Origin of the sequence: Clostridium hydrogenum (assembly GCF_021432385.1) — a bacterium.
Lineage (GTDB): Bacteria > Bacillota > Clostridia > Clostridiales > Clostridiaceae > Clostridium_S > Clostridium_S hydrogenum.
Genome location: NZ_JAEACT010000002.1, coordinates 115,343 through 173,013, shown reverse-complemented (window position 1 = coordinate 173,013; position 57,671 = coordinate 115,343). Strand labels below are relative to the sequence as shown.

Genomic DNA, 57,671 nt, shown 5'->3' with positions numbered 1-57,671 from the left:
TTACAATTTGAAAAGCAGAGTACAGATGACAGAGTACAGAGTACAGTGAATGATGATTTACCTTTCGCTTTGCTTAGGTAAATCTTAAACTTAATGTTGTCAGCTTCGCTGAGCACCATATATGGCGCGATTGCGTAAGCAATAAAAAAATAAGTTTTGAGATTTTTTGTAGCGATAGCGGAGAAAAATCAACCATCACTCTACTCTCTACTCTGAGTTAAAGGGGGCGTTAAAATGAGTAATGAAGAAATATTAAAGTTAATAGGCGATATATCACCTCATGCAGAAATCTATGTAAATGATGGATTTAAAAACAATGAAGTTGAGATAATGTATGCTACATCAACAAATGAAAATATAGGAGTATTCTTAAAGGTTGATGATGAGGATTGCTGCATTTTCTATGCAAATTTCAGTAATGAAAATAATATAGAAAAAATTTTAGAACTAATAGATAGTAAAGTTAAAGAATATCTTTCCACGGAAAATTCAAAAGAGATATGTTTTAATGTACACGGAAGAAACTCAAAAATAATAAGTTTGGTAAGAAAATTAGGTTTTAAAACCGATATGCAAGGGTACCATCTTGAATTTCAAGGCAAACAATTGCTAGACGTGAACAATTGTAATTTAATTGATAAGGGTTTTCAAGAAAGCCTGTTAAAAGAATTTTGTGATTTATTTGATAAGGCATATTATCAATTATATATGGACAACGGTTGGGAAGTAAATAGTTATTCTCGTTATCAAGAGCCATTTAAGGATAGACTCATTAAATTGAACAAGCTTAATCAGGTACATTCATTTTGGTTAGGTAATGAACTTGCAGGTGCATATATTTTTCAAGATAATTATATAACAGATATAGTTGTTAATCCTGTGTATCAAAATAAAGGATATGGAAGTTATATGTTAGCCCATTGTATTAGGAATATGAAAATAGATAAAGATATTAAGAATATAAGGCTTCGTGTTGCAAAATCAAATGTTGGGGCTAAAAAGTTATATGAAAGAAATGGTTTTGTAGAGATAGCTTGCTTTGCAGAACACACTTATTGCTAGAAAACAGAGTACAAAGTACAGAGTACAGAGTACAATGAAGGATGATTTTCTTCCGCTTTGCTACAGAAAATCTTATAACTTAGTTTTTATTAAATTTAAGATTTGCGTGACAAAAGGAAGGCAAATCAACCTTCATTTGTGCATTGTGAACTGTGAATTGTGAATTGATTAAGTTCGCAATAATTTTGTGCTTTTAGTAGCGATAGCGCCCATCTTAACCGTACTTTAATCTTTTAAGGAGTAAAGTTTAAGTCTATGCAGTGCTCTTGTGCATGCGATATAAAGAAGTCTTTTGTCAAACGCAGAATTATAATTTGCTTCTGAAGCATTAAATATTATAACAGCATCAAATTCTAATCCTTTAGCCATGTAAGAAGGAATTATCAAAGTTCCGTTTTCAATTTCAAGCTCATCATCAGCTAAATTTACATCTAGTAAATCTTTCAAGTTATTATATACTTCTTTAGCTTCTTTATCAGTTTTGCATATTATTGCAGTAGAGTATAAATTATCGGAATGAAAACTTTTTATATCGGAAACTATTTTAGAATATGCAGAAACTTTATCATGTAGTGATATTATTTCTGGAGCGTCTTCATGTCTTTCAAAAAAATCTGAAATTGGTTTATTTATTCCTAAAATATTTTGGGCAAATAAGCTTATTTCTGTAGAAGATCTATAACTCTTGTTTAAGAAAAGTTTTATAGATTTATTTTTATGAAGGATTTTTTCTATATCATCATATATTGTCTTATCTCTTTTCTTCTCCATAGATTGGTTAAAGTCGCCCAAAATTGTGTAGTTGGCTCTGCTAAACAAAAGTTTAAAAACTTCATATTGAAGGGGATAGTAGTCTTGAGCTTCGTCTATTACTACATGCATAATGTCAGAATAGTCCTCTGAGCCGTTTAATTTTAACTGTAAGTAAATAAGAGGGGCGCTATCCTCATATGAAATAAAATTTTTATTGAGCTTTTCTTTAGTTTCATTTAATATTTCTTTGATATCTTTAGGTAAATCAAGTCCTTCAGATAATTTATAAAATAAATTTATATCATTAAAAAGAAGCTTATATAAATCCCAATAATTTATTGAGGTAAATTTAGAAAGAGCTTGCATAAAGCGTTTTGTTCCCTTTATAGATAGTAGTCTGCTAAAGGATTTTACTTCGAGTTCATGACCGTAACTGTTTTTTACTATATTTTCTATTTTATTGAGCTTAAGCTTTCTGATGGGATTAATTTTATTAAGTATCATGTTTTCACTTCTCTTTAATCTTTTGTTTGGAGCTGTTCCAAGTTTATTATTTAGAAACATATTTTTAAGCTCATCCTTTGAAAAAATAACTGTGTTACTGTAATATACATCCGTTATAGGTATTAATTTATGAGTATAATAATGTATAAGTCTATCTAAAAGTTTAACAAAAGCTGATGAACCTTTAAAGTTTATGGTATTTAACCTCGTAATGTCTTTTGAAAGTATTAATGATTCCATTTGCTCATGTCTAGTTTCTTTTTTTAGTTGTTTTTTTAAAGAATTGTTTATAATTTCATCAAAGGTTATTTGATTTGTATTTTCCTCTCCTAGTTCCGGCAGTACACCTGAAATATATTTGCTGAAGATAGAATTTGGTGAAATTATTGTAATATTTCTTGAAGTTAAGTTTGAACCCATGCTAGCATAAAGTAAGAAAGCTATTCTATGGAGAGCTATGGAGGTTTTACCACTTCCAGCTGAACCTTGAACTATAAGTAATTCATTTGTAGTATCTCTTATTATTAAATCTTGATCCTTTTGTATAGTTTGAACTATATTTTTCATTTTTTCAGATGAGTTTTTACTCAAAACTTCTTGAAGTATAGAATCACTTATTTGTAAACTGCTATCAAAGAAATATATAAGTTTTGAATTTTGAATTTTGTATTGTCTTTTTAAAGATATATTCCCATTTACAATTTCTGAAGGAGATTTATAAGAAGCTTTACCAAGCTCACCTTCGTAAAACATGCTTGCAACAGGACTTCGCCAATCGTAAACTAATATATCAGAATTTTTTTCATCAAGTAGATTGTGCATACCTATATAGATTTTTTCAATCTCATCAAAGTTGTTTTCCATAAAATCAATTCTACCGAAATAAGGCGAATCCATCATTTTAACATAATTTTTTATTTTTTTTGAAGAAGCTTCGTAGATGCTAGATTTTATGGATATTTCAGAAAGATATAAATTCATTTCAGGAACCTTGTCGAAGTCGTTTGAGGAATGAGAGGCTTCTTGCCACATATTCTTTCTAGATGAAATAAGCTTTCTCTGGAATTCTGATAAAGTTGGAAGCTCTTTATCAAGTTCGCTTTTAATAAAATCTAAAGTTTTTTTGAGATATTCCGTTTCTTCATTAGCAATTTGCTTAGAATTACACATAAATAGGCCCTCCAATACATTTTTTATTAAATTTAGTCGCTTTTAGTTAAAAAATAGATGTTGACATTGAAATCAATAATATGATATAATATTGTTGAGTAATTATATTTTAATATGAAAAAGTGGGTTCTTTTATTATATAATAAAAGCGTGCTTGAGTAAAGCTTATTTTAGAAATGTAAATTAATTGTTTATTTGAAGGGGCTGGCGTACTAAGATTATTTAATACGTAACTTATAATTATTGCAAATTAACTTAATCAATGCACAATTCACAGTTCACAATGCACAATGAAGGAGGATTTGGCTTCCTTTCGTCAGGAAAATCTTAAATTTAAATATTATAAGCTTCGCGTAGCTCCATAAATAGTGCTACTGCGAAAGTAATAAAAAAATTAAATTTAAGATTTTCTGTAGCAGGGCGGAAGAAAATCATCCTTCATTGTGAATTGTGCATCGTGAACTGTGAATTGAATTAATTCGTAATATTTAAGAATCGTGTATTAAATAATTATTAGTAAGGCAGTTCCTTTCGTTTACATACAATATGATAAAATATGTAATTTTTAAGAATATTTATAAAAAATGAGGGGTGTAAAATTATTTATGAGGAGAGAATACATAAGCTATCCACAGGATGTTCCTGTTTCGATTACTTGTGCAAATGTAGTTGAATATCCGGTGCATTGGCATAATTCTATAGAGGTACTATATGTACTTAAAGGCAAATTTTATGTAACTATAGATTCGGATAAATATGAACTTGTGGAAAAGGATATAGAAATAATAAATATAGATGAAGCTCATAGTATTTATAGTCGTGATAAGGATAACAGAATATTGATATTTCATATAGACCCTAACTTTTTTGAAAAGTATTATAGTGATATTCAAAATATGTTTTTTTATACGAATATTACCGATGATAATGGACAGAAAGGTGAGGAGTATGATGAACTTAGAGTATTTCTTTCTAGAATAACGTGTGAAGCTGTCCAAAGACAGGATAATTACGATGAAGCAATTGAAGATATATTGGTAAAAATACTATACCATCTTATAAATAATTTCCATTACCTCACAAGTGAAAGAGAAGATTTAAAGGAAAATGAAGAACAGCTTGAAAGGTATCATAGAATTACTAAGTATATATTTAACAATTATGATGATAACATAACACTTCAAGACATAGCAAAAAAAGAATTTTTAAGCACGCATTATTTATCACATGAAATCAAAGATACAACTGGATACAGTTTTACAGACTTACTTAACTTAACTAGAGTTGATGAGGCTTTGAAGCTTCTTTTGGATACTGACAAAACAATATCTGAAATATCTGAAGAGGTAGGATTTTCTCACACAAGATATTTTAATAAGCACTTTAAAATTAGGTTTAAATGTTCACCAACTCAGTATAGAAAAAAGTTTAAAGTTGATGATGAAGCCTTAGAAAAGCAAAAGAAAATGACAGAATTTAAGCTTTCCGATAGTATTGAATTTATAAATTATTATCTTGAAGATTATGATAGATTTAATTATGAAGAGAAGATAACAAAGATGTATTTAAATATGGCAGAGGATATTGGAAGTTTTGACAAGAGCTTTAAGGAAATAATTAATGTTGGCGATGCATTTGAACTTCTTATTGAAGATAATAAAGATATTTTAGAGATGCTTCAAGATGAAATTGGATTTGAATATGCAAGACTTCTTAATGTGTTTAGTCAAGATATGGGCATATTTCCAGGGGCGAAATTTCATAACTGGAATCGTGCTAGCGACGTTTTTGAGTTTTTAGATACCCTTGGTATAGGCGCTCTTATAGTACTAGATGATGGAAGTTTTGAAAAGGAAGAATTTAAAGAAGCATTAAAGTCCTTTTTGAATTATTTCAGTGAAGTAGATTTAGACTATATAGATTTTAGAACTTTTAAATTTCAATTTGCAGCTGGAATGGATGAGGAGTATATCAAAGAGATAAGTGAATTTATTGTAGAAAACTACAGTCTTGAAGTATTAGAAGATAGATTTTCTTACGATGATAGTATAAATTTTATTTACGATACTGCATATATGCTGCCGTTTACTATTAATAGTATGATAAACGAGAAGAAAAGTATGGAGATTTTGAGGGCTTTTGATGTTTTGGATAAGCAGGTCAATCTAACTAATGAAGTGTTTTTTGGATATCCTGGTTTAATTAATGATAAAGGAATAAAGAAACCTTCATATTATGCATATTTCTTGATGAATAAGCTTGGAGATACTTTAGTTGCAAAAGATAATGGTTATATAGTTACCAAAAGTGATAATGAGTACCAAATATTGCTTTATAGTTATCATGAAGGTATAGATAAGATTGACTTTTTCAAGAATTCCTCTAAATTCAGAGGCAGTAAGGAAGTTACTGAAAAGAAATTTTCACTTAATATAGTAAGTATACCATCAGCCGTAAGAATAACAACCTATGCAATCAATGAAAAAGAGGGATCTTCCTTTAACTATTGGAATGATATGGGTAAGCCTAAGAGACTTAGTAAAGAAGAAAAAGAAATACTGCATAAGGCATCTTTTCCAAGAATTTATTTTAAAAGTATGAAGAAAAGTGCTGTATTCAATATACGAACTAAAATAGAAGGATATGGTGCAGTTTTGATAATCTTAAAACCGGTTTAGAGGTATAAATAAATTAAAAAATTGGTTTTAGTTGCTTTTGTTATAAAAATCACAGTTTATCAACAAAGCATATTGGTACTTTTTTGTGAGCATTTTAGTTGATGAAATGTACCACCTCAAAATATTATAATATACTTGTAGCTTGAAGAAATATCATGTTACAAGAATAGAGGTGGGTTTATGGGAGTAAACGATAGAAGTTTTTCGGTAGAAAAAATAAGTAAGCTGCTTTTTAGATTTGCAGTTCCAGCAATATTTTCTTCATTGGTAGCTGAATTATATAATATGGTTAGTACAGTATTTGTTGGTAGATATATAGGAGCAGATGCTATAGGTGCTATAACAATAGCGTTTCCTATTCAAAGACTTCTGACGGCTATGGGACTTTTAATAGCGGCTGGAGCATCAACTTATGCAGCTAGGGTAATAGGCGAAAGAAATTATGGTGAATTAAAGAAAATAATACTAAATTCATTTATATTGACGTTGATTTCATTAATTTTAGTTTCAACATTAATATTCATATTTAGAAATCCTATCCTTCATCTTTTAGGTGCCAGTAATGCAACATATCCGTTGGCCAATAAATATGTATCAATTATTTTAATAGGTGGAGTTTTTCAAGGCTTAGCAGCAGTAATGTGTTATATAATGTTAGCATTTGGTCAAACGAAAATGACTTTGTACACAAATTTAGTAGGTGTAATTATAAATATAATAATTAACTATATACTTGTTACAGAAATGTCAGTAGGAATAGAAGGCAGTGCTATAGCAACAATAATTTCTCAGATTATAGCTTTTGGATTTGCATATTTTAAGTTTATTAAAAATAATAGAAAACTTAAAGTTAAACTTTTAGATAACTTTGGATTAAGTTCTATAAATGGTGATATTTTAACTGGAATAATAGTTGGTGGATTTTCAACCTTTGTGATTGAAATATCAGATGCAGTTGTTTCGGCAGTATTAAATAATGTTTTGTATGCACACGGTGGCGATAATGCCATAATTATAGTCGGAATAATCACAAAAGTCTCAATGTTCTTATTTATTACAATGATTGGTATAGCTTCAGGAATGCAGCCAATAGTTGGTTATAACTTTGGTGCGGGTAATTATAAAAGAGTTAAACAAACTTTGAAATTCTCACTTAAAGCAGTAGCTATAGTTTCAACTGTGTTTTGGGCAGTTTTCATGTGTTTCTCTGATTCCATAATAGGTTTCTTTTTAAAGGATGCAACTTTATTAAGACAAACTGTAAGCGGATTTAAGATATGTGTTTCAATGCTTCCTATATTGGGAATATATTATGTAACGATATATTATTATCAAGCAATAGGAGAAGCTAAGAAGAGTTTCCTATTATCTATATATAGAGAAATAGTGATATTTATACCACTGGCAATACTTCTCATAAGAATATTTGGTATGAAGGGTGTGTTTATAGCATATCCAATTACAGATGTTGTGGTGATATTAACTTCAATTTACTTTATAAGAAACGCCTTTAAAGAAGAGTTTGAACCTGAAGTTGATGAAAAATTATTAAGACGACTAGAACATATGTCAAGTAAAAATGCTTAATTTTACTTGACATATGTCTTTTTTATTTTGAGTTATAAAATTTTAATGTTTCTTTCAAACCAGAAGTTAAAGAATATTTAGGTTTCCAATTCATAGCTAATAACAATTTATTATAGCTCATATAGCTATTGAGAATGTCGCCTTCTCTTTGTTTGCAATAAATTGCGGATACATCTTTATATGATAAGGCATTTATTTTTTTAAAAACCTCATTAATAGTGGTAGATTTATTTGTACTAACGTTATATATTCCTGTTTTGCCAAAGCCTACAGAAAGCAGGTTGGCATTTGCAACATCTTTTACATATACAAAATCTCTAGTTTGATTGCCATCACCATATATATGAGGACTAATGCCTTTTAAAATGTTTTCGCAAAATATGGAAACAACTCCTCCTTCACCAGAAGAGTCTTGACGTGGACCATAAACATTTGAATACACTAAAACAATATAATTGATATTATAAAGTTTGTTATAAATATCTAAATAATGTTCAACCGTGTGTTTTGAAGCCCCATAAAAAGATAACATTTTAAGTGGATGTTTCTCATCTATAGGCAAATACTCTGGTTCGCCAAATATGGCAGCAGAAGCTGGATAAATTATTTTTTTAACTCCCGTTTTCTTTGCAGCTTCTAATAAATTTATTGTACCCATTATATTAATATCAGCATCAAGGCTTGGATTACTGATTGAATTTGCAACATTTATTTGAGCAGCTTCATGAATTAAAACTTGAGGCTTTTCTTTATCAAAAATTTTAAAAATATCTTTACTTCTTATATCAATATTATAAAAAGTAGCTTTAGGGTTTACATTTGTTTTTTTGCCGTGCATAAGATTATCTATTACACATACCTCATAATTATTTTGCACAAGTAAATCGACTATATGGGAACCTATAAATCCAGCACCGCCTGTAACTAATATTTTCAATATAAGGACCTCCCAATACTAGTGATTAAAAGTTTTTACTTTTGTCAATGGATAGTATATACAAAATAAGCTTAAAATGTTACAATTCGTATTTAGTGTGATATAATTTTTATTATGTGTTGTAGTAGCATTTGGACTGTAAGACTATATGAATTGTGAAACTTTTTATAGATCTTATGTATCTAATATATAAGGAGGGGTAATTTGGATATATTAAAAAAACATAATAGATTTTACTTAATTTCAATATTAGTAGCTACAGTATTATGTATTTTATGGACTGCGCTTGTAAGAACTGTTCCAGCATCTGATTTTAACTATTATGATACAATTGCAAGGCAGGTTGCCACAGGCGGTCAGTGGGGAAATACATATACTTCTGTAGGATATGCAATAGGATTGGGATTTGTATACAGTATTTTTGGAGCGAGCTTATTTGTTGCTAAAACTTTTAATGTGTTACTTACATTAATCGGTTATTTTTTATTCTATAGATTAGTTAAAAAACTAAAAATTAGTGAGCTAAAGAAGAGAATAATATTTGCAATTTTTGTGTTATTTCCAGTAAACATATTTTATAACAGTTTACTTTGCACGGAAATATTGTTTACTACATTATTTCTTTTGATTACGAATATATACTTTTCTGAAAACAAGTATAAGTATATATTCATTGGTATTTTAACAGGAATTGAAACAATGATAAAACCATTTTTTATGGCATTTTTCTTTGCAATATTTTTGGTGGAAGTAATTAAAAATAAAAAATTAGTTAAACCGTTTTTAAATGCACTTGTAGTGATCGTATTAACTTGCATTGTAATAGCGCCATTTGTCTATAGGAATACAAAGATGATGGGAGAATTTACTTTTGTATCAAATAATGGCGGAATCGTATTATATATAAATAATAATTCACAAAATCACAGTGGAAGATGGATGGATGCTGCTAAAGTTAAAAATTCAATAGTGCTTACAGAAAAATATAAGAAGGCAAACATGACAGAAAAAAATCACATGCTTTCAGCAGCGGCTAAAAAGTGGATAAAAAGCCATCCACGTGAATTCTTCATTTTAGGTTGCAAAAGGCTTTTGAATACTTATTATGTTGGAGATGATGTAGTATTTACTTTTAATGGAGCAAATTTAAGTGACGCAGTGCAGCATTATCTTCTTGTTTATACAAATTTAATAAGAAACCTTGTATTTTTACCAGCAACTGTCTTGGTAGTTATATACGCCGTAAATGTTATAAGAGCAATAGTTAAAAAGAAAAGTGATGAGCTTGATGAGTTTGAATTATATGCTTTAATTTCATTATGTATGTTTACAGGAGTTTATTTCATAACTGAAGGACAGGGAAGATATGCTTTTCCGTTTGCGTTTATTTTAATATACTTCTTTAGTAAAATCGTAAAGGGTAATGGGGAAGCTTGGAAGTAATTATTTTGTACGAAAAACTTAAACATTGCGAACAAAGGTGTAGTGCAAAACCAAATAACAAGGGACAGGTACATTAAAAATAATGTGGTCTACGAGTATCTCGAAATCTTAAATAAAATTAATAAACCTAAGTGGCAAATTTTCCGAAAACTTAAGAACTTTCAATAACTCGCTGAGAGGAAGCTCAAACAATTGAAAGTTCTAAAGTTTTCAAAAAATTCCCCACTAAGGTTTATACAATTTTATTTAAAATATTTTTTCGACACTCGTATACCACATCATTTTTTTAATGCACCTATCCCTTGTTATTTTCATATTTGTACCACATCTTTATTTGCAATGTTTAAATAAGTTCGTATTACAAAATTTATAATTATTAATTCAAGATTCCTTTTTTTATTCTTAATGATTTCTGGTATTCAATAATATTTTTTAATGTCTCATCCAAGGAATACCTTGGTTTATATCCAAGTTTCATCAATTTTGCAATATTAGGTACACGCTGCGTTGTTTCTTCGAAATTCTTATCAAAAGCCTTTTCGTAAGGTATAATTTCTATTGGAGAGTTGGAATCTGTTAAAAGCTTGATTTTTTTTGCTAAGTCTAAAATAGTTATTTCATTAGTTCCTCCAATGTTATATACTTCTCCAATTTGTCCATTCTTGGTGACTAAGTCAAAACCAGTTAATATATCATAAACGTGACCAAAAGTTCTTGTCTGGTAACCAGTTCCATAAATCACTAGAGGTTCGTCATTCAAAGCTCTATTTATAAAAGTTGGAACTACCATGCCATAAATACCTGTCTGATATGGTCCTATTACGTTAAAAAAACGTCCTATTTTAACTTTTGTTCCTAGCTCTCTATAATATGCAAAACCAAGATGTTCTTCCAAGAGTTTTGCTATTGAATAAAGCCAACTTGATCGTTTGCTTGAGCCTATAAGAGAATCATCATCCTCTGATACTGAAGCTTTTGTTATTTTTCCATAAATAGCAGAAGAAGATGCTAGAAAAACTTCTAAGTTGTACTTATGGGCAGCTTCGAGTACATTTTTTGTACCAATGGAGCTTACTTCCAGTCCTTCCCTTCCTTTCTCCATGGCTAATCTTACTCCAACTATGGCTGCAAGATGTACAATATAATCACAATTTTTTGCTAAAGAAAATACTAAATCTCTATTTAAAACGCTTCCTTCTACTATGGTTGCGCCTGAATTTTTTAATCTATCTCGTGGTGATGAGACAAAATTATCGAGCACGGTTACTTTATGACCTTCTTTTAAAAGCTTAAGAGTAAGATTTGTGCCTATAAAGCCTGCACCACCTGTAATTAGATAATTCATTAAATGCCACCTCCTAGTAAGTATTTAACATATAAATAAAATAGGAACTTTAATTTAATACAGCATATATTATATATTATGGATACAGAAAGTAAATGTTCCATAAATAAAGTAATGGTTGTTAGCAATTTGTTTTTAATGGAGGTTAAAATCAGTGGAAGAAGATTTTGGTCATGAGATTTATTTAGATGAAGTATTGGACGCGATTACATCGTCCTTAAATCTCAAAAAGCCGTATTCCTTGGTGCGTTTTGGTCATGCTGAAATGGCGGTTTTAAGCTATAAGTTTTATAGAAATCCTGGATTTGAATATTATTATAAGTATGATGGTATAACCGAGCTTAGTGAAAATATTACTTTAAGATTAAGTAATTCTTTTAGAAACGCTAACCTTGTTGGTATGACTAATCATACACCTAAGGATAATAAATTATTAAAGGATATAATGAATTATTATAAATTAAGTTTTCCAGTAGTATGTAATGCATGGATTAATGAAGAGATGCGTAAATCAGAGGATTTTTTTGATATACTGAGAACACGAAAAGTGGTCATAGTTGGAAGAAGGGCTAAGGAGGCAGCTGAAAAGTTTAGGGGCTTGGGTGTTAATGTTGTTTCTAACATTGGTCATGAGGGCTTTGATCAAATACCTATGACTATGAAGGCAATAAGTGACATGCCAGATTTTGATATAGCTTTAATATCGGCTGGTGTTCCGGCTACAATTATGTGCCCAGAAGTGGCTAAAATGACAGGGAAAGTAGCTATTGATTTTGGAAGTGCCATAGACGTTTTAGTAGATGGAGATAAATTTGATGATGAAAAATTAGTAGCTGAGTTTAATAGAAAAATGAGAGAAAGAGGGTAAGGTTTAGATGGATAATGAAATAACAGTTGTAATACCGTCATATAACCCTGGAAAATATCTAGTTAAAGCAATTCAAAGCATATATGATCAGACTTATAAAGATTGGAAATTAATAGTAGTGGATGATGGCTCAACCGATAATAGTTTAGAACTTGCAAAGGATTTATTGAATAATCCTAAAATAGAAGTTATAAAAAATACTACTAATTTAGGACAATCAAAGACTCAGAATATAGCCTTACAAGCAATTACCACACCATATTTTGTACAACTGGATAGTGATGATTGGTTTTCTCCAGATGCTGTAGAGACATTGTTAAATGAGTTTAAAAAACAGCCAGAGGATGTTGCTGTAGTTAGTGGTAATATTATGATAATTAATGAAGAAAGTGGTTATTTAAGAAGCCATGATAATATACCAAGTACAAAAATTAAAAAGGGTCGTTTTTTTAAAGATAAATACGATTATTTATTATCAAATTTATCTTTATGGCCACGTTGTTTTCGTACAAGTGCAGTAAAAAAAGTAGGTGGATGGCCAACAGATGATTCTTATGAGGGCAGGCATATGGAAGATAAAATGATATTATACCGCCTATCAGAGGAATATCGTTTTTACTGGATAGACAAAGTTATGTACTACCATAGACGCCATGATAATAATATTACTAATAATCTTGAGCTATACAATGAATTAATTGAAACTAATGTTAGAAAAATATTAAAACGCTGGGGAGATGAATATACACCTGTTTTTGAAATAAGTTACGGATGGAAAGGTGTAAAGGAATTAATTAAAAATTAAGTATGTTACAATATTTGGACATTATTAAAGTGTAGTAATGTCTTCTAAATTCCATATTGAAATATTAAGGGGTTAAAAGTTTAAGATACAGAAACCCAGCTTTTCTAAACTTCTGTTCTAAAACTTTAACTTCTTTAGCAAAGTGCCATATGCAAGGGCTTTTAAGCTTTGTTTTTAAAGGGCAATAGGTTGGTGAAAAAAATGGATAGTGAAATTACTGTTGTAATACCATCATATAATCCTGGTAGGTTTTTGAAAAAGGCACTTCAAAGTTTATATGAACAAACCTACCCAAACTGGAAGTTAATATTAATAGATGATGCTTCAACTGATAATAGTTTGTATATGGCTAAGGATTTATTAAGAAATCGTAGAATAAAGGTTATTAAAAATTATGTTAATTCAGGGCAATCTAAAGTGCAAAATATAGCTTTGCAAGCAGTTACAACTCCATATTTTGTACAACTCGACAGCGATGATTGGCTTATGCCGTATGCATTAGAGATGCTTTTAAGGGAATTTAAAAGACAACCAGAAAATGTTGCTGTAGTCAGTGGTAATATTTTGGTTGTTAACCGAAAAGATGAAGAAGGTTTAAAGTATAATAATAATCGTATTTGTAAAGGAGATTTTTTTAAAAACAAGTATGACTTTTTGTTATTTAATAAATCATTATGGCCAAGATGCTATCGGACAGATGCAGTAAGAAAGATTGGAGGATGGCCAACAGATGTACCTTATGGCGGCAGGTATATGGAGGATAAGCTAATATTATATAGACTAATAGAAAAATATAAATTTTATTGGATGGATAAAGTATTGTATGTTCATAGAAATAATGAAGAAAGCTATGTTGGGCAGAAACTTCAAATCTATAATTATATGATAGAATGGGGAGTTAAAGATAGCTTAAGGCGTTGGGGAAATGAATATAAACCTGTTTTTTCAACGAGTTTTGGCTGGAAAATTGTGAATAGCTTGATAAGCAATTCTGATGGAAAAGTTTTAACGAGAGCAGTAATGTAGTATGATTTTAATATAGTTATAAACGAATTTATTAATGATGTTAAAATTGTAATATTTATATTGGTTTGTTCGTTAATATTGCAAACTGTATTATAGTAGGTATAAAAAAAGAGACTAGGAAATTCCTAGCTCTTTATGAAAATTATGTAGTGTTGAAAAAATATAGAGCTTGTCTCTAAAATGACGATTTTTTAATGCAGATTTTACATACCCATGTATATAGTGAATAACCATAGTTTCAATATTATCATAGCTGTTGTTTAGTATAGACTGCTGGGAAGTTGGAAGTTTGGGTTCCGATTGATATTCTATATATGATAAATCATTAATAATTAATATTTTTCTGAAATCTAAACCTGCATAAGGTCTTTTACTGCTTGGAACTGGAAAACCAATTTTGCCATATGGCGTATTTGTATTTACATTAGACCTTAATGGAACAAATATATTATTATTTTTATATTTAACTTTAATGAAAGCGTAGTTCCTTTCAGATTGTTTTTGCTTATTATGTGGGTCTAACATTTCAATAAAATTTGAATTATCATCAAAAAAATTGTTCTTTATGAAAACTATATCGCAAATCATATTTACCTCAGTTATCTTTTGTATTTTACTAAAAAAGGACATCATTTCGATGTCCTTATAATTACACATTCTTCGGTTTTTTATTAGCCAGGCACTTCCGACAAACGCCTCAAACATTCTTCGGTTTTTTGTTAGCCAGGCACTTCCGACAAACGCCTCAACATTCAATTTAAAATTGAAACTTTCAGATACACTAGTATCTACTAATATTATAGTATGTGGAAAATTTAGTGTCAATATTATTTTGTATGGGAAAATTAGGAGCCTAAAAAATAAGTAGATATATTGAATTATTATATACAAAAAATAGTAACATTATGTTAAAATTAAAGAAATAAATTACTATTTTGTAAATTAAGAAAACAATTAAATAAAAATACGGAGGATGGGTTAAATGAGTGAAGGGGATAAAAATGTTAATAAACCTAAGAGAAAATTGGTTATAAAAGAAGGATCGGAATTTAAAATAAAGGTTGAAAGCGTACAAGAATTCAATGATTCATTTTTTAAAGATATATATGATAGTGCAGCGGTAAATGCATGGGAGATAATTGACAATACTAAAAAATACTATAGTTCTGCTGAAAAGTTTAAAAAAGATAAAGAAGAAGCAAATAATATTATAGCTTTCGTTGGAGAGAGGGGAACTGGAAAAAGTTCTGCAATGGTTTCTTTTGCTGAGACTTTAAAACATATAAATGATAAAGGCACTAACCTAGATAAATTGGGGCTTGAAAAGTTTAAAAAGCTTAAAGATGTATCGTTTGTGAATTTGGATATAATTGATCCAGCACTTTTAGAGGATAAAGAATCTATATTCGAAATTATAATAGCCAAGATGTTTTCGAAGTTTAAAGAGCAAATGGAAAAACAAAGTGATGCTTTAGAATATGATGATAAAAAAAGATTATTAAAGAAATTTCAAAAAGTGTATATGGATTTAAAAACAATTAATACTGATAGAAAAGATATGTTAAAAGAATCGCCTTATAGCGAGGACATAATAGAAACATTAATTAGTTTAGCTTCTGGGTCTAACATGAGAAAAAGTTTTATTGAATTAGTTAATGAATTTCTTGAGATGTTTGGTGATAAAAAGGATAAAGATAAGAGATTTCTCGTTATTCCAATAGATGATTTAGATATGAATATTAAACATTCGGCAGAGATGGCAGAGCAAATAAGAAAATATTTGATGGTTCCTAATGTAATTGTGCTTATGGCAATAAAAATGGGACAACTAAAGGATTCTATTGAGCAGATGTATAGAAAAAATTATGAGGTTATGCTTAAGGAAGGTAATTTAGCTGATGACCCTAAGGAGATGGCCGAAAGATATATAGAAAAGCTTATACCAAATGGAAGAAAACTTTATTTGCCTGATATAAGAGTGCATAAGGATGGAATTGAAGAAGATATAGAATTAGTGATTGAAGATGAAAATATAAACAAGGGGGCAGAAGAATTTAATTATGTATGCAATAATGGCGAATCAACACATAAATGTTGCATAACTAAAAATAGTAATTTAAACGAAAAAAGTGAGAGTAAAAGTGATTTATCAATAGAAGACACAGTTTTAAAAATGACATATGAAAAGACAGGGTTAATATTTATAAAAAATGATTATGATGTTCATTATTTGGTTCCTGATAATTTAAGGGAATTGCAAAATTATTTGATTATGCTTAATAAGATGGATGATATAAAATTGATTCCAAGTGATGATGAGAAAGAGAAGCAAATTAGACTACATAATCTTGAAAAATTTGAAACTTACTTTTTGAAGAATTGGGTAAGAAGAAATTTATCAAGAAGATATATAAAAATTATTGATGAATTTTATAATACTTCAATTAAGAAAAAAAATAAGTATTTAGTAAATGCAGTTACAGATGAAATTTATATTAAATTCCTTATGAAAAAATATTCATATGGTGGTTTAGACAGAAAAGATTATATCTATAAAATATCGGAGTATACTAGATCTACAAGACTTATACGTAAAGGTGATATAGCGGAAACAATAAAAAATATAATTAACTTATCTAATAATTCATTAAATATAAGTTTTGGAGATGTGATTGCAGTTCTTAATGCGTATGATGAACATTTAAATGATGAGGAATATAAAAAATTTACATTTGCAATAAAAACTTTGTATTCTATATTGTTTTATAAAATGACTAAAGTAACAATAAGTTTTAACAGTGTTAAAATTTTAATGGGTGGAAATATTATTAATACAATGTTATTGGAAAAGTTTCAAAATTATTATATGTTTTATTCAATAAGTGATTATAGGAACTTAAGGATTAATGAAGCTAGCGACAGAATGAAAGAGTTTATGGATAGAGTAATAAATGATGGGGATTATTGTGAGCAGGTTGATGCAGAATTATTTAAGGATTTTGAATTAATAAACTATTTTCTAGTTTTTGGAAGAGAAAATAGTAAGTATAGAGAAAATATTATACCTTATTATGAATTAAATAGTCAATTAAGTATGGAGGGAAGTGTTGGGAGAAAGCATGGAATAATTAATGCAACAGCATTTATAACAAAAGTTTTAGATCCAGAAGGTACTATTGAAAAAGCAATAGGCGGTTATATTTATGGCGAAGATGTAGAAAAAAACAATAATATTAAAGATAATTACGATAATATTTACAATATTTCAATATCAAAACAAATTAATGAACAGAGAAACAAAATAGTAATACCTATATATAGTGTTGAATTAGTAGAGAAAATTATGGAAGATACTTATTATGAATTTTATAAAAGTTATAAGTCTAAAAGTAATTTGAAGTTCTTTTTTGAAACGTTTTTTAAGGTCCTATATAATGCTGTTAGCAACAACTATTATGATGTGAATAAAATATTGAAGTTAAATGAATGTGATAATTTTAAGATGGATTTTGTTAATAACACTATTGTTGATAAAATTTTAGAGATAGGTATAGACGAAAAGAAACCTTCTCTTAATGAACATGTTAAAGAAATATTAGATTATATAGAGCAACAAAGCGAAACTTTTCAAAATGATGAAGAAAATATAAATATATTGGATGATAGAATTAGATATTTTTCTAATTATGGACGAAAGGTTCAAATACCTGCTGTTAAATATAATGCAAAGGCAATATATAATGAAGGGATTGAGATAAAAAAAGGAAAAGTAGTTTTACAATCAAATTTTAGAAATGAATTTATAGAAAAAGTAAAGGATTGGATCGATGGAGTAAATGATAATAGAAGTAGTGAAGATGAGAAAAAGGTTGATTCTAATTATATAGATGAATTAATAGATTTGCTTAAACGTGAAAAAATCAGATTAGAGAATGAATAATTATGTAATAAATGGGGTTTAAGGAGAGTGATTCTTAATGGATATCCTTAGAGGATGCCTAGACATCTTTTTTAGAAAACAATCTCCGCAAAAGATTTTAGACAGCACATTTGAGTGGGATGAAAGAAAAAGAAAGAATTTGCATAACAAAGTAGATAGAAATACTTTTGTTAATTTAGCTACAGAGTATTTTAAGCGCTATTCCGAAGATGAGATTTTAAATATATATAATGAATTAGATATTTTAATGAAAGACATGAGAGAGGTAAGTAGGGGGATTAATGAAAAAAATAAATTTTCATCAGTATTTAATTTGTTAATTCAATTTACGGACGAGGTTTTAATAGAAAGAGATAGAGAGCCATTTTGCAAGTATGAGCAGCTTTTAAGGTGGAGGATGATTTCACACAGATTAGATCAAGATTTGCTTACTACAGCTTATCTTGCATATAGGGATGTGGTGTCTTCTAGGGGAAGAAATTTTTTCTCTTGGGAGCCTGTGATAAAAAGTGATAATATAAGACTTCATAAAATGTTAGAAAAGGGCATGGCAGAAAATCACTTTCATCTTAAGGGTTCAGCTCCATATTTTAATTTAACATGGATAAGTCTTATGAATAAGGTTATAGATAGAAATAAAGATTTTAAGATTTCTGGCATTAGTAGCAAAAGACTAGATCCTGATTTAAATTATTCTTCAGAGGATAAGGGCTGTAATATTATTGATTTAGTGAGAAAGGCTGCTGTAATAAGAGGATTTTTATTTAGCGTTTTAAATGGTGTGAAGTTTTTTGATGAAGAAAATCAAGATGAAACTTTGAAAAAGCTTTTAAAAAAAGATAATATCGACTTGGATCTGTATGAAATTCAGCAAGATATAAGTGCGTTAAAGCATGAATTTGGATATAAGTTTGAAGGTGGTACTTATGGAATTAAAATCGCCGCGGATTATTGTATACCTAAAAGTTTAAGCTTAGTAGAGGAAAATAGTAATGTATTGTTATGTGGAGAAAGAAAATTCATGTATTCGATGTTCAAAAAGATTTACGAAAGAGATAAAAAATATCTTCCATATGCTGATTTATTCTATGCTTACCTCGTTATAAAATCAAAATTTAGAGGAGAATTAATGCAAATAAATAATAGGGTTGGATTTAAAAATTTTGGTGATTATCAGGATAGAAAAACTAAGTTTTTAAGTAAGGAACCGCTTTTGCATGATGCTGTAATTTATACGTCAATTATATCTTCTATGAAAGATCAAAACATAGAAAGTTTAGAAGCTAGAATTTGTCCACCGAATACAGCCGTAGAAATGGAAGATTCAATAAAGTCCCTAGATAAAATTATTGAAACAAAAGAAGGAAACAGAAAAATTATAGATGATAAGCAAAAGCAAATAAATTTAGAACAGATGATTTTTAGAGAGGAAAGTGAAAAGAAATATTTTTATGTACTTCATTTTCCTAAAGTAAAAGATGATGTTAAATATAATTCAATAAAAAATATTGATAAAAAGATAGCAGTTTCAATAAAACCAAGAGATTCTAAGCTTAGAAAATATGTTGAAAATCAAGCTATTATGCTTGCAGGACTAAGAGAAAGAATAAATCCAGTTATTAAGAGAATATTTGGTATAGATGCATGTTCTGATGAAATTGGATGTAGGCCAGAAGTTTTTGCACAAGCCTTTAGATTTCTTAAAAATCATAGTAATAGTACTGAACAAGAGTATTTATTTGATGAATATAAAATACCAAAGGTTATGTCAACTTATCATGCTGGAGAAGATTTTTTAGATTTAATTGATGGTCTTAGAGCAATAGATGAAGCTATTTTGTTTTTAGGATTGAGTTATGGGGATAGAATAGGACATGCAATGGCATTAGGGGTTGATGTTGAAGCTTGGTATAATTCTAAATCCAATAATTTAGTACTTCCTAAACAGGATTATTTAGACAATATAGCTTGGATGATAGCAAAGATAAGAGAATATAACATAAGGGATACTGAAAATTTAGTATATGAACTTGAAAATCAGTTTAATGAAATGTTTCAGGAGATATATCAAAATAATTTTCCTTCAGAAGATGAAAAACTCCAATCTGCTATTTATAATCATATGACCTATTATGATGCATGGAAATTAAGAGGGGATGATCCTTCGTTGTATGCTGATAAGAAGTATGATAAAAATAAAATAGAAATTTGCTATTGGGATAGATGTAAGATAAATAATTCTGTTCCGGCTTCAATAAGAAATAATAGGAACTGTGCTTACTTATATTATAGTTATCACTATAACTTTGAAGTTAAAAAAACTGGTTCTGAGCAGTATAACTTTAAAGTTACAAAAGCTTATGTACATGCAGCTGAAAAAATTCAGAAGAGAATGCAGGAATTTGTAGCACAAAAAGGAATAGGTATTGAAACTAATCCATCATCAAATTACCTCATAGGTACGTTTAAGAGATATGATAAGCATCCAATTATTAATTTCTATAATTTGGGACTTACATGTGATTCAGAAAAAATAAAGAATTGTCCTCAAATGTTTGTATCTATTAACACTGATGATCAAGGTGTTTTCGGAACTTATTTAGAAAATGAATATGCGCTACTTGCAATTGCTTTAGAAAAAGCAAAAGATGAGAATGGACAACCGATATATAATCAAGCAATGATATATGATTGGCTTGATAGGATAAGACAAATGGGGTTGCAGCAAAGCTTTATGATGCAATAATTACTAATTAAGCTATAAAAGACTCAGCAGCGATGAGTCTTTTATAGCTTTGGACGATAGTCCGTTAAGTTTTTAGATTTTCCGTGTCAGCGAAAAATCATCCTTCGCTGTACTCTGTACTCCGTCATCTGTACTCTGAATTAATTCTTTTCTTCCCCTCCATATACAGCACCTTAACAAATTTTTTCATATTAATTCTAACCTTTGATTGAGAAGTTTGAGTATTGTTTTCGAGCTCAAGCATTTTTTTTCTAATTTCAGTAAAGTCAAAGAAACTTGAAGAATACTCCTCAAACTTTTCGTTAGAATAATCCATAAGTCCTAGAGAAGCCAAATGAGTAAGACATTGAGAAATAGCTCTTCTAACCCTCTGTTCTGAAGCTTTAACTTCTTTAGTAATTTCAGAAGAAGATGCATTTGATCCTAGTTTACTAATAGCTATATTAGTAAATATATCTTTTAATGCAGGGAAATCAGCTTTAATGCTTTGCTTATCGTCATATTTGTATACATATTGAAGCATGGAGAGCAAATCGCTGCTCCCATTTTCACCTATTATACCTAGTTCGGAAAGCAAAAACTTTCCAGAATCAAGGATGGTCTTTTTTTGTGTAGTATTAGTTGAACTTGATTCTTTTTTTTCATAGTCTAATATATTAAGTGTTTTTTTTATATCATGTATTGATTTTTGTAATTTTATATTTTCAATTACTTTCTCGATTATTTTTATAACCTCAAGTCTATTAATGGGTTTAGTAATGTAATATTCAACACCGAGGGAATATGCTTCTGCAATTATTTCCTTATCTTCTACTTGGGAAAGCATAATTATTTTGCTTCTAAAAGAAGTACCAAGATCTCGTATTGTTTCAATACCATCGCGAATAGGCATAAGCAAATCAATTATTAGTATATCTATTTCTTTTAAATCAAGTAAATCGTTATTTATGGTTGCTCCATTATCAGCTGTACCAACAATTTTTCCGAGATCATAATCTTCAATTATTTCAGTGAGCATTGTACAAATAGCTTCGTCATCATCAACAATAAAAAAACGCATATATTATTACCTCCTTATTAAATTATTTATAGGTAAATTTATTATGAAGGAAGTTTCCTCTGTTGTGCTTTGTAAATTCAAATTTCCGTTTAGATTATTTACAATTTCTTTAACGTAAGATAATCCTATACCAGTTGAAGGTTTTCCAGTTTCATCATATTTTGTTGTATATCCAGGTTTGAATATGAGTTCTTTCTTATTATCGGGTATATAAGCACCGTTGTCAGAAAGTTTAAATTCAATAAAATCATGAACTTTATGAACAGAAATTTTAATAAATCCAGCTTCTGTAATAGCTTCAACAGAATTTGAAACGAGGTTGTTTAAAATGGATAAAAGTATAAATGCGTGAAATGAATTATCAATTTGTTCAAGTTCTAAAATGAAATTAATATTTTTTGAAAGAGTATCAGCATATTTCTTATTTGTGTTAATTATGATGTTTATAATTTCGTCTAAGGACATGTAATCACTAGAATTTCCGTTGGAAACCATTTCTGAAAGTCCAGCATATATTCTTTGATTATCCTTTTTTATCTCATGAACTTCTCCAGCTATGCCTAAAACTTTTTTTGATACTTCACTTGCATTTATAACTTCTTTTGAATTTTTTAAATCTCTATATAAATCGTAGCAATTCCTTGTAATATGTTCTGCATTGAGCAGAGACTTTTTCAATTGTATGGATTCTGCGTATAAACTAGAAATAAGAATGGACATACTTCTATTTTGTTCTTGTTGTTTTTCAACTTCTTCTTCTTTTTCGTGAAGTTTTATTATATTGAAAAAGCCAAGTACAAAAAAGCTTCTTATAATAGCAATAATTATAATCTTATTAAAAACAGTGATATTAATATAATCTCCTAAAAAGATATGCCTTATGGATAACTCTACCATACTAGCAGAAATTTCTATTAAAGCAGATAGAAAACCAAGAAAAAGATGATGGTTTAAATATTTTACACCTACAATGTAAAAAAGTACAGCATATGTTAAGTAATAGAAAAAAGCAGGGAAGTTGAGCATAAAAGTAGGTATAAGGTGAAAACTTCCTGCTAAGCACATACTTAAAAATATACGAAATAGTACAACACATATACCTATTATAAAACCTGATAATATTGGGTGTAGCTTTCTTACCCATAATAAAAAAAAGAAAAAGATGGGTGTTCCAAAGCTTACACGATAAGAATCGTGAAAAGGATATATCTTTAATTCCCCAGCTAAAGGAATTACAATAAGCATTATTAATAGTATATATAATTTTTTTTTCAATTGAATCACTCCTGAAAGAATATGATTATGCATGAAGAAATTTTTTTTATGCAATTTTCTCAATTATTTAATTAGGACTACAACTTTATATTTTAATAATTATAAGACAAAAATTCAATAGATACTTGTAGTTTTTTGTTATATTACGTAGTTGCATTGCTATAATTAACACATAATTATTTGGTTGCAATAAAATATAGAATTTCAACATAGCAAAATTTGAAAAATAAAAGATTAAATTTGCAATATCTAATACAAATAAATTCATATAAAAGATTGGAAGGAGTTTTATACTATGAAAAAAATCAAATGTGGACTAGCTATGCAAATAGTTATTGGGCTCATATTAGGAATTGTGGTAGGAGCAGTTTTTTATGGAAATGTAACAGCACAAAGTTATTTAAAGCCACTTGGAGATATATTTTTAAGGCTTATAAAAATGATAGTAGTACCAATAGTTTTTTCTGCACTTGTTGTAGGAGTTTCTAGTCTTGGTGATATAAAAAAGGTTGGAAAAATTGGAGCGAAAACACTTTTATATTTTGAAGTAATAACTACTTTTGCAATTATTTTGGGGCTTATAATAGCAAATGTTGTTAAGCCTGGAACTGGTGTTAATATGCATGATCTAGCTAAAACAAGTATCGATACATATGTTAATACAGCTAAAACAAGTTCTCATCACGGTATTTTTGATGTAATTGTAAATATTGTACCTTCAAACTTATTTGAATCATTAACAAATGGTGAGATGCTTCCGATAATATTTTTTTCTGTTATGTTTGGACTTGGCACAGCTGCTATGGGGGAAAAGGGAAAGATTATTGTTGAATTTTTTTCAGGTGTAGAAAATGTAATGTTTTGGATAACAAATCAAATAATGAGAGTTGCACCAGTAGGAGTTTTTGGACTTATTGGACTTACAATATCTAAGTTTGGAGTTAAATCCTTAATTCCTCTTGGAAAATTAGTTTTGACAGTTTACGGGGCTATATTTATTTTTATATTTGTTGTATTTGGATTTATAGCTAAATTTTTAGCTAAGACAAGCGTTCTGAAAATAATAAGATTATTAAAAGAAGAGCTTATATTAGCGTATACTACTGCCAGTTCGGAGGCTGTTCTTCCAAAGCTTATGGAGAAGATGGAGAAGTTTGGTGCTCCTCAAGGAATAATTTCTTTTGTACTTCCAACTGGATATTCCTTTAATTTAGATGGATCAGCATTATATCAATCTATTGCGGCAATTTTTATAGCACAACTTTATGGAATACATCTTTCGCTTCTTACTCAAATAAATCTTGTAGTTGTACTTATGATAACTTCAAAAGGCATGGCAGCAGTGCCGGGAACTTCTTTTGTAGTATTGCTTGCAACCTTAGGTTCGGTTGGAATTCCGATTGAGGGAGTGGCATTTATTGCTGGAATAGATAGAATTCTTGATATGGCAAGAACAGTTGTAAATGTTATAGGAAATTCACTTGCTGTAATTGTAATATCAAAATGGGAAGGTCAATATGACCACGAGAAGGCAGAAGAGTACTTAGAATCAATAGCGTAACTTAAAATTATTGCGAACCATTAAACCAAAGTACAGAGTACAAAGTACAAAGTACAAAGTACAGTGAAGGATGATTTTCTTCCACTTTGCTTCAGAAAATCTTACAACTTATTTGTGATTGCCTACGCAATCACATCATTACTGTTGTCAGCAGAGCTGACAATAGTTAAGTTTAAGATTTACATGACGTAAGTTTATTAATATACAAAGTTTTATTGCACTACTATTGAGATTACTTCTACTAAGTTAAAGAACCTACATGGGCTTACGCCCAAACCCCTAGCAAGTGTATCCTTCTTTGTACTCTGTACTTTTTACTTTGTACTTTGAAAAAGGGTTCACAATGTTTAACAAGGTCAAACAATTTTTAATATCACTTCAACATATTAGTGTTGCCTAAATTAAAATTTTATCTTGTATAATAATTCTAAATGTCTTATAATTATTAGCTGGCGCTAAAGATATACAATTGTGAAACTTAAAATTTATGTCTACCAAAATGCCGTCTTCTAGGCATTATGGTGCACATGAACTTTAATAGTTGAGCTGGTATATCTATAATTTGACATTGGAGGAAAATGAGTTGAAAATATTTAGAAAAAAAACAGTACATAATTTTGACGACGATTATGCTAAAAGTAATTTAAAAAAGAAGCTTACAAGTTTTGATTTGGCGGCACTTGGTATAGGATCAATAGTTGGTACCGGTATTTTTGTGGCAACGGGTCAAGGTGCTAAGATGGCAGGACCGGCAGTTATAGTATCGTTTATAATAGCGGCTATAACAAGCGCGTTATGTGCACTTACATATTCTGAACTTGCATCAATGTTTCCGGTATCAGGAAGTACATATTCTTATTCATATGTTGCTTTTGGCGAAATTATTGCATGGATAATAGGATGGGATTTAATACTAGAATATCTTGTTTCAGCGGCAGCTGTTGCGTCAGGTTGGTCGGGATCACTAAATGGAATATTAATCGATTATGGAATTAAGCTGCCAAGCATGCTAACTAAAGCACCTATAGCTGGAGGAATTGTGGACTTGCCAGCAGTGCTTATAACGGCATTGGTAACTTGGCTTTTATACATAGGTGTATCTGAAAGTGCAAAAATAAATAATGTTATAGTTATTATAAAGATAGTGATAATTATTATATTTGTAGTGTTAGGAGCAACTCATATAAAACTTACAAATTATCATCCATTTATGCCTTTTGGTGTTAATGGAGTAGTATCTGGCGCTTCAATTATATTTTTCGCTTTTATAGGCTTTGATACGGTATCTACAGCTTCAGAGGAAACTAAGAACCCAGAAAAAGATGTACCAAGAGGACTTGCTTTATGCCTAATAGTAGTTATAGTAATGTATATATCCGTTTCGTTAGTATTGACAGGCATAATTTCATATAAAGATGTTAGTATAGATAATGCACTTCCAGGAGCACTTTCACACATAGGTATAACTTGGGGGTCTGCATTAGTTGGAGTTGGTGCTGTAGTCGGAATGATATCTACGCTTCTTGCGACTTTGTATGGCCAAATTAGAATATTTATGGTTATGGCGAGAGATGGATTGCTTCCAAATGCTTTTTCCAAGGTTAATAAAAAGCACAGCACACCGGGATTGTGTACTATTTTAACAGGTATAGTTACTGCTGTAATTGCAGGGCTTTTGCCACTTAATATGATAATGGAATTGTGCAATATAGGAACTTTGTTTGCATTTGCACTTGTTTCTCTTGGTGTTATAGTTTTAAGAGTAACAATGCCAGAAGTAAAAAGAAAATTTAGATGTCCAGGGGTTCCTTTTACACCAATTGTAACCATATTATGCTGTGGATATTTAATATATACGCTTCCGGTTGTTACATGGATTAGATTTGCCGTTTGGCTTTTAATTGGTATTTTAATTTATGCAGTATACGGGTACAAGAATAGTAAAATTAGCAAGGGAAATAAATAAATTTGAGTGTGAAGAGATAATATTACAGCATATTACATCAACATTCTTTTAAAAATAGCCGAAAATACTAAAGGAAGCTATGGGTTTTAAATTTAACCCATAGCTTCCTTTTTATAGCCTAATTTTCATGTTTAATATATAAGTGACAATACAATCTAATATTATCTATAATTGTGTTCTTAAAAACAATTAAACCTATAATTAAACCAAAAAAACAATAATTTGACAATCGTTAAATTAAGTAGTATTATTGTGTTTGAATGAAAGTAACATAAAATATTTACTTTACGATGGGCTTCTAATTGCTATAAGTAAAGTGATAGGGGGAGAATTATGAGAATTAAAAATTTAGTTTCAAAGTCATTAATTTTACTTTTAGTATGTAGTGGAGGATTTGCTAGTGCAAAAACTGTACAAGCAAAAACATTACATCCACTGGGTTTAAGGGAACTACATGAAAAAATGCCAAACATTAAAAAGGTTTATCCAGAGTTTAACAAGCTTAATTCCAGTATTTATAGTGTGAGTCAAATGCAAATAAATTCTAGTGGGGATTTATCAAGCTTCTTTCCAGCTGTTGAAAACCAAGGTGAATTAGGAAGCTGTACCACATTTGCAACCACATACGATAAAACCTATCAGGAAAATCTAAAGAGAAATTGGGGAATGACTACCCAAAATCACATTTTTAGTCCACAATATATTTATAGTCAGCTACATGCGGACAACTCTGCTGATGGAGGTGGATGTTCTTATAGTGATGCTTTTAATTTATTAGATAGTCAAGGTTGTACTACATTGGATGACATGCCTTATAGTGGAAAATTATATAGCTATAAGACTAAACCTACAGCTACTCAAAGAACGCATGCTGCAAATTATAAAGAAAAGACTTGGGGGCAATTGCAAAGTGGAAATGTTGAAGAGATAAAAGAGGAAATTGAAAGCTGGAATCCTGTATTAATATCAATACCTGTATATCCTCAGTTTGACGACTTATCGGTAAATGATCAAATTTATAATAGCACAGCTGGAAAATATGAAGGTGCACATGCATTATGTGTAGTTGGATATGATGATAGTAGACAAGCAGTAAAAATAATAAATTCATGGGGCACAGATTGGGGAGTCGACGGTTATGGTTGGATTAGCTATGACTTTTTAAAAAATAACAATATAGATGCATATGTCATGACAGATAATTAGAAAATATTAGTTCAATTGTTTTAAACATTGCGAAGCAAAGTGTAGTGCAAAATCAAATAGCCTTTGGTAGGTGTAACAAAATGATGTTAGTGAATAGCATCTTAAAATCTTAAATAAAATTAATAAAACTAAGCGGCAATTTTTTTAAAGCTTAAGAGCTTTAGATAACTCGCAAAAAGATGCTCAGACAATCTAAATCTCTAAAGCTTCAAAAAATTTCCCACTAAGTTTTATACAATTTTATTTAAAATATTTTTTCAATGCTATTCCCTAACATCATTTTTTCCTACACCTACCAAAGGTTATTTGATTAATCCACTACATCTTTGTTTTGCAATGTTTAAATAAGTTGATCAATTAATATGATAATTATCACCTTTTAATATATTATTAGGTAAAGAATGAAAGTTTATGCACTGCCCCAAAATTCCGTAGGCACGGAGGAATTTTTTCCTTAAACCACTGTAAATGCGAAGTAAGTGTAGTTCAGGATGGTTTAAATAAAATTTTAATAAAACTTAGAGTGAAATATTTAAAAGGCTTAGATGTTTCAATTGTCTGAGCGCCCAGCGAGTTATTGAAACATCTTAGGCTTTTAAATATTTTGCTCTTAGTTTTATTAATTTTATTTAATATCCTGAACTGCACTTACTTCGTAATAATTTTGAATTGTGTATTAAATAAATGAGGGTTATGCTATAATTATTAGAATTGAAGGGGGCTGTAAAGATGAAGAAACCATTAATAGGTATACTAGGAAGTATACAAATTGATCAAGGAGGTATGTTTCCTGGTTATGAAAGGGCTTATGTCAATAATGATTATATAATATCTATTGTAAAGGCTGGGGGAATCCCTATTATCATTCCTGTAATTGAAGATGAAGAGTTAATTAAGGAGCAAATAAAGAGAGTAGACGGTATAGTAGTTTCAGGTGGATATGATGTAAATCCTTTAAGCTATGGTGACGAGCCGCATGAAAAACTTGGATTTATATATCCTAAAAGAGATAAATTTGATATATATGCAATTAAAACAGCATATGAGTTAGACAAACCTATACTTGGAATATGCAGAGGACATCAAATATTAAATGTGGCTTTTGGAGGAAATCTTTATCAAGATATGTCACTTATAGATGGTGTTTACATAAAGCATACACAGCAGTCACAGCCGTGGAGTGTAGGACATTCAGTACATATTAAAAAAGGAACCAAGTTATATGATATTTTTAAGGGAAATATAGTAACAAACAGTTTTCATCATCAAGCAATTAAGGATGTTGCAAGGGATTTTATTGTAAGCGCAGTATCAAAAGATGGAGTAATTGAAGCAATAGAAAAAGATGGAGATGCTTTTGTAATGGGAATACAGTGGCATCCAGAAATGATGACAGCGGCTGAAGATGAAAATATGGTGAAATTATTTAAAAAGTTAGTTGAAGAATCGTTAAAAAAGGGTTGAATATTATGTGGAAGGCTATTTTTTCTAGCTTAATTAAAATGTTATTAAGTATAGTAGCAGTGGTTGTTTTGGCTTTGGGTTCTATAGCTGTGTTTGACTATACAAGTAGGTTGTTATCTGGTTATAAAAATTATGAACTTTTTACTATTCCTACCTCGAGTATGATAACTGCAATGGTAGTTATTTATTTTTGGTTAATAGTTTTTTATTTATATATATTAAATAGAATTGAAGGCAAAATAAGCAACACAAGGGTTAATCCATATATAATTAAAGTTTTTAATTTATATAGTAAGCATAAATATAAAAAACAGATTTTATGTGGAGTGGCCATATTATCAGTAGTAGGTTTAATATATGCATATACAACTTATAGTGTGATAACAAATAATAAGATAATATTGCATGGAATAATGAAATTAAACGGCAAGTCATATTCATATTCTGATGTAAAGGAAATTTATGCAGGTATTTCAGATGATAAAGATAATAACTTGTATTATAAAATAAAGCTTAAAGATGGTACGAAAATTGATGTTATAGGAGCAAGTATGGATAGTAAAAATGAAAGCTATGAACTTGAAATATATGCTATAGATCAAAAGCTTTTGAAAGCAGGAGCAAAAAAGTATATTGATACAAAGAATTTAAGTAAATTTGAAAATAAAAAGTATGACAAAAAGTATGAGAAAAACGTAAAGCAGATATTGAAATAAAGTTAAGAAAATTTATACTGAGGAGTACATATTTGCCCGTAAACGGGCGAATATGTACTTTTTGTAAGTGGGATTTTATATTAAAAAATGCTAGAATGGTTTATAAACATTATGGAGGGTATAATTATGGCGATTGAAATAGTAACAGATAGTACAAGTTGTATGGATAAGGGGTTAAGGGAAAAATACGGCATAGAAATTTTATCTTTAAGTGTTACTTTTGATGATGAAAGTTTTAAGGAAACAGATATAAGTAACGATGTCTTTTATAAAAAGATGGAAGAGAAGGGCATACCTAAATCGTCACAGCCAAGTTTAGATGACATGTGTAGAGTTATGAAAGAAGCTGCACAAAGGGGAAATGATATGCTTTGTATATTCATATCTTCTGAAATGAGCGGTACATATTCTACGGCTCATATTGCAAGGGATATGGTACTTGAAGAATATAAAAATGCAAAAATAGAGATAATCGATTCCGGTGACAACTGTATGCAGCTTGGATTTGCTGCTATTAGTGCAGCAAAAGCCGCTAAGGAAGGAAAGAGCCTAGAGGAAGTTAAAGCTGCTGCAGAAGAAAATTTGAAAAAAAGCAGATTCTTATTTATTCCAGAAAACTTAGTTTATCTAAGAAAGGGCGGAAGAATAGGTGGTGCAAGTGCGTTAATAGGAAACATACTTAAGATAATCCCAATACTTACAGTTGAAAATGGAGTGACAACGGTTTTTGGCAAGGTTAGAACAAAGAAAAAAGCTGTGGCTACGATGTTAAATAAAATGCTTGAAGAGGTAAAAGCTTTTGGGCTTGGAGAAATTGTTGTTCACCATATTAACTGTTATGAAGAAGCTAAAGAACTTGCAAGTGAAATTTATAATAGACTAAATATAAAGCCTTTAATTTGTGATATAGGACCAGTTATTGGATTGCATGTTGGACCAGGAGCGATTGGTATAGTTTATTACACTGAAAAAGACCTTAGATAAAGTACTAAAGATGAGGCATATGGGTTTAAAGGATGTGAACAATATAAAATTATTGCGAACCAATTAAATCAATTCACAATTCACAGTTCACAATGCACAATGAAGGATGATTTGCCTTCCTTGCGTCAGGTAAATCTTAAACTTAAATATTATAAGCTTCGCTTAGCACCATAAATGGTGCTATTGCGAAAGCAATAAAAAAATAGGTTTTAAGATTTTCTGTAGCTTTGCTACAGAAAATCTACCTTCATTGTGAATTGTGCATCGTGAATTGTGAATTGATTTAGTTCGCAATGTTTAAGAGTTACGAAAAATGTAGCAGTTCGATTTAATGTTTTATGTTATTTAAATTTATATTTGTATTAAAAGGGCCTACGGATGCAAAACGTATGTTAATAGTGTCTATGTCTATTTTATCACCGATAATATTGTTGCTAGGTAAAACTGAGATTACATTATTAGTAGTTGCATCACTGGAACCACCATCACATGAAGTACTACCTAATTGAACATCAAGTGTTTTTAATTTTGAATTTTCATCGTTTAAAACAGTGTATACTAGAGAGATTTTTTTATCTGATAAACGTTCTATACTTATTATTTTAAATTTAAAACCTTTGTATTCGTGAACTTCGTTTAAAATTGTTTTTCCACTCTTAGGAACATTTAAACTTATATTAAAATCATTATTTTTCTTGAATTCTTCGAGACTTTTAATATTGCCAGTAGTATAGGTTATAGAAGGAATACTCAATTTTAATTTAGAGCCTTTTAATTTATCTAAGTTAAATGAAGATACATTTTCATAAGATAATTGTGCTGAATCATCATGACCATAATCAACATTATTAAATTCATCTGAAAGTTGAAAATGAGGATTGTCTATAGAGCTTTCAATAGAGCCTTTAGTAGAGTTTATCTGCTCTTCATCCTTAAAAGTACCTATGTTAAAACTAATAGATGGATCTTGATTAGTGGTGTTTTTGTTGAATTTATCTGTAAAATAATAATACACCCTAAGTATGTTTTTATCTTTTTTTACGGAGGTTATATTTAAAGTAGTTTTACCATTAGTTGCAGTATAAAGTATTCCAGATGGAAAGGCTTCTTTAAAATTGTTGTTTGTTAAACTAAAAGTAGCCTTGTCATTAATGACTCCTAGCGTGTATTTTGATGATTTTTCTATGAAACCATTATATTCTAATTTATAAGTTGCAGAAAATGAATTTGGTATGGACTCATCATAAGATGCGTCTGTTACCTTAAGTTTATAGGTAATGCCATCGGCAGTCTTTAAATAATAATTAGCACACTGATAATCTTCACTAGAGTTTAGATGTATTGTTGCGACTAATTTAGTATTATCCATATATAAATTTTTTAAAGTCACACTATTTACTTCCAAGCTATTTTTTAAAACTAATCCTTTATTGTTATCAATGGTTACTTGACCTATTCCGGGAATTATAGAAAGTTTTGAAGTTATGTCTGCAAAAGCATTGGAATTTACAAGTGGCACGGATAATATCATTAATCCAGCAATAGATGAAGCTATAATAGTTTTTTTAATTTTAAGTTTCTTTATTTTTACGCTATTTAGTATATTTTTACTCAATTTTTTCTTTTCAATTTCAGTTAAATCTTCGTTACTAAGCTCATCTTCTGTTATTTCTATATCATTTAACATAGTTAATATTTCGTCTTCATTAAAATTTGAATTCATTTTACCACCTCCAAATTATTTACAGAATTAAAGTTTTTAATAATTAAATTCTTTGTACGCCATAACCTGTTATATACAGCACCCTTTGAAAGTTTAAGTTTTTGGGCTATTATGTCTGTATCTTCATCAAGAAGGTATTTTCGTATGAAAATTTCTTTATCGATTTTATTTCCATTATCAAGTAGGGTAAGCAATTCCTCTTTTTTTTCTTTTAAGATGTAGCTTCCTTCAAGATCCTTATCAGTAAAAAGTAAGTTTTCTTCAAGTTCAAGGGTAGTGTGCCTTGAAAGCTTTCTTTTGTAATCTATAGCTTTATACTTGCTTATTGCAAGAAGCCAATTTTTAAAAGAAGATTTTTCTGGATTATAAAGATGATGCTTGTTCCAAACTAAAAGAAATATGTCATTAACACATTCTTTGGCACTCTCCCTGTTTTCACTTCCAAGCACATTTAAAACAGCTTTAAATACTAAATTTGAATAGCAATCTATTATAAACTCAAGAGCTCTTGTGTTTTTGTTTTTCATTTCTAAAAGAAAATTATCATCATTTATCTTCATTTTTTCACTCCTTTAACGTGTTTTGCCGGCTACATTAATTAATACGAAAGGAAAATAAATTATTTCACAGCTTAGCTAGAGATATTTTATCATATCTAAAATTTTTTATTATTTATTTGGAGAGACTATTGACAATTATATAAATAATAAATATAATTAGGTTACCTAATAATTTATTTGACTAATAAATTATTTATCTAAATAAATATAGGAGGACAAAATGATAAAAGATAATGAAGAATTGGTAACTGATCTTTTTAGAGCCTTTGCAAGAATAAGAAAGGTTAAAGTTCATCCACATGCACATGAGGAATATGGAATTACTCATACAGAGATGATGGTTCTTTTTTGTATAAAAGAGGCTTTGCAAAATGAGGAAAATAAAGATAAAGGCATAAAGATATCTCAAATAAGTAAGATTATGAAGGTTGCATCGCCAACGGTAACTCAGCAAATAACCAATTTGGAGAAGAATGGATTCGTAGAAAGAAAAATGGATTCCAAAGATAGAAGAGTTGTTCGTATAGAATTTACCGAAAAAGGTGAAGCTGTAATGAAGAAAGCAAAAGATCATCTTTATGAATTCTTAAAAGGTTTGGTTGATTACCTTGGAGAAGATAAAAGTGTTGAACTTACAGGACTTTTAATGAAAGTTGCTGATTATATGAATAAAGAAAATAATTAAATTTATATAAAGAGGAGATGAATATACATGCTAAAATTGTATAAGTATTTAAAAAAATACACAGCCCACATTATAGCAATTGTTGTACTAGTATTTATTCAAGTAATGGCTAATCTCTATTTACCCACTTTAATGTCAGATATAGTTGACAAGGGATTAGTAAATAAAGATATGAATTACATTTGGAAAACAGGAGGATACATGCTTCTTATTTCAGGGGCAGGAGCAATTTGTTCTGTAATTGCTAGTTTATTTTCGGCAAAGACAGCAGTTGGTCTTGGTACTATAATTCGTGAAAAACTATTCACTAAGGTTGAAAGTTTCTCCCTTCACGAATTTGATAAAATAGGAACTGCAACTTTGATAACAAGAACTACTAATGATGTTAATCAGGTTCAACAGGTTACAGTAATGCTTTTAAACATGATGATAATGGCACCTTTAACTTGTATAGGTGGAGTTGTAATGGCATTAGGAGAAGACAAAAAATTAACTTGGATTTTCGCTATAGTTATACCATTTATTTCAATTGTTCTTGCATTAGTTCTTAGAAAAGCTCTTCCACTTTTTAAATTGATGCAGGTTAAATTAGATAAATTAAACCTTGTACTTCGTGAGAATCTTACTGGAATAAGAGTAATTAGAGCTTTTAATAGAATAGAAACAGAAAAGGTTAGATTCGATGCTGCAAATTCAGATTTAATGAATAATGCTGTTAGTGTAAATATAATAATGGCAGTACTTATGCCATTGATGATGCTTGTACTTAATGTAACAAGTGTTGCAGTAGTTTGGTTTGGTGGTATTAGAATTGACAATGGTGGAATGCAGGTTGGTTCTTTAATGGCATTTATTCAATATGCTATGCAGATTTTATTTTCCTTCTTAATGCTTACAATGATGTTTGTATTGGTACCACGTGCACAAGCATCAGCTGTTAGAATAAATGAAGTTTTAGATACAGAAGCTGAAATTGTTGATATTGAAGATTATAAAACTGCTAAAAATGAAAAGGGATATGTTGAATTTAAGGATGTTTCCTTTAGCTATGCTGGAGCAGAACAACCAGCAATAAACAATATTTCTTTTAGTGCAAGACCTGGCGAAACAACTGCTATTATAGGTGGTACTGGTTCAGGTAAATCTACTTTGGTAAATCTTATTCCACGTTTTTATGAGGCGCAACAAGGTACAGTCTTGGTGGATGGTGTAGATGTAAAAGAAATGACTCAAGAAGAGCTTAGAAGTAAAATAGGTTTTGTCCCACAGAAAAATGTTTTGTTTTCAGGAACTATTGCTGAAAATATAAGATATGGTAATAAGAACGCAAGCCTAGAAGAAATTAAGCATGCAGCAAATATATCACAGGCTACTGATTTTATATCAGGCATGGATGAGGGATATGATCACTATATTGCGCAAGGTGGTACTAATGTATCTGGAGGACAAAAACAACGTCTTTCTATTGCACGTGCATTAGTAAGAAAACCTGAAATATATGTTTTTGATGATAGCTTTTCAGCACTTGATTTTAAGACAGACGCTAAACTTCGTGCAGCACTTAAGAATGAGACAAAAGATGCAACAGTTATTATAATAGCTCAAAGAGTTTCAACAGTTATGGATGCAGATAGAATTATAGTTCTTGATGAAGGAAAAGTTGCTGGTATAGGAACGCACAGTGAACTTATGAAAAACTGCAGCGTATACCATGAAATTGTGGCTTCACAGCTTAGTGAGGAGGAATTAGCATGAGTAAGGATACAAAACAGGGACAAAATCAACAGCATGGCGGTCCTATGGGCGCTATGGGAAGACCTGTTGAGAAAGCTAAGGATTTTAAGGGAACCGTTAAAAGACTTTTAGGATATTTAAAACCTAATATGACTAAACTTATAATAGTGCTTGTATTTGCAGTACTCAGTACGGTTTTTAGTATTGCAGGACCTAAAATTTTGGGTAAAGCAACTAATAAATTGTTTGAAGGAGTTATGAGTAAAGTAGCATTAGTACAACTTCATACTCAGGAAAATAAGTTAAATGCAGTTATAAAAGCAAATCCAATGGCAGCTAAAAGCCCAAAGGTAATCCAAGGAATGGCACAAATAAAAGCTGGCATAGCTAAAATAATGAAATTGAATGGCGGTAAAATAGATTTTGATTACGTAGGTCGTATATGCTTAATATTACTTGCATTATACGTTGCTAGTGCATTATTCTCATATATTCAACAGTATATTATGGCTTCAGTTGCACAAAAAACTGTATATGATATACGTAAAGATGTTGATGATAAGCTTTCTAGATTGCCACTTAAATTTTACGATTCAAAAACTCATGGTGAAATTTTAAGTCGTGTTACAAACGATGTTGATAATATAGCAAATACGCTTCAGCAAAGTCTTACACAGCTTATAACTTCTATAGTAACAATTGTAGGAATTGTAGTTATGATGTTAACTATAAGTCCAATATTAACACTTATAACTATTTTAACTTTACCACTTTATATTATTGTTACTACAGTTATAGCTAAGCGCTCACAAAAATTCTTTGCTGGACAGCAAAAGGAACTTGGTGAATTGAATGGTCATGTTGAAGAAATGTATACTGGTCATAAAATTGTAAAAGCTTTTGGACATGAAAAAGATGCTATAGATAAGTTTAATAATATTAATGGAAAATTATATACAGCTGGTTGGAAAGCTCAATTTATGTCTGGTATTATAATGCCGCTCATGAGATTTGTAAGTAACTTAGGATATGTTATAGTCTGTGTTGCAGGTGGATACTTTTTCATACATGGTAAGATTAATGTTGGAGATATTCAAGCATTTATCCAATATTCAAACCAATTTACTCAACCTATTGTTCAAACAGCCAATATAGCAAATATTATTCAATCTACAGTAGCATCTGCAGAGCGTGTATTTGAGTTGTTAGATGAGGTGGAAGAAATACCAGATGCTGAAGATTCAAAAGTTATTGAAGCACCTAAGGGTGAAGTTAAATTTGAACATGTTGACTTTAGCTATAAAGAAGATGAACCTTTAATAAAGGATATGAACATCGATGTTAAGCAGGGACACACTATAGCAATTGTTGGACCAACAGGTGCAGGTAAAACTACTCTTGTAAATTTACTTATGCGTTTTTATGAGATAAATGCTGGTAAGATAACAATAGATGATGTTGATGTTAGAGATATAAAACGTAGTGGACTTCGTAATATGTTTGGTATGGTACTTCAAGATACTTGGCTATTTAATGGAACAATAATGGAAAACATAGCTTATGGAAAAGAGGGAGCAACAGAAGAAGATGTAATGAAGGCAGCAAGAGCAGCACATGCCCATCACTTTATTAAAACTCTTCCAGATGGGTATAATACAGTGTTAAATGAAGAAGCTTCCAATATATCGCAAGGACAAAAGCAACTTCTCACTATTGCCAGGGCAATGCTTGCAAATCCTTCAATAATGATACTTGATGAAGCAACAAGCAGTGTTGACTCAAGAACAGAAGTTTATATCCAAAGAGCTATGAATGATATGATGAAAAACAGAACAAGTTTCGTAATAGCACACAGACTATCGACAATAAGGGATGCAGAGCTTATTCTTGTTATGAATCATGGATCTATAATAGAACAAGGAACTCACAATGAACTTCTTGAAAAGAAAGGCTTCTATGCAGATCTTTACAATAGTCAATTTACAGGACCAAGCGTTTCTGAAGAAACCGCATAGGGACAGAGGACAGTTGACAGAGTACAGAGTACAGTTAAGGATGATTTTCTTCCGCTTTGCTACGGAAAATCTAAAACTTAATATATAAAATAATGCCTTTGTTCGGCAGTGCTGAACAAAGGCATTTATTTTATATTTGATTTTAAAATAGGTTCGTGATATGGGAAGCTATTAATCCTTGTCAATATACTTATCAGCCCGTTTTTCTGAAATTTTGTAAAACAATTTTGAAATAAAATATCCAAGTATGTTCAAAGGTATTAAAAGTATAATGCAAAATATACAATTCCAAATTCCAGAAGGATTAAATTTGCCATTAGGGAATAGATTGATTAAGTTAAACAATATTGCAAAGATTATGCTGTCCAATAGTATGTTTATTTTTTTCTTTTTGAGATAAGCTTTTTTTGCCTTTTTTGTACCATAGGAAAGGGCACCAGTTTTAATTTGTTTAAAAGAAGAATAAGAGCCGGGAATCAATAATATACCTACATCCCAAATGGAAAGTAAGGGACTTTTAGTTACAAAAAAATGAACGAGGGTGATAATTGTCCAAAAAGGAAGGCAAATGCAAAAAGCTTCTGTATGGAGTATATTTATTATTTGCTCAGTACGCTCATCTTTAGGGCCACCTATAAGTGGCAAATTTAAATGTAATTTTCTCATTGATACATATAGTATTGATACAATGACAAGAGTTACTTCCGTCAGGTACAATGAAAAGCTAAATTTGCATAAAATTGTTTTTAATATAACAGATATTAATAAAAAAGCTAATGAAAATTTGTAGGTAGAAGAACTTATTTTTAAAAGTTGTGTTCCGCAGCGTTCGTCTACTACCTTTCCTTTAAGAAGTTTTTCTTTAATATAATTTTTTGATGACTCATTAAATATTTTCATTTTTGCAGTCTCCTTATCAAATAACTTTTTATTGATTGACATTTTTATCTGCAATATTTTCAGATTTTTTAATAAAGGCTCTCATAGCAAAATAGAAAGGAAATCCCCATAGTGCGGCACCTAAAATTATAAGCGGGATACTTTTAAAAACCAATTTCCCATTTGAAATTAAATGATTCCAATTAAACACAAATCCCATAAATATTGAACCTATTATTGTTGCTATTTTAAAACGCTTCATGCCTTTTTTATAAGATTTTTTAGAAGTTGAAATAAATGTCCCAGAGGATACTACTTTTATTGTAAAGTATAAACAAGTGGTAAGAAGTAATATCATGTCTATCATATTTAAAATCAAATTTTTAGAATCATCAAAAATAAGTATTCTTGAACCGTCAATTAAGCAATATATGAAACATATGTAAAATGCCTGAGCATAAATTTTATATGTAAGTCCAATGATTCTTTCATCACAAGAGCTTTTATTTAAAATTAAAGGAACCCTATTTAATAGTTTTTTTATAATAATGAATATTGTAGGTATAGTAAATATGAAAATTTCACAAGTATAATTGAAAAATTCGAGTTTAAAGGTAAATAGTTTTATACTGAAGCTTATAATAGTTAAAATTAAAAGTAATTTATAAGACTTAGAAGCAATTTTGTTTTGCTCCATTTGTACACGTTCATCCTTAGGTTCACTTTTAAAAATACTCATTTTTACTCCTCCCAAAATAAATCATCTAAAGTTTTATTAAGGCATTTACAAATAGCAATACACAGTTTTAAAGATGGATTATAATTTCCCGCCTCTATCATTCCAATGGTTTGTCTTGTAACGCCAACTTGTTCTGCTAGTTGTTCTTGAGATAAATCACACTCAACTCTAGCAATTTTCATCTTTTTATTTTTCAATAAGATCACTCTCCGAAGAATTTAGTTAATAATGTCTATAATATGGATTATATAATATATTATTCTAAATGTAAACTATATATTGCATTTTGAAATAAATATTTTACTAAGCTACATAATGAAGAAAAAGTCTGTTATATACTCGATATGATTGTCTGTATCAAGTATAGAGCAGACTTTTAAAAGACTATTACTTTAATTTAACTTGGTAAGGTCTCATCATTTCATTATCCTCGTGATCTAGAATATGGCAGTGCCATACATAGCCAGGACCCGCTGAAGGATCGAACGGAAATAAATTTTCTCCAGGGCAGGTTTCAGCATTTTGAGGAGCAAAGCGAATTCGTATTTTTGTTATTTCGCCAGGATATGCTTTTACAGTGTCCTTCCAACCTGCTTCATTTGGTTCACGATAGATAGAAGTCCCTATTAAATATGGCTTTGTGTGAAGAGTCCTTGGTGTAGACATCCACGGAGGAGTTCCCAAGTTAGAATTTAACTTAAGCCAATCCTTAGTGTATCTTTCGACCTCAAATTTTTGTCTTGAGATTATCTTGAATTGTATAAGATGCAAGTGAATAGGATGGGCATCCATAGTTAAGTTAACTATAAACCATTCTTCTGTAGAGCCTACAATAGGCTTCTCAGAAACAGGAGCAGACCAACGTTGACCGTTTAAGGTTACCATTAGCGGACCATTTGACCCTGCAATTTCATAAAGGGTCAATATCCTTATCTTTTGTGGTGCTGGTAAAATTGGTACGGGATTGCACCTTAATTTTTTAGGAAGTTCAGGTGGCATTGTCATGTCTTCAGTGTGATGAACTGTAAATTGCATTATTTGTCCTACTGTATCTGGATCAGGTGCATCACCTGTAGGATAAGGGGCATTTGCGTCATTAAGAAGAGTGATTTTAGTATTAGGTTGAAGGCTTGTAAAATCTACAAGTATATCTGCACGTTCGCCAGGTGCAATAAGAAGTGAGGTGAGTGGTACAGCTTTGTTAAGGTAGCCACCATCTGTTCCTATTTGCCAAAATTGCATTCCATTTGAGAATTTAAGCTTATAGAATCGTGCATTTGAGCCATTTAGTAGTCTGAAACGATATCTAGTCATATCAACGTTTAAATTAGGCCAGGTAAGTCCATTGACCATAATAATATCGCCAAAAAATTCTGGCTGCCAGTAAGGGTGAATTGCTGGATTATCTCCTTCAGAAGGAAAGTTAAAGCTGCCATCCTCATTAAAAGAACGATCTTGTATAACTATTGGTATTTCATATTTTGAATTTGTAATAAGTGGGCCAGGATAATCAAGCGGGTTAGAAGGATCTCTGATAATATAAAAACCAGCGAGTCCCATCACCACATTAAGGCGAGTTACACCCAATGCATGATCATGGTACCAAAGTGTGGTTGGGTCTTGTGTGTTTGGATAGTGGAAAGTGTCAGTAACATATTTTGAACCTTTTAGTCCTTTTGATGTCCACCATGCTTCAGGATGACCATCAAATATTGATGCTTGCTCGCCTCCATGAAGATGAGTTACTAGTGGCACATCTTTTTGAGCATCGGGAACTCCTGGTGGAAAAGGTGGCCAACCTCCGCTGGGCGGCATCATAGATACATCATTAGGATTTGCCCAGTGAATACTAGGGTCAACAGCTAAGGAATACGGAGCTGTAACTTTATTTACCCACTTAACGTTTATGGGGATTCCTTTTACAGCTTCAAAAGTTGGTCCGGGGGAACTTTGAATTTCAACTTCTTTTCCTGTCGAAGTATCCTTGAACTTACCACTATATCCCCATACAGTGGTAGTATTAAAACCTTGTGGAAGAATTTGCTGATTGAATTGAACCATGCTAATAGTATAATTATAGCTTACAGCGCCACTTACAGGATCAGTTAATTTTCTGGGTTCAAATACTGGAGGAATAGCTAATTCTTCTGAATATTTTGGTATGGTCTTGGGGTCAAGAGGATTTGTTTCCATTAATGAACACTCCTTAGTTAAAAGGCTATGTTTTAAATAAGTGTGAAAATCAACACTTGTTTAAAACATGGCCAATTAAAAAAATTAGTTTATATATTATATTCAACCAGAATTTTATTGACACTGCAAAGGCCTTTATATGCTATTTAGCTTTAGCACCATTAACAATTATATTGTCTTTATTTCCTAGGTTAACTTTTACATATGTTACATCACCATAAACATCATTTCCTGAGGCAATACACTCTTCATCGCTATTTAATAATTCATTATAAGAAGCTTTTACACTTAATGCTGCATTATTTAATTTTACCTCAGAGGTTTTTCTGTTATGAATTTTTAAAATATAGTATTTTGCATCAGGAGTATAGGTGCCTGTTTTCTTATCTAAATTAACTTGTACTAAATTAGTTTTATCTTGCGCAGAAATAGTTTGTTTGAAGTATACACCTTTTTCATATTTATAAGTTGATCCATCATCATCATAGTAATTAAAGCTTGTTTTTTTAGAGTCAGGGAATATATCAACATATAGATTTGCAACCGGTTTCTCGCCTACGTAATTTTGGTAGTCTTGGTTTGGTATTATAGCACCATTTTTAATAAATAGAGGTATATCATCCCAAGTATCTTTGTTGACAGCATAGTTTATAGTTTGACCACCTTGATATACTTTTCCAGTGAAGTAATCTGTCCATGTTCCAGCTGGAAGATATATGCTGACGCTAGTTGCATCTTCATCAACAACGGGTGATACTAAAAGATAATCTCCAAACATCCAAGCATCTACATAATTTGCCACCTTAGCATCATTAGGATAATCAAATATAAGTGGCTTTACTATGCCAACACCGCCTTCATAAGCTCTTCTATCATAACAATAAATATAAGGTATTAAACTGTATCTAAGTCTTATAGCTTTTGTAGCTGCTGCTTCAGCTGTTGTACCGAATACCCAGGGTTGCCTTAGTTCATTTTGGTTTCCATGTACCCTAAAGATTGGAACAAAGGCACTAAACTCCATCCATCTTGCATAATTTTGAGGGTCTGGATCTCCGCCATTAAAGCCACCTGTATCCATGCCCCATTTAGGCTCTCCAACGTCAATTGCGGATAACATTCTCTGTCTTTGAGCTGCCATAGAAGAAAAGCCTGTAGAAATATCACCTGACCACATGCCATAAGCATAACGTTGCGAGCCTAGATAGAAATTTCTATTTATGGACCAAACTCTTTTGTCATTATAGGATCTTTGCCCCTCATATAGAGCTTTTTCCATGTTCATAAATTGAAAGTTATCTTTGAGTTCGTCTGCTTCATCATTCCACCAACCAGAGATACCTGTGTCTATCGCTTTTTTACAATTATTAAAAAACCATTTTTGTGTAGAGGCAAGTGCAAAATTTAAGTCACCTACAGGTTTATTTGAAAAATAGTCATTTCTAGGAACAGCAGTACCTCCATACCAAAGTTTATGATCTGTGGCATATTTTCCTTCTACTGTATTAACATGTATTCTAGGTTTCATTATTCCAGTAAGCTTTATTCCTTTTTGATCCATCATTTGTTTGAGTTTCCCGGAAGAACCATCAGGAAATTTTGTATCATTCCATCTAAATTCGCCATAATTATCTTGACCCCAAGCTTTCCAGTCAAAATCAAGAGTGTAGTTGTCTATAGGTATGTTCTTTTTACGGTAGGTATTGACTATATCGATTAACTGATTTTCATTAATTCCCCACTGGCTGTTTGTAAATCCCATTGCCCATTTAGGATACATTGGTGATTTACCTGAAACTTTTGCTACAGCACCCATGATATCCGTAGGTGTACCTGCAAAAACATAGTATTCAGTATCTTTTCTTGAAGAATCTGAAAAAGTTAAGTTGGTATTTCCTATATTAAAGGTTCCTCCATCAGAGTCAACTAAAACACCATAGCCTTTGGTACTCCAAGCAAAAGGACCTCCAGAGTAGCCTTGTGTGCCTGCGGAAACGTCTACATTATCGCTTCTTAAAATTTTAGCAGAAGCATCATCATTAACACTATATCCGCTTATACCATAAAATTTATCTCCAGAACTATGTGTAAGTTTTACACCTTCATTGTATACATCTTTAGTATTCTGCTCTTTTACCAAAAGTTGTCCCTTTTTATTGTAAACGGATACTCTATGAGTGTTTTTATCAATTTTTACTATCATTTTATCAGTTTTCATTATAATAGGATTTGAACTCTTATCAATGGTAACTTTAGCTGGTACCCAGGTGTTATTGCCAATGACTTCTGTATGAGTACCTTCTTTTCCGTCTACAAGATTATTAATTTTTACAATGTTATTCGCACATATTTGTACTGAGATTTTATTATTACCATCTGGAATTATAGCTGTTGAACCGTTTACTTTTATTGCTTTTGAATCAATATAAAATGCAATACCAATTACGCAAGCAATAAGCAAAACGGATATGACTATAAGTGCTGGCTTTTTATTAAGTTTTTTCAATTAATATTCCCCCTTTTTTATTTATGCAACCGCTTTCATAAGAGATTATACCATTAATTGTTTTTTATATCAATATTGCATATATAATGCTAAATGTATGAGGTATTATTATTTCAATATGCCTAATACCTTTTTTAGGGCACAGATTACAAGAGGCTTATTTAATTCGCAATGTACATGGTTTTAAAGGGAAAAATTTTAGTATCTACGGAATTTTGGTTGTAGTACAGAAACAATATTTATTACTGAAATCATTAAATTTGCTTTATTTAAGTTGTTAAATAACAATTATATATTGTGAAATAAAGATGTAGTGGATTAATCAAAGAACCTTTGGCAGGTGTAGGAAAAAAATGATGTTAGGGAATAGTGGCGAAAAAATTTCTAAATAAAATTGTATAAAGCTTAGTGGAAAATTTTTTGAAACTTTAGAGCTTTAGATTGTCTGAGCATATTTTTGCGAGTTATCGAAAGCTCTTAAGCTTTAAAAAATTTGCCACTTAGTTTTATTAATTTTATTTAGGATTTTGAGCCGCTATTAACTAACATCATTTTTCTACACCTGCCAAAGGTTCTTTGATTTTGCACTATACTTTGCTTCGCAATATTTAAAAGGCAGTCCCTTGATTAAGATCTTAATTTCTAAGTTTAACATTTACTCCTATAATAAAAGCAATTGATAAAATGGTTAATCCTAAACCGCAATATATAAATCCTTCCCCACTGCTGTTTCCAGCTATGCAAAGAAAAATCCCCATAACTATTCCAATAATGCCTAGTTTGATAAAACCTTTTTTATCAGTATTTTTTACTTTCTGTTTTAATTCTCCCACAAATTGATCATCTTCACCATTTAAAAACTGTTCTTCTGGAACTTCTTCTCCATTTGCGTGGTGTTTAAGCTTTTCCATAGCGTTTAAAAATTTATAAAATTGATCCTTATTTGGTGTTGTAATTGAACGTATAAATTTGCCATATTTATCTTTGATATCCATGCCGATATCAGTTCCAACTCCATTTTGGGAAAAGTAATGTACGTCAAAATCGCCAAGGTTATCTCCACGCAATATATTAAAGCTTGGACCGTTTAGGTTTATGCGTTGGAAAAGCACAAAGGTTTGACCTACAACCACGTTGGTAATATTTACAACATGTTCCCCATATGCGGGATGAAGCATATCTGCATCGAAGGTTTCGAAGTTTTCTCCTGATTTAAGATTTTTTTCAATTTCTTTTTCACATTTCATTATGACTGTATCGCTTATTCTTCCATTTATACGAATGAATCTTATTAAGAAAATTATAGCTAAAAACCCAAAAACCCCTGAAAGCATAGTAGCCATAGGAGCAGCATTTGTATTTAACAAGGGTAATCCTATGTATGCAATTATAGCAATTGCAGCAAGTAAAATAACGATATATAAGGTTTTTTTTGCAACAGGTTTTCTTGTTTCATTGCATTGCTCTAGCAGTTTATTTAAATATCTTGACTTGATCATTTGAACATCCTCCTCTTATTACGCTAGTTTAAGTATAGTGGGTAATTGTGGAATGTGTCAATGATGTTTTGTGAATGAAATTTAAGTTTTAATTAAAATTATAAATATGATATAGATTCATATTTTAATAGTTATACATATGCTGATAATTTAGACTTTTTAATACAATATAGTACAAAATATTTCAAAAAAGTAAATAATAATATTGACAGGAAATATTGTACCAAGTATAATAAATCTCAAGAATAGGCATATATTTCAATTTTATGTTAACGTGTTCAATACAAAAATTTCAATTATGTATGATTGAGAATTGAAGATTTTAAGGAACGTACAAGCTAATTATTATGAAAAGTATATTTTTAAATTATAAAGTGTGCTGAGGTGAAATTATGAAATTATTAAAAAAGATATTTATAATTTTTTTATGTCTATCCCTATGCAGCTGTGGTGGTACTAAAGTAAACAATAATTCTTCAAAGTACCTAGCTGCAATTGATGAATTTGAAGGCTTTTATGAAATTAAAGATCCATTTTTATATGAGAATGTCTCAAAAAAGCAATGGACAAAGGCTATAAGCGATTTAAAGGAAGATGTAAAAACAAAGCAAATGAGTGAAGATGATATTTACTATAGATTGAAAGAAATTTCCGCTATGTTAAAAGATAGTCATGATAATTGTTTTAAAACAAACAATAGTAATGAAAAATGTTTTCCTATATGGTGCAGGTATTATAATGATAAATTTTACGTTTTAAAAGTCGATAACAAATTTAAAAATATACTAGGAGGACAAATTTTAGCTATAAATGGAATAAAATTTAGTGATATAGAAAAAAGGTATTCTAAAATACTCTCTGCTGAAAATACACAATGGTTAAGAGCACAAATTGCTGAAAATGGATTTACGGAAGCTGATTTTAAATACTTGGGTATATTGAAAGAAAATAATATTTTTAAAATAAAAAAAATTAATGGACATATACAAGAGGTTACAATAAATGCTGTATCGCCTAGTAAATTAGCTGCTATTGGTTCTAATCCAAATAACTATTCATCATTTGGTAAAACACAAAATATGATTAGTAGTAATAAGCCAGCTAATCAATATAGCCAATATTGGTTTACATTAGATAAAAAAAATAGAATATTATATTTTCAGTATAATACCTGCATTGATAAATACGACAAAGTATTAAATACAGGGATTGATTACAGCAAGCTGCCTAGTTTTATACAATTTGGCGATTCGCTAATTCAATTTATGCATAGCAATTTAAATAATTTTGATAAAATTGTTGTTGACGTTAGAAATAATCAAGGTGGAAATCCAGATCATTTAGACAATCTCATTGATAATAATTTAAGCTTATTTAATTCTAAAAAGGTTTATGTATTGATGTCAAAATATACTTTTTCAGCAGGAGTTGAGGCTGTAAATTCATTGGTAAAGAAATGTAATGCAACTATGGTGGGAGAAGAAACAGGCGGTTCAATAAAAATGCATTCTGTTCAATTTGATAAGTTATCTAATATAGGAATAACAATTGAATATGGAACGGAAGACGGTGAGTTGTGTTCTTCAGCTGGGAGAAATTCATCAAATAATAGGGATGGTGCTATTCCAGATATTAAAGTAAATGAAACAATTAATGATCTTGCAAATGGAGTTGATTCAGCCTACCAAAAAGTAGTTTATAACTGATTGCTTTGTATAGCGTATGTAATGAATAATTATTTGGTGTACAATAGTTAAATATTGCGAAGCTTCATTCAGAGTACAGCTGACAGAGTACAGAGTACAGTTAAGGATGATTTTCTTCCGCTTTGCTATAGAAAATCTTATAACTTATTTTTTGATTGCTTACGCAATTGCGACATTAATGCTGTTCAGCGAAGCTGACAACATTTAAGTTTAAGATTTACCTGACGTAAGGAAAGGTAAATCATCCTTAACTGTACTCTGTCATCTGTACTCTGATTTAATGGTTCGCAATAATTTTAAAATACGAAACTTGGGCTACTTTGTATTCTCAAGTACCTTTACAATTTCAGAAATGTACATTGTATGATAATCCTTGTTAGGATACATTTTTTCATCAATATCCTTTCCATCAAAGTGTTCTGGTAACAAGGTGTTGTGATATAATTTTTTACAAACCATTATTAAGCTTGCTTCTTCAAAAGCAACTGTATCATGAGCAAAATAAGGAGTAAGTCCAGCTTGCTTTATCTTGTCAGTATCGCGGCCAGAAACGCTGCCACATACGTTAAGAGCTTTTCTATATTTTTCGTCAAAGAAAGCAATTGTAAAAGTATCATTTGCATCTATAAATTCTTTGGTATATCTTTGAGGTCTAATGTATACTGTAGCAGTATTTACGTTCCAAAGTACACCAAGTCCACCCCAACTAGCAGTCATTGTATTAAAATTTTCTTTATTGCCGGCTGTTATAAGCATCCATTCCTTTGCTATTTTTGTGAAAGGATTAAATTGTAACTCTTCGATTTTAATTTCTTTAAACATAAAAAGCCTCCTATAGATTTTTATTTATCGTACAATAAAAAAAATAATTTTTCAAGCAAAGGGTAAAATTATAAAGGGTATAGCAATACATAGAAAAAATGAAAGTATACAATAAGGGTATAGTTTAATTAAGGATTTTAACCTAAAATGTTATTTTACAAAATACTTAGGTAAACATTATAATATATATGCCAATATATTGTGGTTTGGAATAGAGCAACACAATATATATATACTAGATGTTGTGGAGGAAAAACGAAATGGAAAACTTGAAAAAGTTATGCGATGAAGCTTTAAGTGCGGTAAAAGATAAAGAAGGTATATATACAGAGGAAAAGCTTTTGAGTTCACTTGAACATATTTTAAGAGATAACATGAGTAATAAGGAAATAATTGATTCAATTATTCAAGTATGTCTAGAGCTTACAACACAAGAAGAGCCTAAATGGCTTGAGTGTGCTTCAAGGTTATATACAATAAAACTATATGCGGAAGTAAGGAAAAATAGAAATATAGCAGATAAAAGAGGTCTTTATGAAAATTTCTATGATTTTATAGTAGAGTTAACAGAAGAAGGGCTATATGGTGAATACATATTAGAAAATTATTCTAAGGGAGACGTAGAGGAACTTGAAAAATATATAAAGGCGGATAGGGATTTTTTATTTACTTACAGCGGTATAAAGTTGCTTTCAAGTAGATATTTAATTCAAGATTTTAATAGAAAGCCAATTGAACTTCCACAACAAATGTTTATGGGAATAGCAATGCATCTTGCAATTCCAGAAAAAGAAGACAAAAGAGTGTATTATGCTAAAAGGTTCTATGATGTTCTAAGTTCTCTTAAAGCGACAATGGCAACACCAACCATGTCTAATGCAAGAAAGCCTTTTTATCAACTAAGTTCATGCTTTATAGATACAGTGCATGATAGTTTAAAAGGCATATATAAATCCTTAGACAACTTTGCCAATGTATCAAAATTTGGTGGAGGAATGGGTGTGTACTTTGGAAAAGTAAGAGCAATGGGATCTTCTATAAGAGGCTTTAAAGGTGCATCAGCAGGAGTTGTACCATGGATTAAGCTTTTTAACGATACTGCAATAGCTGTTGATCAGCTTGGAGTTAGAAATGGAAGCGTAGCTGTTTGGCTTGATATATGGCATAAAGATTTGCCAGAATTTCTTCAACTTAGAACAAATAACGGAGATGATAGAAAAAAAGCTCATGATGTATTCCCAGGAGTTTGTTATCCGGATTTATTTTGGAAGCTTGCAGAGGAGAATATCGATGCTAATTGGTATATGATGTGTCCACATGAAGTAAGTAAAGTTAAAGGTTATTGCCTTGAAGATTTCTATGGAGAAGAGTGGGAAAAAAGGTATCTTGAATGTGTAGAGGACGATAGAATTACTAAAAGAGTTATGTCTGTTAAAGATATAGTTAGACTAATAATAAAAAGTGCAGCAGAAACAGGAACTCCTTTTGCTTTTTACAGAGATGCAGCAAACAAAATGAATCCTAATAAGCACAAGGGAATGATATATTCATCTAATTTGTGCACAGAGATAATGCAGAACATGAGTCCAATGGATATATTGCAAGAAGAAATAATTGATGAAAATGGAGATAAAATAATAGTTCAAAAGACCAAAGCAGGAGATTTTGTTGTTTGTAATCTTTCTTCTATTGTTCTTGGAAATGTGGATGTGACAAATGATGAGGAACTTGAATATGTGGTTGAAACACAAATAAGAGCTATGGATAATGTAATAGATTTAAATTATTATTCAGTACCTTTTGCTGAAGTTACAAATAAAAGGTATAGAGGAATAGGGCTTGGCACGAGTGGATATCACCATATGCTTGCAAATAATAAAATTCCTTGGACTAGTGATGCACATTTAGAATTTACGGATAAGGTTTATGAAAAAATAAATTATTATGCAATTAAAGCATCCATGAATATTTCTAAGGAAAAAGGTGCTTATGAATATTTTAAAGATTCCGACTGGGATAATGGTGATTATTTTAAAATAAGAGGCTATGATTCTAGTGAGTGGAAGAACCTATATAGTGAAATAAAGAAGTATGGAATGAGAAATGGATACCTTATGGCAGTTGCACCTAATGGTTCTACAGCAACTATTGCAGGAACTTCAGAGGGGATAGATCCTGTTATGTCAAGATTTTGGATGGAGGAAAAGAAGGGAAGCATAACTCCCAAAACTGCACCAAATCTTTCACAGGATAACTTTTGGTTCTATATTTCAGCCTATAATATAAATCAACAATTGTGCGTTAAAGTAAATTCCATAAGGCAAAGGCACATAGATCAATCTCAATCCTTTAATCTTTATATAACTACAGATTATACTATGAGACAAATAATGAATTTATATATTGAAGCCTGCAAGCTTGGGGTAAAGAGCATATACTATGTGAGGTCAAAAGCACTTACGGTGGAGGAATGCGATAGCTGCAGTGCATAGGGGATAAATAAAGTGTAGTAGTTTTTAAGCATTACGAACATTTATTCAGAGTACAACTGACAGAGTACAGAGTACAGTGAAGGAGGATTTTTTTCCGCCTTGCTACAGAAAATCTTAAAACTTATTTTTTAATTGCGTACGCAATCGCGGCATTAATGTTGTTCAGCAAAGCTGACAACATATAAGTTTAAGATTTACCTGACGTAAGGAAAGGTAAATCAACCTTAACTGTACTCTGTCATCTGTACTCTGTACTCTGATTTGATGGTTAGCATTAATATTACATTGAGAAAACTAAGTTAATGTATATAATAAACGGTATGAGGAGTGTGGTCTAAGTGTCAATAATAAGAAAACCATTATTTAATGAAAATGGTGATATAGAAACAGCTAAAAAGAGAATGATAAATGGAAATACTACAAATCTAAATGATTTTAATAATATGAAATATACCTGGGTTTCAGATTGGTATAGGCAGGCTATGAATAATTTTTGGATACCTGAAGAAATAAATTTATCTCAAGATTTAAAGGATTATGGAAAGCTTAATGAACTTGAAAGAACTGCATATGATAAAATACTTTCATTTTTAATATTCCTTGATTCTGTTCAGACAGCTAATCTTGGAAACATAAATAATTATATTACAGCAAGTGAGGTTAATTTATGCCTTACAATTCAAGCCTTCCAAGAAGCAGTACATTCTCAAAGTTACAGCTATATGCTGGATACAATATGCTCTCCAGAAAAGAGAAATGAAATACTATATCAGTGGAAGGATGATAGTATACTTCTCAATAGAAATAAATTTATAGGAGATATCTACAATAATTTTGTACAAAATCCAAATGAAAGAAATTTTTTAAAGACAATAATGGGAAATTACATACTTGAGGGTATTTATTTTTACTCAGGTTTTATGTTCTTTTATAATCTTGAGAGAAATGGCAAAATGCCAGGTTCTGCTCAGGAGATAAGATATATAAACAGAGATGAAAACACTCATTTATGGCTATTTAGAAACATTATAAAGGAACTCCAAAGAGAAGAGCCTGAGATGTTTACAGATGAAATAAAAATGGAATTAAGAGAAATGCTTAAAACAGGTGTTGAACATGAGATTGCGTGGGGACATTATGTAATTGGAGATGGAATTCAAGGATTAAACAAAAAACTCATAGAAGACTACATAAAATATCTTGGAAATAAGAGGCTTGAGGCAATTGGTTTTGAACCACTTTATGAAGGCTATAATGCAAATCCAGCTGTTTGGGTAGATATTTATGCAGATGCAAATTCGGTTAAAACAGACTTTTTTGAAGCAAAATCAACGGCATATGCTAAGGCAAGTACATTGGTGGATGATCTTTAGAGGCAGAGGACAAAGTACAGAGTACAGAGTACAGTGAAGGTTAATTTTCTGCTGTGGCAGAAAATTTTAAAACTTAATGGGCGATGCCCAAACCTAGGTTATAGGTTTTCAGCGAAGCTGAATTTGTAAGTTTTAAGATTTATCTGACGAAAGGAGGATAAATCATCATTCATTGTACTCTGTACTTTGTGCTTTGTACTCTGAAGTTGGGTGCTGTTACAAATATTTACTATTAAATTAGCATAAGGTATAATGATATTAATAAAAATGAGGAGATGACTATGTACGTGCTTAAGAAGTTGATAATTGTGGCATTCTTTAGTTTATTAATATCTCTACCTATAAGTGTTAAGGCAGCAGGGTTGCCAGATAATGTGGCTGTGGACAAACAAAAGCAGTGGGTTATCCATTTTAATAATGAAATTGCGCAGGATAATTTATTAAATCAGGAAATTTCAATTACAGATAGTAAAGGAAATAATGTTAATGTAACTTTAAAATTAGGCCAGGACAATAAATCAGTAAGTGTAACGCCTCCATCAAATGGATATAATGCTGGTGAGAAATATAAATTAACTATTAGCAATAAAATTCATGATAAAAACGGAGAAAATTTAAAAAAGGAAGTTGCAGTAAATTTTAGTATTAAGGATGATATAGTAACATTTAAAGATAGAAGTTTAGAACAAGATATAAGAGATGTTACAAATAAGCCAACTGGAGATTTGCTTGAAAGTGACGTGGCGAAAATAACTACATTAAGTGTTGAAAATAATGAATATGGAATTGTAAGTGACATTAGTGGAATAGAAAAGCTAACTAATTTGCAAACTCTTACGCTTGATGAAAATGAAATAAATGATATAAGCCCATTAAAGGAATTAAAAAGTTTGAAGACTCTTAATTGTATTTATGGTAAAGTAGGAAACATAGGTGCATTAAAAGATTTAACTAATTTAAGAGAACTTATGGTGTTTGGTAGTCCAGTAGACATGAGCATATTAAAAGGATTAACAAATTTACAAGGGCTTTGTTTAGGCTATGACAAAATAAGCGATATAAGTGAACTAAAAGGATTAACTAATCTTACGGTTCTTGATTTAGATAATAACAAGATAAGTGATATAAGTGCATTGAGAGGATTAACTAATTTACAAAATCTTATTTTGTGCAATAATGAAGTAAGTAATATAAGTGCATTAGGTGAATTAAATAATCTACAAATGATTGATTTAAGTGATAATCAAATAGACGATATAAGTGTGCTGGAAAAGTTACCTAACTTGAAAGAATTAGCAGCTGATTCTAATAAAATAAGTGATATAAGTGTGCTAAAGGGATTAATTAATTTAAAGAGTATTTCTTTGGCTAACAACCAAATAAGTGATATAACTCCACTAGAAGGATTGATTAAATTAGAAACTATTCTTTTAAGCCACAATGAGATAAGTGATATAGAACCATTAAAGGATTTAATTAATTTGCAAAATGTTGATTTAGTTGCAAATAAAATAACTAATATAAGTGTACTAAGTGGATTAAATAATTTATATTCTCTGTTATTAAAAGATAATCGAATAAGTGATTATTCTCCAACTAAAGCTTATTATAATAACTTAGGGTATAAGGATTTTTCAATTTAAGTTTGAAAATGGGTATAATATATTTATCGAAGTTTAAGGGGTGATTATATGGCACTTATTGATTGCAAATTTTTTTCAGAGGTTTTAAAAATATCTACGTCTGTACAGGTTATACTTCCACAAAATGCTGAGAACCAAATAGGTATGGGCGGTTCCAAGGTTAAAGGGGATAGTCCTGTCTTATACTTACTTCATGGCTTATCAGATGATGATACCACATGGCTTAGAAGAACCTCCATAGAAAGGTATGTTTCGGAAAAGAACTTAGTTGTTGTTATGCCAAATGGCGGAAGAGGTTTTTATACAGATATGGTCTATGGCTATAAGTATTTTACGTTTATTACTGAAGAACTTCCAAAGGTAATGAAACAATTCTTTCACATATCGAATAAAAGAGAAGATACTTTTATAGCAGGACTTTCTATGGGTGGATATGGTGCACTTAAAATTGCATTAAGTTGTCCAGATAAATATAGTGCAGCAGCAAGTTTATCTGGAGCCACTGATATTGTTAGTATGTATGAAGATACTTTAAAAACTCCTTACAATCCTATTATGTCAGCGAACGAACTTTATGCTATATTGGGTGATTTTGAAAATCTAAAAGGCAGTAAGCATGATTTATTTTATTTGGCGAAGGAGCTTTCAGAAAAGAATTGTGAAAAGCCTAGAATATATCAATGTTGTGGAACAGAAGATTTCATATATGATGGTAACGCTAAGTTTAGGGAGTTCATGAGAAATTTAAATTATGATTACACTTATGAAGAAGAAAGTGGAACACATGAATGGGGCTTTTGGGATAAAAAAATACAGGATGTATTAAAGTGGATTTAAGTAGATTAATAGTGTTTTGAAACATTAAATAAAATTAATAAATCTAAGAGGCTAATCCTTAAAAAACTAAGAACTTTCAATAAACTCACTAGTGTTCAAACAATTGAAAGTTCTAAGTTTTTTAAGGATTAGCCTCTAACATTTATTAAAATTTTATTTAAATCGTTTCAAAACACTATTAATCTACTTATAAATGTGGAACTTATAAATTTGTGTAGTAATGAATTAAAAAAATTAATGAAGTAATAATAAGAATTGCTCGTTTATAATTTGCTACCCATTTAGATGCATCGTCCTGATGCCTAAATGGCTTTGACCGTCCTAGTCAAAATTACGCAAATTATAAACGAGCAATACTAAGAGTCCATAAAAGCCAACACATCACATCAACATTCTTTTAAAAATAGCCTAACATACTAAAGGAAGCTATGTTTTAAATAAGTGTGAAAATCAACACTTATTTAAAACATAGCCAGCAAAATTAATAAATATAAGAGGCTAATCCTTAATAAACTCATGGGTGTTCAAACAATTGAAAGTTCTAAGTTTTTAAGGATTAGCCTCTAACATTTATTAAAATTTTATTTAAATTGTTTCAAAACACTATTAATATACTTATAAATGTTGGACTTATAAATTTGTGTAGTAGTGGAATGAATTAAAAAGTAAAATGATTCATAATAGATGAAGTTAAAAAAGATTTGCTGAAATTAGAGCAAATCTTTTTTTTATTTATATAAACAAGTATAATATTATATAGATACATAAAGTGTTAGTACAGAGGGGGAAATAGTTAAATGGGTCTTATGGGAAGTTTAATAAAAGTGACAGGCAAAGTTGCTGGTAAAGCTGCAGAATATAGCATAAAGGCAACTGGTGGAGTAGTTTCTATAATTGCAGATGCAAATGGGAATAAGGAACTTGCTGAAAAGGCAATTAAGGTTTCGGGAGAAGTAGGAGAATTTGTCGGTGAAACTACTAAAGTAGTTGGAAATGGATTAGGATTTGCAATGGATAAGGCTATAGAAGTCGCATCAGCTGCGGGGGGAAGTGTTGGCGGATATATTGCAGAAGCGGCTGGAGCTGATGAGAAACAAATACAAAAAGCGAAAGTTATTGGTAGTGTTGTAGGAGGGGGAGCTGTAGGGTTAGTAACAGGTGATATAATTGGCTCAACTGTTACTGGAATAGCAGCTGCACATGGTGTTGCAAGTACAGGAACTGCGATTTCAGCACTTCATGGAGCTGCATTTACGAACGCTACTGTAGCATCAGTTGGAGGAGGAGCATTGTCTGCTGGTGGTGGCGGCATAGCTGCTGGACAAGCTATATTGCATGGTATAGATATAGCGGCAACAGCTGGTGGAAGTATAGATGCCGTAGCAAATAAGAATTCCATTAGCAAAAAAGAATTACAAAGTGATAAAACTGAAAATATTTCTGCACAATATGAGGTTTTAGATTAAAATATTTTAAAGATAAATATTTTGCAAAGTTAAAATTGTAGAATATATTAAAAGAAGAACGTTCATAGCTAAAAAAATCTATGAACGTTTTTCTATGTGCATTATTTTATCCACAATACACAATATATATCCACAACAAAAAATGTTGTATTTACGCGAAAAAATATATTTGGTGGGGACATTAATGTGAATAAGTTTTAAGATATTAACAAGAATTTGTGAGTTGTTCACAATAATTGTGGATAACCCTGTGCAAACTGTGCATAATTTACTGAAAATTTATAAAACTCGTGCAATCTATAAAAAATTATTTGACTTTATCCAAGACAGGAATATAATAATAAGTGAGTACTCACTCATTAATAAAATAAGTGGAGGATAAAAGTTATGGTAAGAAAAGCAGCAGAAAATAGAGAGCAGGAAATACTGGATGCAGCAATTAAGATTTTTTCTGAAAAGGGATATAATGCGGCAACAACAAGTGAAATTTCAAGAGAAGCAGGTATAGCTGAAGGAACTCTTTTTAGATATTTTAAAAATAAAAAAGCTTTACTTGCAAAAATAGTAATACTTTCTTCAAAAACTATAGGTAAAAATATTATAACAAAGAGAATCGGAAAAATACTAGAGGAGAGTAAGGATAAGGAGTTAAAGGAAGTATTAAAGTTAATAATTTTAGATAGAATTGATTTGCTGGAAAAGAATAAGGAGATTTTTAAAATTGTTGTTACAGAAATTCAGTATCAGGAGGACTTAAAAGAAGCATTTAAGGAAAATATAATTTTAACAGCTAAAGATATGCTTTTGGAGTATATTGACAAAAGTAGACTTAAAGATCAGTTTAAGGATGTTAATCCAATGATTGTTGGAAGAACGGTTGTTGGAATGGTAGCTGCATATGTAATTCAAAATTCAATTTTTCCAGAACTCATAATTATGGATAAAGAAAAGCAAGTAGAAGAAATGGTGGAAGTATTTCTAAATGGAATAGTTAAGAAAGGTGATGAAGATAATGAAAAGTAAAAAAGCATTAGTTGCAATTATAGGAATTATGTGTTTTAGTTTGACAGCATGTGGTGCCAAGAATGCAGATAATAACAAATACACAGGTACAGTAGAATGTAAAAGCACTTATATAACTGCTGAAGTTAGTGGAAAAGTTGATAAATTAAATATAGAAGAGGGAAATGAAGTTAAAAAGGATGAGGTTATTGCTGATATAAATTCTGATGTCTACAAGCTTCAAAAAAATCAGGCAGAAGGCGGACTTGAAACTGCCAAAGCTAATTATGATAGTTTACCAGAAAGTGCAGATGATAATAAGAAAAATCAATTAGATGGATTAGTAAAGCAGGCACAGGCAGCAGCAGATTTAGCAAATTTAAACTTAGAAAAGTGTGAGGTTAAGAGTCAGAAGAGCGGAGTTGTTTCAGATGTACTTGTTAATGAGGGAGAAATGGTTCAGCAGGGAGGTAATATAGCAAAGGTGCTTGATACTGATAATAGGTATATAAAAATATATGTTGAACAGTCTAAACGTTCTGATGTGAAATTAAAGGATAAATTAAATTTATATTACAATGACAAAAAGGTTGGAACAGGCGAGGTTACGTTTATATCCCCAGAAGCAGAGTTTACTCCTAAAAATACTGAGACAAAAGAGGATAAGCAAGGAATGGTTTTTGAAGTTAAAGTTAAACTTT

Annotated in this window: 41 protein-coding genes (1 of these 41 cut by a window edge); 26 read left to right on the top strand and 15 right to left on the bottom strand. The window is 30.4% G+C overall.

What is annotated here, in order from left to right; translation table 11 throughout:
• Positions 1-234: 234 nt before the first annotated feature.
• On the top strand, positions 235-1,062 hold the full coding sequence (locus tag CUEA01_RS00805; protein WP_234117241.1) for a GNAT family N-acetyltransferase: 828 nt from the start codon (positions 235-237) through the stop codon (positions 1,060-1,062).
• Positions 1,063-1,287: 225 nt separating this feature from the next.
• On the opposite strand, the gene CUEA01_RS00800 is transcribed toward CUEA01_RS00805, so the two are convergent.
• Complete coding sequence (locus CUEA01_RS00800) at positions 1,288-3,489, bottom strand: HelD family protein (protein ID WP_234117240.1); 2,202 nt, start codon at positions 3,487-3,489, stop codon at positions 1,288-1,290.
• 605 nt (positions 3,490-4,094) lie between these two features.
• Between CUEA01_RS00800 and CUEA01_RS00795 the strand changes: the two genes are divergently transcribed.
• Complete coding sequence (locus CUEA01_RS00795) at positions 4,095-6,167, top strand: helix-turn-helix domain-containing protein (RefSeq protein ID WP_234117239.1); 2,073 nt, start codon at positions 4,095-4,097, stop codon at positions 6,165-6,167.
• A gap of 180 nt (positions 6,168-6,347) precedes the next feature.
• Positions 6,348-7,754 (top strand): MATE family efflux transporter, encoded by a 1,407-nt coding sequence (locus tag CUEA01_RS00790; RefSeq protein ID WP_234117238.1) that lies wholly within the window; start codon positions 6,348-6,350, stop codon positions 7,752-7,754.
• A 22-nt stretch (positions 7,755-7,776) separates the two neighbouring features.
• On the opposite strand, the gene CUEA01_RS00785 is transcribed toward CUEA01_RS00790, so the two are convergent.
• Entirely contained in the window at positions 7,777-8,691 is a 915-nt protein-coding gene (locus tag CUEA01_RS00785) for an NAD-dependent epimerase/dehydratase family protein (RefSeq protein WP_234117237.1), read from the bottom strand.
• Positions 8,692-8,895: 204 nt separating this feature from the next.
• On the opposite strand from CUEA01_RS00785, the gene CUEA01_RS00780 reads away from it, so the two are divergent.
• A complete protein-coding gene (locus tag CUEA01_RS00780; protein ID WP_234117236.1) occupies positions 8,896-10,134 on the top strand; it encodes a hypothetical protein in 1,239 nt (412 codons plus the stop codon).
• Positions 10,135-10,510: 376 nt separating this feature from the next.
• Here CUEA01_RS00780 and CUEA01_RS00775 read toward each other — a convergent pair whose 3' ends face one another.
• On the bottom strand, positions 10,511-11,479 hold the full coding sequence (locus tag CUEA01_RS00775; protein WP_234117235.1) for an NAD-dependent epimerase/dehydratase family protein: 969 nt from the start codon (positions 11,477-11,479) through the stop codon (positions 10,511-10,513).
• Positions 11,480-11,633: 154 nt separating this feature from the next.
• Between CUEA01_RS00775 and CUEA01_RS00770 the strand changes: the two genes are divergently transcribed.
• The 3 genes from CUEA01_RS00770 (at position 11,634) to CUEA01_RS00760 (ending at position 14,178) form a co-directional block, all read left to right on the top strand.
• Positions 11,634-12,347, top strand: a complete 714-nt coding sequence (locus CUEA01_RS00770; protein ID WP_234117234.1) for a GT-D fold domain-containing protein — start codon at positions 11,634-11,636, stop codon at positions 12,345-12,347.
• A 7-nt stretch (positions 12,348-12,354) separates the two neighbouring features.
• Positions 12,355-13,152 carry a glycosyltransferase family 2 protein gene (locus CUEA01_RS00765; protein ID WP_234117233.1) on the top strand — a complete coding sequence of 266 codons (798 nt, stop codon included), beginning with the start codon at positions 12,355-12,357 and terminating at the stop codon, positions 13,150-13,152.
• Positions 13,153-13,353: 201 nt separating this feature from the next.
• Positions 13,354-14,178 (top strand): glycosyltransferase family 2 protein, encoded by an 825-nt coding sequence (locus tag CUEA01_RS00760; protein ID WP_234117232.1) that lies wholly within the window; start codon positions 13,354-13,356, stop codon positions 14,176-14,178.
• A gap of 114 nt (positions 14,179-14,292) precedes the next feature.
• On the opposite strand, the gene CUEA01_RS00755 is transcribed toward CUEA01_RS00760, so the two are convergent.
• Positions 14,293-15,003, bottom strand: a complete 711-nt coding sequence (locus CUEA01_RS00755; protein WP_234117231.1) for a hypothetical protein — start codon at positions 15,001-15,003, stop codon at positions 14,293-14,295.
• A 157-nt stretch (positions 15,004-15,160) separates the two neighbouring features.
• Between CUEA01_RS00755 and CUEA01_RS00750 the strand changes: the two genes are divergently transcribed.
• Positions 15,161-18,118 carry a hypothetical protein gene (locus CUEA01_RS00750; protein ID WP_234117230.1) on the top strand — a complete coding sequence of 986 codons (2,958 nt, stop codon included), beginning with the start codon at positions 15,161-15,163 and terminating at the stop codon, positions 18,116-18,118.
• Positions 18,119-18,155: 37 nt separating this feature from the next.
• Positions 18,156-20,864, top strand: coding sequence for a hypothetical protein (locus tag CUEA01_RS00745; RefSeq protein ID WP_234117229.1), 2,709 nt, complete (start codon positions 18,156-18,158; stop codon positions 20,862-20,864).
• A 124-nt stretch (positions 20,865-20,988) separates the two neighbouring features.
• Here CUEA01_RS00745 and CUEA01_RS00740 read toward each other — a convergent pair whose 3' ends face one another.
• Positions 20,989-21,924, bottom strand: coding sequence for a response regulator (locus CUEA01_RS00740; RefSeq protein ID WP_234117228.1), 936 nt, complete (start codon positions 21,922-21,924; stop codon positions 20,989-20,991).
• A 6-nt stretch (positions 21,925-21,930) separates the two neighbouring features.
• Positions 21,931-23,199, bottom strand: a complete 1,269-nt coding sequence (locus CUEA01_RS00735) for an ATP-binding protein (RefSeq protein WP_234117227.1) — start codon at positions 23,197-23,199, stop codon at positions 21,931-21,933.
• A 295-nt stretch (positions 23,200-23,494) separates the two neighbouring features.
• Here CUEA01_RS00735 and CUEA01_RS00730 point away from each other — a divergent pair, with 295 nt between their 5' ends.
• The 6 genes from CUEA01_RS00730 (at position 23,495) to CUEA01_RS00705 (ending at position 31,096) form a co-directional block, all read left to right on the top strand.
• Positions 23,495-24,760: a cation:dicarboxylate symporter family transporter gene (locus CUEA01_RS00730; protein WP_234117226.1), complete on the top strand. Its 1,266-nt coding sequence runs from the start codon at positions 23,495-23,497 to the stop codon at positions 24,758-24,760.
• A 583-nt stretch (positions 24,761-25,343) separates the two neighbouring features.
• Positions 25,344-26,726, top strand: coding sequence for an amino acid permease (locus CUEA01_RS00725; RefSeq protein WP_234117225.1), 1,383 nt, complete (start codon positions 25,344-25,346; stop codon positions 26,724-26,726).
• A 333-nt stretch (positions 26,727-27,059) separates the two neighbouring features.
• Positions 27,060-27,932, top strand: a complete 873-nt coding sequence (locus CUEA01_RS00720) for a C1 family peptidase (protein WP_234117224.1) — start codon at positions 27,060-27,062, stop codon at positions 27,930-27,932.
• A gap of 729 nt (positions 27,933-28,661) precedes the next feature.
• Positions 28,662-29,396: a gamma-glutamyl-gamma-aminobutyrate hydrolase family protein gene (locus tag CUEA01_RS00715; RefSeq protein ID WP_234117223.1), complete on the top strand. Its 735-nt coding sequence runs from the start codon at positions 28,662-28,664 to the stop codon at positions 29,394-29,396.
• A 38-nt stretch (positions 29,397-29,434) separates the two neighbouring features.
• Positions 29,435-30,112 carry a hypothetical protein gene (locus tag CUEA01_RS00710; protein ID WP_234117222.1) on the top strand — a complete coding sequence of 226 codons (678 nt, stop codon included), beginning with the start codon at positions 29,435-29,437 and terminating at the stop codon, positions 30,110-30,112.
• A 126-nt stretch (positions 30,113-30,238) separates the two neighbouring features.
• Positions 30,239-31,096 (top strand): DegV family protein, encoded by an 858-nt coding sequence (locus CUEA01_RS00705; protein ID WP_234117221.1) that lies wholly within the window; start codon positions 30,239-30,241, stop codon positions 31,094-31,096.
• A gap of 328 nt (positions 31,097-31,424) precedes the next feature.
• Here CUEA01_RS00705 and CUEA01_RS00700 read toward each other — a convergent pair whose 3' ends face one another.
• Both CUEA01_RS00700 and CUEA01_RS00695 read right to left on the bottom strand, forming a co-directional pair.
• Positions 31,425-32,819: a hypothetical protein gene (locus CUEA01_RS00700; protein ID WP_234117220.1), complete on the bottom strand. Its 1,395-nt coding sequence runs from the start codon at positions 32,817-32,819 to the stop codon at positions 31,425-31,427.
• Positions 32,816-33,379 carry a sigma-70 family RNA polymerase sigma factor gene (locus tag CUEA01_RS00695; RefSeq protein WP_234117219.1) on the bottom strand — a complete coding sequence of 188 codons (564 nt, stop codon included), beginning with the start codon at positions 33,377-33,379 and terminating at the stop codon, positions 32,816-32,818. The genes CUEA01_RS00700 and CUEA01_RS00695 overlap by 4 nt, the downstream gene beginning before the upstream one ends.
• 220 nt (positions 33,380-33,599) lie before the next feature.
• On the opposite strand from CUEA01_RS00695, the gene CUEA01_RS00690 reads away from it, so the two are divergent.
• From CUEA01_RS00690 to CUEA01_RS00680, 3 genes are read left to right on the top strand one after another with little or no spacing between them, the layout of a single operon-like run.
• A complete protein-coding gene (locus tag CUEA01_RS00690; protein ID WP_234117218.1) occupies positions 33,600-34,064 on the top strand; it encodes a MarR family winged helix-turn-helix transcriptional regulator in 465 nt (154 codons plus the stop codon).
• A 27-nt stretch (positions 34,065-34,091) separates the two neighbouring features.
• The gene (locus CUEA01_RS00685; protein ID WP_234117217.1) at positions 34,092-35,819 is read left to right on the top strand and encodes an ABC transporter ATP-binding protein; all 1,728 of its coding nucleotides are present in this window, start codon (positions 34,092-34,094) and stop codon (positions 35,817-35,819) included.
• Entirely contained in the window at positions 35,816-37,813 is a 1,998-nt protein-coding gene (locus CUEA01_RS00680) for an ABC transporter ATP-binding protein (RefSeq protein ID WP_234117216.1), read from the top strand. Before CUEA01_RS00685 ends, CUEA01_RS00680 begins: the two co-directional genes overlap by 4 nt.
• 171 nt (positions 37,814-37,984) lie before the next feature.
• Here CUEA01_RS00680 and CUEA01_RS00675 read toward each other — a convergent pair whose 3' ends face one another.
• The 6 genes from CUEA01_RS00675 to CUEA01_RS00650 all read right to left on the bottom strand — a co-directional run bounded on the left by CUEA01_RS00675 (position 37,985) and on the right by CUEA01_RS00650 (position 45,629).
• On the bottom strand, positions 37,985-38,713 hold the full coding sequence (locus tag CUEA01_RS00675; RefSeq protein ID WP_234117215.1) for a DUF6773 family protein: 729 nt from the start codon (positions 38,711-38,713) through the stop codon (positions 37,985-37,987).
• 28 nt (positions 38,714-38,741) lie between these two features.
• Positions 38,742-39,431, bottom strand: coding sequence for a DUF6773 family protein (locus CUEA01_RS00670; protein ID WP_234117214.1), 690 nt, complete (start codon positions 39,429-39,431; stop codon positions 38,742-38,744).
• A gap of 2 nt (positions 39,432-39,433) precedes the next feature.
• Entirely contained in the window at positions 39,434-39,628 is a 195-nt protein-coding gene (locus tag CUEA01_RS00665; protein WP_234117213.1) for a helix-turn-helix transcriptional regulator, read from the bottom strand.
• A gap of 190 nt (positions 39,629-39,818) precedes the next feature.
• Positions 39,819-41,624 (bottom strand): multicopper oxidase family protein, encoded by a 1,806-nt coding sequence (locus CUEA01_RS00660; RefSeq protein ID WP_234117212.1) that lies wholly within the window; start codon positions 41,622-41,624, stop codon positions 39,819-39,821.
• A gap of 142 nt (positions 41,625-41,766) precedes the next feature.
• Positions 41,767-44,130, bottom strand: coding sequence for a glycoside hydrolase family 31 protein (locus tag CUEA01_RS00655; RefSeq protein WP_234117211.1), 2,364 nt, complete (start codon positions 44,128-44,130; stop codon positions 41,767-41,769).
• 635 nt (positions 44,131-44,765) lie between these two features.
• On the bottom strand, positions 44,766-45,629 hold the full coding sequence (locus tag CUEA01_RS00650) for a hypothetical protein (RefSeq protein WP_234117210.1): 864 nt from the start codon (positions 45,627-45,629) through the stop codon (positions 44,766-44,768).
• Between the two features lie 392 nt (positions 45,630-46,021).
• Here CUEA01_RS00650 and CUEA01_RS00645 point away from each other — a divergent pair, with 392 nt between their 5' ends.
• The gene (locus tag CUEA01_RS00645) at positions 46,022-47,335 is read left to right on the top strand and encodes a S41 family peptidase (protein WP_234117209.1); all 1,314 of its coding nucleotides are present in this window, start codon (positions 46,022-46,024) and stop codon (positions 47,333-47,335) included.
• A 315-nt stretch (positions 47,336-47,650) separates the two neighbouring features.
• On the opposite strand, the gene CUEA01_RS00640 is transcribed toward CUEA01_RS00645, so the two are convergent.
• On the bottom strand, positions 47,651-48,157 hold the full coding sequence (locus tag CUEA01_RS00640; RefSeq protein ID WP_234117208.1) for a flavin reductase: 507 nt from the start codon (positions 48,155-48,157) through the stop codon (positions 47,651-47,653).
• A 260-nt stretch (positions 48,158-48,417) separates the two neighbouring features.
• Between CUEA01_RS00640 and CUEA01_RS00635 the strand changes: the two genes are divergently transcribed.
• The 7 genes from CUEA01_RS00635 to CUEA01_RS00605 all read left to right on the top strand — a co-directional run.
• Entirely contained in the window at positions 48,418-50,649 is a 2,232-nt protein-coding gene (locus CUEA01_RS00635) for a ribonucleoside-diphosphate reductase subunit alpha (RefSeq protein ID WP_234117207.1), read from the top strand.
• Positions 50,650-50,987: 338 nt separating this feature from the next.
• Positions 50,988-52,022, top strand: a complete 1,035-nt coding sequence (locus tag CUEA01_RS00630; RefSeq protein WP_234117206.1) for a ribonucleotide-diphosphate reductase subunit beta — start codon at positions 50,988-50,990, stop codon at positions 52,020-52,022.
• Positions 52,023-52,303: 281 nt separating this feature from the next.
• A complete protein-coding gene (locus tag CUEA01_RS00625; RefSeq protein WP_234117205.1) occupies positions 52,304-53,665 on the top strand; it encodes a leucine-rich repeat domain-containing protein in 1,362 nt (453 codons plus the stop codon).
• 48 nt (positions 53,666-53,713) lie between these two features.
• On the top strand, positions 53,714-54,502 hold the full coding sequence (locus tag CUEA01_RS00620) for an alpha/beta hydrolase (RefSeq protein ID WP_234117204.1): 789 nt from the start codon (positions 53,714-53,716) through the stop codon (positions 54,500-54,502).
• A 797-nt stretch (positions 54,503-55,299) separates the two neighbouring features.
• On the top strand, positions 55,300-55,968 hold the full coding sequence (locus CUEA01_RS00615) for a hypothetical protein (protein ID WP_234117203.1): 669 nt from the start codon (positions 55,300-55,302) through the stop codon (positions 55,966-55,968).
• Positions 55,969-56,355: 387 nt separating this feature from the next.
• A complete protein-coding gene (locus CUEA01_RS00610; protein WP_234117202.1) occupies positions 56,356-56,991 on the top strand; it encodes a TetR/AcrR family transcriptional regulator in 636 nt (211 codons plus the stop codon).
• Positions 56,972-57,671, top strand: the 5' portion of a protein-coding gene (locus CUEA01_RS00605) for an HlyD family secretion protein (protein ID WP_234117201.1). 53 nt of this gene lie beyond the right edge of the window; the window shows 700 of its 753 coding nt (coding positions 1-700); it begins with the start codon at positions 56,972-56,974; the stop codon falls past the right edge of the window. Before CUEA01_RS00610 ends, CUEA01_RS00605 begins: the two co-directional genes overlap by 20 nt.

Bases quoted from the DNA above. Each gene is read 5' to 3' on its own strand.
- CUEA01_RS00625 (WP_234117205.1), top strand. From the start codon at position 52,304: ATGTACGTGCTTAAGAAGTTGATAATTGTGGCATTCTTTAGTTTATTA.
- CUEA01_RS00635 (WP_234117207.1), top strand. From the start codon at position 48,418: ATGGAAAACTTGAAAAAGTTATGCGATGAAGCTTTAAGTGCGGTAAAA.
- CUEA01_RS00795 (WP_234117239.1), top strand. From the start codon at position 4,095: ATGAGGAGAGAATACATAAGCTATCCACAGGATGTTCCTGTTTCGATT.
- CUEA01_RS00765 (WP_234117233.1), top strand. From the start codon at position 12,355: ATGGATAATGAAATAACAGTTGTAATACCGTCATATAACCCTGGAAAA.
- CUEA01_RS00610 (WP_234117202.1), top strand. From the start codon at position 56,356: ATGGTAAGAAAAGCAGCAGAAAATAGAGAGCAGGAAATACTGGATGCA.
- CUEA01_RS00715 (WP_234117223.1), top strand. From the start codon at position 28,662: ATGAAGAAACCATTAATAGGTATACTAGGAAGTATACAAATTGATCAA.
- CUEA01_RS00650 (WP_234117210.1), bottom strand. From the start codon at position 45,629: ATGATCAAGTCAAGATATTTAAATAAACTGCTAGAGCAATGCAATGAA.
- CUEA01_RS00640 (WP_234117208.1), bottom strand. From the start codon at position 48,157: ATGTTTAAAGAAATTAAAATCGAAGAGTTACAATTTAATCCTTTCACA.
- CUEA01_RS00750 (WP_234117230.1), top strand. From the start codon at position 15,161: ATGAGTGAAGGGGATAAAAATGTTAATAAACCTAAGAGAAAATTGGTT.
- CUEA01_RS00790 (WP_234117238.1), top strand. From the start codon at position 6,348: ATGGGAGTAAACGATAGAAGTTTTTCGGTAGAAAAAATAAGTAAGCTG.
- CUEA01_RS00775 (WP_234117235.1), bottom strand. From the start codon at position 11,479: ATGAATTATCTAATTACAGGTGGTGCAGGCTTTATAGGCACAAATCTT.
- CUEA01_RS00660 (WP_234117212.1), bottom strand. From the start codon at position 41,624: ATGGAAACAAATCCTCTTGACCCCAAGACCATACCAAAATATTCAGAA.
- CUEA01_RS00740 (WP_234117228.1), bottom strand. From the start codon at position 21,924: ATGCGTTTTTTTATTGTTGATGATGACGAAGCTATTTGTACAATGCTC.
- CUEA01_RS00615 (WP_234117203.1), top strand. From the start codon at position 55,300: ATGGGTCTTATGGGAAGTTTAATAAAAGTGACAGGCAAAGTTGCTGGT.
- CUEA01_RS00700 (WP_234117220.1), bottom strand. From the start codon at position 32,819: ATGAATTCAAATTTTAATGAAGACGAAATATTAACTATGTTAAATGAT.
- CUEA01_RS00685 (WP_234117217.1), top strand. From the start codon at position 34,092: ATGCTAAAATTGTATAAGTATTTAAAAAAATACACAGCCCACATTATA.
- CUEA01_RS00675 (WP_234117215.1), bottom strand. From the start codon at position 38,713: ATGAAAATATTTAATGAGTCATCAAAAAATTATATTAAAGAAAAACTT.
- CUEA01_RS00670 (WP_234117214.1), bottom strand. From the start codon at position 39,431: ATGAGTATTTTTAAAAGTGAACCTAAGGATGAACGTGTACAAATGGAG.
- CUEA01_RS00690 (WP_234117218.1), top strand. From the start codon at position 33,600: ATGATAAAAGATAATGAAGAATTGGTAACTGATCTTTTTAGAGCCTTT.
- CUEA01_RS00730 (WP_234117226.1), top strand. From the start codon at position 23,495: ATGAAAAAAATCAAATGTGGACTAGCTATGCAAATAGTTATTGGGCTC.
- CUEA01_RS00745 (WP_234117229.1), top strand. From the start codon at position 18,156: ATGGATATCCTTAGAGGATGCCTAGACATCTTTTTTAGAAAACAATCT.
- CUEA01_RS00720 (WP_234117224.1), top strand. From the start codon at position 27,060: ATGAGAATTAAAAATTTAGTTTCAAAGTCATTAATTTTACTTTTAGTA.
- CUEA01_RS00760 (WP_234117232.1), top strand. From the start codon at position 13,354: ATGGATAGTGAAATTACTGTTGTAATACCATCATATAATCCTGGTAGG.
- CUEA01_RS00805 (WP_234117241.1), top strand. From the start codon at position 235: ATGAGTAATGAAGAAATATTAAAGTTAATAGGCGATATATCACCTCAT.
- CUEA01_RS00680 (WP_234117216.1), top strand. From the start codon at position 35,816: ATGAGTAAGGATACAAAACAGGGACAAAATCAACAGCATGGCGGTCCT.
- CUEA01_RS00695 (WP_234117219.1), bottom strand. From the start codon at position 33,379: ATGAAGATAAATGATGATAATTTTCTTTTAGAAATGAAAAACAAAAAC.
- CUEA01_RS00710 (WP_234117222.1), top strand. From the start codon at position 29,435: ATGTTATTAAGTATAGTAGCAGTGGTTGTTTTGGCTTTGGGTTCTATA.
- CUEA01_RS00620 (WP_234117204.1), top strand. From the start codon at position 53,714: ATGGCACTTATTGATTGCAAATTTTTTTCAGAGGTTTTAAAAATATCT.
- CUEA01_RS00705 (WP_234117221.1), top strand. From the start codon at position 30,239: ATGGCGATTGAAATAGTAACAGATAGTACAAGTTGTATGGATAAGGGG.
- CUEA01_RS00800 (WP_234117240.1), bottom strand. From the start codon at position 3,489: ATGTGTAATTCTAAGCAAATTGCTAATGAAGAAACGGAATATCTCAAA.
- CUEA01_RS00645 (WP_234117209.1), top strand. From the start codon at position 46,022: ATGAAATTATTAAAAAAGATATTTATAATTTTTTTATGTCTATCCCTA.